We start from the raw sequence: 48,188 nt of genomic DNA, 5'->3' as shown, positions 1-48,188 counted from the left end.
CCGGGGGGGGGGCCCGGGCTCCGCGGGGGGCCCGCCGCGCGCACGGGCGGAATCCGCCGCCGTCAGCCCAGTGCCGTCTTGACCGCGTCGGCCAGCCGCTCGGCCACCGCCCGCGCCTGCTCGATGTCGGCCGCCTCGACCATCACCCGCACCAGCGGCTCGGTCCCGGACGGCCGCAGCAGCACCCGCCCGGTGGCGCCCAGCTCCCGCTCCGCCTCGCCGACCGCCGCGGCCAGCTCCGGGGAGGTGGCCACCCGCGACTTGTCCACGTCCGGCACGTTGATGAGGATCTGCGGCAGCCGCTCCATCACCCCGGCCAGCTCGGCCAGCGGCCGCCCGGTCGCGGCGACCCGGGCCGCCAGCATCAGCCCGGTCAGCGTCCCGTCACCGGTGGTGGCGTGGTCCAGCACGATCACGTGCCCGGACTGCTCACCGCCCAGCGCGAAGCCGTGCGCCTTCATCTCCTCCAGCACGTACCGGTCGCCGACCGCGGTCTGCACCAGCGCGATACCGGCCCGCTCCATGGCGAGCTTGAAGCCGAGGTTGGACATGACGGTGGCCACGACGGTGTTCTGCCGCAGCGTCCCGGCCTCCCGCATGCCCAGCGCCAGGACCGCGAGGATCTGGTCGCCGTCGACCTCGTTGCCCGCGTGGTCCACGGCCAGGCAGCGGTCGGCGTCCCCGTCGTGGGCGACACCGAGGTCGGCGCCGTGCTCGACCACCGCGGCCCGGAGCTTGTCCAGGTGGGTGGAGCCGCAGGCGTCGTTGATGTTCAGCCCGTCCGGCTCGGTGCCGATCGTGACGACCTCGGCCCCGGCCCGCGCGAACGCCTCCGGCGACACCCGGGCCGCCGCGCCGTGCGCCCCGTCGATGACGATCTTCAGCCCGTCCAGGCGGTTGGGCAGCACCCCGACCAGGTGCGCGACGTACTTGTCGAAGCCCTCGTCGTAGTCGGTGACCCGGCCCACCCCGGCGCCGGTCGGCCGGTCCCACGGCTCACCGGAGCTGTGCGCCCGGTAGGTCCGCTCGATCCGGTCCTCCAGCTCGTCGGCGAGCTTGTGCCCGCCGCGCGCGAAGAACTTGATCCCGTTGTCGGGCATCGGGTTGTGGCTGGCCGAGAGCATCACGCCCAGGTCCGCGCCGAGCGCGCCGGTCAGGTACGCGACCGCCGGGGTCGGCAGCACGCCCACCCGCAGCACGTCCACCCCGGCGCTGGCCAGGCCGGCCACCACCGCGGCCTCCAGGAACTCCCCCGACGCCCGCGGATCACGTCCGACCACGGCCACCGGCCGGTGCCCCTCGAACGTGCCTGCCTCGGCCAGCACGTGCGCCGCCGCGACCGAGAGGCCGAGCGCCAGCTCCGCCGTCAGATCCGCGTTGGCGACACCGCGCACACCGTCCGTGCCGAAGAGTCGTCCCACTGCTGTCCTCCATTGCGATCCACCAGGCGCCGCCCCGGGCGCCCGCCACCGGGGTGCCTACGAGAACGCCCCGGCAGCACACAGCGGTGCCGCCGGGGCGAACGTGACGTACAAGCAGGCAGCGATTAGCGCTTGCTGTACTGCGGAGCCTTGCGGGCCTTCTTCAGACCGGCCTTCTTGCGCTCGACCGCACGGTCGTCGCGCTTGAGGAACCCGGCCTTCTTCAGGGCGGGGCGGTTGTTGTCCACGTCCGCCTCGTTCAGCGCACGGGCCACGCCCAGGCGCAGCGCGCCGGCCTGGCCGGAGATGCCGCCGCCGGCGATGCGGGCGATGACGTCGTAGCGGTTCTCCAGCTCGAGCACCTTGAAGGGCTCGTTGACTTCCTGCTGGTGCACCTTGTTCGGGAAGTAGCCCTCAAGGGTGCGGCCGTTGATCTTCCACTGGCCGGTGCCCGGGACGATCCGGACGCGCGCGATGGCGTTCTTGCGGCGGCCCAGGCCGGCGGCCGGCTGCGGCTCGCCGAAGCGGGAGGCGAGGGACTCGGAGGTGTACTCCGTCTCCACGGTCTCCGACTCGGTGGTGTACTGCTCGACCTCGTCCAGCGGGATCTCGGGGGTGGTCTCAGCCACGATGCTTCCTCAGATTCTCTGTCGTCTTGGGGTGGCCGGACTTACTGCGCGACCTGGGTGATCTCGAACGGGACCGGCTGCTGAGCAGCGTGCGGGTGCTCGGCGCCCGCGTAGACCTTCAGCTTCGAGAGCATCTGACGGCCGAGGGTGTTCTTGGGAAGCATGCCCTTGACGGCCTTCTCGACGGCCTTCTCGGGGTTCTTCTCCAGCAGCTCGTCGTAACGGACCGAGCGCAGACCGCCCGGGTAGCCGGAGTGGCGGTACGCCATCTTCTGGGTGCGCTTGTTGCCGGAGAGGTGCACCTTGTCGGCGTTGATGATGATGACGAAGTCACCGGTGTCAACGTGAGGGGCGTAAACCGGCTTGTGCTTACCCCGCAGGAGGGACGCGGCCTGGCTGGCCAGACGGCCCAGAACCACGTCCTGCGCGTCAATGATGTGCCACTGGCGCTGAACATCGCCGGGCTTGGGGCTGTACGTACGCACGTCTTAGCCTTCGCTTCGTGAGTTGGGGTATCCCCGGATCCGTGCGGACCGCGGGGAAGGGTCCTGTACTGGCACCGGGGCTGCTCACACAGTGAGACGGCACCACGGGTGACGCAACCCGTTCGTCCGCCACTGGTCAGCTGCCCGGAAGCCGGCGTAAGGCCCCTCACGTGAGATAGAGCAAGCCCATACGCATAACGAACTCGCAGGATACTGACCCGACCCCGTACGGGTCAAAACGCGACCCGGACACGCGTGCGGCCCGCCCCCTTCGCCGGCGCCCGGAACGGCCCGGAACGGGACCCGCTCCGCCCGCCACAGCGGCGGATCGGCACATTAGGATGCCCGGCATGAGCTTTGGGCAAGGGGGGCCGTTCGAGGGCCCCGGGGGATCCACTCCGGACTGGGAGGCGCTCGCCGACGAGAGCGAGGCGCGCGCCCGCCGCAAGCGCTGGCTGATGATCGGCGGCGGCGCGGTCGCCGCCCTCGCGGTCGCCGGCATCGTCGCCGCCGCGGTGATCAGCAGCGGCTCACCCGGCGGCAACCCCACCGCCCGGCCCTCCGCCTCCGGCTCCACCGCCGTACCGGACGACAAGCCGTCCTTCCCCGACGTCTCGGTCCCGCCGCCGCCCAACCCGCAGGACTACATCTCCGACCCCAAGAAGGACACCGCGCCGCTCACCCCGGCCACCCTCTTCCCGCAGCCGACCATGGTCGTCGGCGAGCACAGCTACCCGCGGACCGCCACCGACGCCAGCGCCGACTGCACCGCCGCCGCCCAGGGCCCCCTGGTCTCCTCGCTCACCCACAACGGCTGCCGGAAGCTGCTGCGCGCCACCTACGCCAAGGACGGGGTCGCGGTCACCATCGGCGTCGCCGTCTTCGACTCCCCCGCCCAGGCCGCCGCGGTGATGAACGAGGGCAAGCCCAACCTCAAGCCGCTGGCCGGCGGCGGCGTCCCCGCGGACTTCTGCCAGGGCAGCAAGTGCCTGATGACCACGAACGCCACCGGCCGCTACGCGTACTTCACCATCGCCGGCTTCACCAGCGGCAAGGACGTCACCGCGACCGCGACCGCGGCCCAGCAGATCGGCCGGGACGGCGGCGGCTACGCCTTCAGCCAGATCAGCCAGCGCGGCAAGGACCAGGCCGCCGCGGCCGCCGCCCAGCAGCTCCGGGAAGCCCGGCGCAAGGCCGGCCTGACCTCCTGACCCGCCCCGGCGCCGCCCGCCCGCGGCGCCGGGCCCGCCCGGTCAGCAGCAGCCGCCGCCGGCCGGCAGCGTCCGCCTGTTGCGCGCCTCGCGGTTCCGCGCCATCAGCAGCTCGTCGGCCGGGTAGCCGACCTCCTCCAGCGTCAGCCCGTGCGGCCGCACCACGTGCACCGCGGAGTCCCGCACCCCGGCGGCCAGCACCTTCCCCGGCCAGTCCACCGGCCGGTGCCCGTCGCCCACGAACAGCAGCGCGCCGACCAGCGACCGCACCATGTTGTGGCAGAACGCGTCCGCCCGGACCGTCGCCGTGACGATCCCGTCCGCGCCGCGCTCCCAGCTCAGCTCCTGGAGCGTGCGGATGGTCGTCGCCCCGTCCCGCCGCTTGCAGTACGCCGCGAAGTCGTGCTCGCCCAGCAGCGGCCGCGACGCCGCGTTCATCGCCGCCACGTCCAGGTCCCAGTCGTGCCACAGCACGTGTCCGCGCAGCAGCGGATCGACACCGCCGCGCCGGTCGGTCACCCGGTACGCGTACCGCCGCCAGATCGCCGAGAACCGCGCGTTGAAGCCGTACGGCGCCTCGCCGACCCGCCACACCCGCACGTCCTTGGGCAGCCGCCCGGCCAGCCGCCGCAGCAGCTTGTCGCCGTGCTCGGCCCACAACCCCGCCGGCAGGTCCACGTGCGCCACCTGGCCGCGCGCGTGCACCCCGGCGTCGGTGCGCCCGGCGACGGTGAGCTCCCAGGTCTCGCCGGACCGCGTCACGGTCCGGATGGCGTCCTCCAACTCCCCCTGGACCGTGCGCCGTTCGCGCTGCCTGGCCCACCCGGAGAACTCCGTGCCGTCGTACGACAGGTCCAGCCGCACCCGGACGAACCCGGGCTCCACTTCGTCACTCACACCAGCAATCCTCTCAGGCCCGCCGCACACGAAAGCGGGCCCGCCCCCCGCAGGGGACGGGCCCGCTCACGCGGAAACCGGGACTCAGGCGTCCTCGCCCTTGGCCTCGGTGGTCTCCTCGGCCTTGGCGGCCTCGTCGGCCTCCTTCACCGCGCGCTTGGTCGCGGCCTCGGCCTCGGCGACGGTCGCCTTCTTGGCGATCTCGCCCTCGACCAGCTCGATGACGGCCATGGGGGCGTTGTCACCGCGGCGGTTGCCGATCTTGGTGATACGGGTGTAGCCACCCGGACGCTCCGCGAACCGCGGCGCGATCTCGGTGAAGAGCGTGTGCACGACGCTCTTGTTCGTGATCAGCTCCATGACCTGGCGGCGGTTGTGAAGGTCGCCCTTCTTCGCCTTGGTCACCAGGCGCTCCGCGAACGGACGCAGACGACGGGCCTTGGCCTCGGTCGTCGTGATGCGGCCGTGCTCGAAGAGGTTGGTCGCCAGGTTGCGCAGGAGCGCCTTCTCGTGCGCCGCGCTGCCGCCCAGACGGGCGCCCTTGGTGGGCTTCGGCATGGTGTATCTCCTTCATCGCTGCACCGGCCGTATCAGGTACCGGTGTCAGTTCCCGCGAGGCGGCCGCCCCGCGGAAGTCCCACTGCGCCCGCACGGCGGGGCGGCCGGAAGAACCCGGCCGCCCCGCCGTGCCGGACGGCTCAGTACTGCTCGGTCTCCACGAAGCCCTGGTCGGCGTCGTCGTCCGCGCCGAAGGCGTCCGCGGCAGCGGTCGGGTCGAACCCGGGGGGCGAGTCCTTCAGCGCCAGGCCCATACCGGCCAGCTTCGCCTTGACCTCGTCGATCGACTTCGCACCGAAGTTGCGGATGTCGAGCAGGTCCGCCTCGGAGCGCGCCACGAGCTCACCCACGGAGTGGATGCCCTCGCGCTTGAGGCAGTTGTAGGAGCGGACGGTGAGCTCCAGCTCCTCGATCGGCAGCGCCAGGTCGGCGGCGAGGGCGGCGTCCGTCGGGGACGGGCCCATGTCGATGCCCTCGGCGTCGATGTTCAGCTCGCGGGCCAGACCGAACAGCTCGACCAGGGTCTTGCCGGCCGACGCCATGGCGTCGCGCGGGCGCATGGCCTGCTTGGTCTCGACGTCGACGATCAGCTTGTCGAAGTCGGTGCGCTGCTCGACACGGGTCGCCTCGACCTTGTAGGTGACCTTGAGCACCGGCGAGTAGATCGAGTCGACCGGGATCCGGCCGATCTCCTGGCCGACCTGCTTGTTCTGCACCGCGGAGACGTAGCCGCGACCGCGCTCGACGGTCAGCTCCATCTCCAGCTTGCCCTTGCCGTTCAGCGTGGCCAGGACCAGGTCGGGGTTGTGCACCTCGACACCGGCCGGCGGGGCGATGTCGGCGGCGGTGACCAGACCCGGGCCCTGCTTGCGCAGGTACATCACGACCGGCTCGTCGTGCTCCGAGGAGACGACCAGCTGCTTGATGTTGAGGATCAGGTCGGTGACGTCCTCCTTGACGCCGGGCACGGTGGTGAACTCGTGCAGCACGCCGTCGATGCGGATGGACGTGACCGCCGCACCCGGGATCGAGGAGAGCAGGGTCCGGCGGAGGGAGTTGCCGAGGGTGTAGCCGAAGCCCGGCTCCAGCGGCTCGATCACGAACCGCGAGCGGTACTCGTCGACGACCTCTTCGGTCAGGGAGGGGCGCTGAGCGATCAGCATGGTGTTCGTTCCTTCAGTCGTGGACGCCCGCTATTTGACGTCCGCTGTACTGACAAGGGTACGGGCGGTACGGCGCCATCGGCTCCGTACCGCCCCTACCGGTCAGCTCTTACTTCGAGTAGAGCTCGACGATCAGCTGCTCCTGCACCTGGGTGTCGATCACCTGGCGCTCGGGCAGGCTGTGCACGAGGATCCGCAGCTGCGAGGGCATCGCCTCCAGCCAGGCCGGAACGGTCTTCTCGCCGGCCTCCGCCTGCGCCACCTGGAAGGGGGTCAGGTTCTTGGAGCCCGAGCGGACCTCGATGATGTCGTTCACGGCCACCCGCGCCGACGGGATGTCGGTCTTGCGGCCGTTGACCTGGATGTGTCCGTGACGCACCAGCTGACGGGCGTGGTCGCGGGACTTGGCGAAGCCGGCCCGGTAGACCACGTTGTCGAGGCGGGTCTCAAGGATGCGCAGAAGGTTCTCACCGGTCTTGCCGGTCTTCTGGTTCGCTTCCTTGTAGTAGTTCACGAACTGCTTCTCAAGGACACCGTAGATGCGGCTGCACTTCTGCTTCTCACGAAGCTGGAGCAGGTACTCGCTGTCCTTGGTGCGCCCGCGACCGTGCTCACCCGGGGGGTAAGGACGGATCTCGATCGGGCACTTCGCGCTCTCGCACTTGCTCCCCTTGAGGAAGAGCTTCTGCTTCTCCCGACGGCAACGCTTGCAGTCGGCCCCGGTGTAACGCGCCATTGTCTAGTTGTCTCCTACTTCAGTGGGTCAGACGCGGCGACGCTTGGGCGGGCGGCATCCGTTGTGCGGGGTGGGGGTGACGTCCTGGATCGAGCCGACCTCGAGACCGGTCGCCTGGAGCGAACGGATGGCCGTCTCGCGGCCCGAGCCCGGGCCCTTCACGAAGACGTCGACCTTGCGCATGCCGTGCTCCTGCGCGCGGCGGGCGGCCGACTCGGCGGCCATCTGCGCGGCGAAGGGGGTGGACTTGCGCGAGCCCTTGAAGCCGACGTGGCCGGCGGAGGCCCAGGAGATCACGTTCCCGGTCGGGTCGGTGATCGAGACGATCGTGTTGTTGAACGTGCTCTTGATGTGAGCGTGCCCGTGGGCGACGTTCTTCTTCTCCTTGCGGCGCACCTTCTTGGCGCCGGCCGTACGGCCCTTCGGAGGCATTCAATTCTCCCGTGGAGGTGGTCGGTCCTACAGCGAAGACCGCTTGCGTGGTCCTGCTGAGGACTACTTCTTGCCCGGCTTCTTCTTGCCGGCGATCGCGCGACGCGGACCCTTGCGGGTACGGGCGTTCGTGCTGGTGCGCTGGCCGTGCACCGGCAGACCGCGGCGGTGACGCAGACCCTGGTAGCAGCCGATCTCGACCTTGCGGCGGATGTCGGCCTGGATCTCGCGACGGAGGTCACCCTCGGTCTTGAGGTTGTTGTCCACGTACTCGCGGATCTTGACCAGGTCTTCCTCGGTCAGGTCGCGGACCCGGGTGTCCGGGTTCACGCCGGTGGCCGCGAGGGTCTGCTCCGAGAGCGTCCGCCCGATACCGAAGACGTAGGTGAGGCCGACCACCACGCGCTTGTCGCGCGGGAGGTCAACGCCTGCGAGGCGTGCCATTGATGTGGCTCCTGATGGCTATTCGGAGGTCTTCCGCAGCACCGTTCCCGTAAGACTCTGCAGCGTGTGCAGCGTTACGAGCCGGGTCCCCGGCCTCCGAGCCGGGGGTGTCGTCCCTCGCGCGCGGCGCGGGGGTCGGGTGACTGCGTATGTACGTGTTGTGCTTGCGTCGCGCGATCTGCGGGAGTGCAGGAGGTCGGCGTGCGTCAGCCCTGGCGCTGCTTGTGGCGCAGGTTGTCGCAGATGACCATGACCCGGCCGTGGCGGCGGATCACCTTGCACTTGTCGCAGATCTTCTTGACGCTCGGCTTGACCTTCATGGGATGTGAGGTTCTCCGGGTCAGTGCCGCTGCCCCACGGGAGCGGGGCGCCGGCAAGATCTACTTGTAGCGGTAGACGATACGGCCACGCGTCAGGTCGTAGGGAGAGAGCTCCACGACGACCCGGTCATCCGGGAGGATACGGATGTAGTGCATCCGCATCTTGCCGCTGATGTGCGCGAGGACCTTGTGACCGTTCTGGAGCTCCACCTTGAACATCGCGTTCGGCAGAGACTCGATCACGGTGCCCTCGATCTCGATGGCACCTTGCTTCTTGGCCACGCTTCGCCTTTCGGATCGGCTACCTTGATCGACTCATGTGCACGGCCGGCACCCGATGTGCGGGCACACGGATGCACGAGAGCCGACGCGTCAGTCTACGTCAGTGCCTGAGAAAAGACGAATCCAGGGTTATTGCCCACCCGCGGAGATCGTTACGCCGCGGGCCGGACATCAGGCCAGGGGATCCGGCGCGGCGGTGATCCCGAGGCTCGCCAGCTTGGCCTTGCCGCCGTCCGGCGCGGTGAGCACCAGCGGACCGTCCTCGGTCAGCGCGACCGAGTGCTCCCAGTGCGAGGACCAGCTGCCGTCGTTGGTCTTGACCGTCCAGTCGTCGTCGAGCACGTGGGTCTTGGCGGTGCCGAGGTTGACCATCGGCTCGATCGCGATGCAGAAGCCGGGGACCAGCTTCGGGCCGCGGCCCCGCTTGCGGTCGACGTAGTTCAGCAGGTGCGGGTCCATGTGCATCTGCGAGCCGATGCCGTGGCCGCCGTAGTCCTCGACGATGCCGTACTTGCCGCTGGACGGCCGCGGCTGGCGGCGGATGTAGCCCTCGATGGCCTTGGAGATGTCCACCAGCCGGTTGCCCTTGGCCACCGCGGCGATGCCGGCCCACATCGACTCCTCGGTGACCCGGCTCAGCTCCACCAGCTCCGGCGCGTGACCGGAGCCGACGAAGGCGGTGTACGCGGCGTCCCCGTGCCAGCCGTCGATGATCGCGCCGCAGTCGATGGAGATGATGTCGCCGTCCTGGAGCACCGTGTCGGCGGACGGGATGCCGTGCACGACCACGTCGTTCACCGAGGTGCAGATGGTGGCGGGGAAGCCGCCGTAACCGAGGAAGTTCGACTTGGCGCCGTGCTCGGCGAGGACCTTGCGCGCGACCTCGTCCAGGTCCTGGGTGGTGGCGCCGGGCACCGCGGCCTCCCGGGTGGCCGCGTGGATGGCGGCGACCACCAGCCCCGCCTCGCGCATCTTCGCGATCTGCGCGGGGTTCTTGATCTCCAGCATGCCGGTGCCTTCCGCCTTCACTCTCGTCCCGGGTATTTCCCGCTGGACCAACACTACGGCCGCGGCGCCCCTCGGGGACACCGCGGCCGTACCGTGCTGCTGCTTACTCGCCGCGACCCAGGGCGTGCATCGCCCGCTGGGTGACCTCCGCGACCTTGCCGAGGGCCGGGATCGTCACGACCAGGTCCTGGGCCTTGTAGTAGTCGATGATCGGCTCGGTCTCCGAGTGGTAGACCTCCAGCCGCTTGCGGACGGTCTCCTCGCGGTCGTCCTCCCGCTGGTACAGCTCGCCGCCGCAGGCGTCGCAGACACCCTCGGCCGCCGGCTTGTTGTACTCGACGTGGAAGACGTGGCTGGAGTCCTTCCGGCAGATCCGCCGGCCGGCGATCCGCTTGACGACCTCGTCCTCCGGGACCTCCAGGTCCAGGACGGCGTCCAGCGTCAGCCCCTTGCGCTCCAGGTAGGCGTCGAGCGCCTCGGCCTGGCCGAGGTTGCGCGGGAAGCCGTCCAGCAGGAAGCCGTCCGCCGCGTCGGCCTGCTCCATGCGGTCCTCGGCCATCCCGATGGTGACCGAGTCGGGCACGAGGTTGCCGGCGTCCATGTAGGACTTGGCCTCGACACCCAGGGGCGTGCCCTGGGAGATGTTGGCCCGGAACAGGTCCCCCGTGGAGATGTGCGGGATCGCGAGGTTCTTGGCGAGGTACGCGGCCTGCGTACCCTTACCGGCCCCCGGGGGTCCGACGAGGACGATTCGCATCAGCGGAGGAACCCTTCGTAGTTGCGCTGCTGAAGCTGGCTCTCGATCTGCTTCACGGTCTCCAGACCCACACCCACGATGATCAGGATGCTCGTCCCGCCGAACGGGAAGTTCTGGTTCGCGTTGAACAGCACCAACGCCACTGTTGGTACGAGCGCGATCAGCCCCAGGTACAGCGAGCCCGGCCACGTGATCCGGTTGAGCACGTAGCTGAGGTACTCGGCCGTCGGGCGACCAGCCCGGATGCCCGGGATGAAGCCACCATACTTCTTCATGTTGTCGGCAACTTCTTCGGGGTTGAAGCTGATGGCCACGTAGAAGAAGGCGAAGAAAACGATCAGCAAGAAGTACGTAACGATGTAAACGGGGTGATTTCCCTTGGTGAAGTTGGTGGCGATCCAGGTCGCCCAGGCCGCCTTCGACCCGCTGAACTGAGCGATCAGCGCGGGAATGTAGAGCAGCGACGACGCGAAGATGACAGGAATCACACCTGCCTGGTTCACCTTGAGCGGGATGTAGGTGGACGTACCGCCGTAGGACCGGCGCCCGATCATCCGCTTCGCGTACTGCACCGGGATGCGCCGCTGCGCCTGCTCGACGAAGACCACCAGCGCGACCATCGCCAGGCCCACCGCGATCACCGAGAAGAACTCGATCCAGCCGTCGGCGAGCTTGCCGGTCAGCTTGATCTGCCACAGCGCGCCCGGGAAGCCGGCGGCGATCGAGATGAACATCAGGATCGACATGCCGTTGCCGATACCGCGGTCGGTGACCAGCTCACCGAGCCACATGATCAGGCAGGTGCCCGCGGTCATCGTGATCACCATCGTGATGGTGGTGAAGATCGAGTCGCTGGGAACGATCTGGCTGGCGACCGGGCAGCTCTGGAAGAGGGCGCCGCTGCGGGCGGTGGCCACCAGGCCGGTGCCCTGGAGGACGGCGAGCGCCACGGTCAGGTAGCGGGTGTACTGGGTGATCTTCGCCTGGCCGGTCTGGCCCTCCTTCTTGAGGGCCTCCAGCCGGGGGATCACCACGGTCAGCAGCTGGAGGATGATGCTCGCCGTGATGTACGGCATGATCCCCAGCGCGAAGATCGTGATCTGCAGCAGCGCTCCACCGCTGAACATGTTCACCAGGGCGAACAACCCGCTGTTGCCGCCAGCCTGCTTCATGCAGGTCTCGACGTTCGCGTAGTTCACCCCTGGGACCGGGACGTGCGCTCCGATCCGGTAGAGCACGATGATGCCCAACGTGAACAGCAGCTTCTTGCGCAGGTCGGGCGTCTTGAACGCTCGGGCGAACGCGGTGAGCACGGTGCCTCCTGCGCCTCCCGCCTCATAAGGCCAGGAGGTGACGGTCTTGAGGATCGACGAATACGTAGCGGCTGTACCGCGCGGGGTTCGCCCGCACGGCGGGTGCCGGGGCGGACCCCGGACAAATCAAACAGTGCAGGCCACCTTACCGGCGACCGTACCCCCGTGGAACGACCAACCGGGGATGCCCCAAACAGTGGGCATCCCCGGTCAGTTGAACCAACGAACTCAGAGGAGTTCGGTGACGCTGCCGCCGGCAGCGGCAATCTTCTCCTTGGCGGAGCCGGAGACGGAGTCCACCGTCACCTGGAGCGCCACGGAGATCTCGCCCTGGCCCAGGACCTTGACGAGCTCGTTCTTGCGCACCGCACCCTTGGCGACCAGGTCGGCCACCGTGACCTCGCCACCCTGCGGGTAGAGCGCGGCCAGCCGGTCCAGGTTCACGACCTGGAACTGCTTGTGGGCGGGGTTCTTGAAGCCCTTCAGCTTCGGGAGGCGCATGTGGAGGGGCATCTGCCCACCCTCGAAGCGCTCCGGAACCTGGTAACGGGCCTTGGTGCCCTTGGTACCACGACCAGCGGTCTTACCCTTGGACGCCTCACCACGACCGACACGGGTCTTGGCGGTCTTGGCGCCAGGGGCGGGCCGGAGGTTGTGGACCTTCAGCGGGTTGCTCTCCGCCATGTCAGTCGACCTCCTTGACCGACACGAGGTGGCGGACGGTGTGCACCATGCCGCGGTACTCGGGACGGTCCTCCTTGACAACCACGTCGTTGATCTTCTTCAGACCGAGCGAACGCAGGGTGTCGCGGTGGTTCTGCTTGCTGCCGATCAGGGACTTGACCTGCGTGATCTCGAGACGGGCCATTACGCACCCACCCCGGCACGCGCCCGCAGCAGAGCGGCGGGAGCCACGTCCTCCAGCGGCAGGCCGCGGCGGGCGGCGATCTCCTCGGGCCGCTGCAGGCCCTTGAGCGCCTCCACCGTGGCGTGCACGATGTTGATCGGGTTCGACGAGCCGAGCGACTTGCTCAGCACGTCGTGGATACCGGCGCACTCCAGGACGGCACGCACCGGGCCACCGGCGATCACACCGGTACCGGGGGAAGCCGGCTTGAGCAGGACGACGCCCGCAGCCTTCTCGCCCTGGATCGGGTGCGGAACGGTACCGGCGATACGGGGGACCTTGAAGAAGTTCTTCTTGGCCTCTTCCACGCCCTTGGCGATGGCAGCCGGAACTTCCTTGGCCTTGCCGTAACCGACACCTACGGTGCCGTCACCGTCGCCCACCACGACCAGCGCGGTGAAGCTGAAACGACGACCACCCTTGACAACCTTGGCGACGCGGTTGATCGCGACAACGCGCTCAACGTACGCGGTCTTCTCGGCGGCAGCGCCACCGTCGCGACCCTTCCGGTCCCGCCGCTCGCCGCCACCGGCACCGCTCCCGCGGCGCTGGGGTCCAGCCATTGGATTTACCTCTCTCGTTTGCGTCCGCTAGCTCCGGAACCGGGGCTTTAGAACTTCAGCCCGGCTTCGCGGGCGGCGTCGGCCAGAGCGGCAATCCGCCCGGCGTACTGCTTGCCACCGCGGTCGAACACGACGGCCTCGACGCCGGCGGCCTTGGCGCGCTCCGCCACCAGGGCGCCGACCTTCTTGGCCTGAGCGCTCTTGTCGCCCTCGCCGCCGCGGATCGACGCGTCCAGGGTCGACGCCGACGCCAGGGTGTGACCCTGGATGTCGTCGATGACCTGGGCGAAGATGCCGCGGTTGGAGCGCGTCACGACCAGACGAGGACGCTCGGGCGTACCCGAAATCCGCTTGCGGATCCGGATGTGGCGACGCTTGGCGGCAGCGCGCTTGTAGGCGTTGCCCTTAGCGATCTTCACACCGTATGCCATGGCTTACTTACCAGCCTTTCCGACCTTGCGGCGGATGACTTCGCCCTCGTACTTGACGCCCTTGGCCTTGTACGGGTCGGGCTTCCGCAGCTTGCGGATGTTCGCGGCGACCTCGCCGACCTTCTGCTTGTCGATGCCCTCGACGCTGAACTTCGTCGGCGACTCGACCTTGAACGAGATGCCCTCGGGGGCCTCGATCAGGATCGGGTGGCTGTAGCCCAGGGAGAACTCCAGGTTGGAGCCCTTGGCCTGGACGCGGTAACCAACACCGCTGATCTCGAGCTTCTTCACGTAGCCCTGGGTCACGCCGGTGATCATGTTCGCCACCAGCGTGCGGGACAGGCCGTGCAGGGCCTTGTTCTGCCGCTCGTCGTTCGGGCGGGAGACGGCGATGGCGCCGTCCTCACCCTTGGCGACCTCGATGGGCGCCGCGACGGTGTGCGAAAGGGAACCCTTGGGGCCCTTCACGTTGACCGTGCGGCCCTCGATGGTGACGTCCACACCAGCGGGAACCTGGATGGGCAGCTTGCCAATACGCGACATTAGCTTTTCCTCCGTTCCCTGTTACCAGACGTAGGCGAGGACTTCCCCACCCACGCCCTTCTTCTGCGCCTGCTGGCCGGTCAGGAGACCGTGGGACGTGGAGATGATGGCCACGCCCAGGCCACCGAGGACCTTCGGCAGGTTGGTGGACTTGGCGTAGACCCGCAGACCCGGCTTCGAGATCCGCTTGATGCCGGCGATCGAGCGCTCGCGGTTCGGGCCGAACTTGAGGTCGAGGACGAGGTTCTTGCCCACCTCGGCGTCCTCGACGCGCCAGCCCGTGATGTAACCCTCCTGCTGGAGGATTTCCGCGATGTGCGACTTGATCTTGCTGTGCGGCATCGTCACGGTGTCGTGGTACGCCGAGTTCGCGTTCCGCAGACGGGTCAGCATGTCTGCGATGGGATCAGTCATGGTCATGAATTGGCCTTCGGCCTCTCTCGCCGGGGTTTCCTATCTGCGCCATCCCTCTCCCCGAGCTCGGTCGGGACGGGTGCGGCGCGGGGACCTACGGCGTAGTAAGCGACGTTATGCGGGCTGGGCCCGCGGTCGGTCTGGGGCGGCGGGGCGCCCAAACCCTTCCAGCGTACGGGAAGGGGGCCTGGGCGCCCGCCGACCGGTTGCTTACCGAGAGCCTCCGGTGAAACCCAACTAGGGGTTTACCAGGAGCTCTTGGTCACGCCCGGCAGCTCGCCACGGTGAGCCATCTCACGAAGGCACACGCGGCACAGGCCGAACTTGCGGTACACGGAGTGCGGACGGCCGCAGCGCTGGCAGCGGGTGTACGCGCGCACACCGAACTTCGGCTTGCGAGCAGCCTTGGCAATCAGAGCCTTCTTCGCCATCTCGCTCACGCCTCCTTGAACGGGAAGCCGAGGTGACGAAGCAGGGCGCGGCCCTCGTCGTCGTTGGTCGCCGTGGTGACCACGGTGATGTCCATACCCCGGGTGCGGTCGATCTTGTCCTGGTCGATCTCGTGGAACATGACCTGCTCGGTGAGACCGAAGGTGTAGTTGCCCCGACCGTCGAACTGCTTGGGGGACAGACCACGGAAGTCGCGGATGCGCGGCAGCGCCAGCGACAGCAGGCGGTCCAGGAACTCCCACATGCGGTCACCGCGGAGGGTGACGTGGGCGCCGATCGGCTGACCCTCACGCAGCTTGAACTGCGCGATGGACTTCCGGGCCTTGGTGACGGCCGGCTTCTGGCCGGTGATCGTGGCCAGGTCGCGCACGGCGCCCTCGATCAGCTTGGAGTCGCGGGCGGCGTCGCCCACACCCATGTTGACCACGATCTTGGTCAGACCGGGGATCTGCATGACGTTCTCGTAGGAGAACTCGTCCTTCAGCTTCCCGGCGATCTCTTCGCGGTAGCGCGTCTTGAGGCGCGGCGCGTTGGTGGTGGCAGTCATCAGATGTCCTCACCGGTCCGCTTGGCAACGCGGATCTTGTTGCCCTCGTCGTCAAAGCGGTACCCGACGCGGGTGACGACCTTCTTGCCGTCCTTCTCCACGACCAGCTGAACGTTGCTGACGTGGATGGGGGCCTCGGTCGTCACAATGCCGCCGGTCTGCGCACCGCGAGCGGTCTGTCCGGCCTTGGTGTGCTTCTTGACCCGGTTGACACCCTCGACCAGGACGCGGTCCTCGCGGGGGTAGGCCGCGATGACCTTGCCCTGCTTGCCCTTGTCCTTGCCGGTGATGACCTGGACCAGGTCGCCCTTCTTGATCTTCATCGGTTACAGCACCTCCGGCGCGAGCGAGATGATCTTCATGAACTTCTTCTCGCGCAGCTCCCGGCCCACGGGGCCGAAGATGCGGGTGCCGCGGGGGTCGCCATCGTTCTTGAGGATGACGGCCGCGTTCTCGTCGAAGCGGATGTACGAGCCGTCCGGACGGCGGCGCTCCTTGACGGTGCGAACGATGACGGCCTTGACGACGTCACCCTTCTTCACGTTGCCACCGGGGATCGCGTCCTTGACGGTGGCGACGATGACGTCACCGATGCCCGCGTAGCGGCGACCGGAACCACCGAGAACACGGATGCAAAGGATCTCCTTCGCACCAGTGTTGTCGGCGACGCGCAGTCGCGACTCCTGCTGGATCACGTCTATCTCCTGAATGTCTGCCGGTTCCCGGCAGGTGTTTCACGTGAAACACCTGCCGAGCCTGGCGGAACTGTTCCTAGGGGGTCCCCCTAGGAGGGATTACTTGGCCTTCTCGAGGATCTCGACGACGCGCCAGTGCTTGGTCGCGGACAGCGGCCGGGTCTCCATGAGGAGGACGCGGTCGCCGACGCCCGCAGCGTTCTGCTCGTCGTGCGCCTTGAGCTTGTTGGTACGGCGGATGACCTTGCCGTACAGCGCGTGCTTGACGCGGTCCTCGACGGCGACGACGACGGTCTTGTCCATCTTGTCGCTGACGACCAGACCCTCACGGGTCTTGCGGAAACCGCGCTCGTTCGTCTCAGTCACATTCTTCTCGCTCATCAGGCGCTCTCCACCGTCTCGATGCCGAGCTCGCGCTCCCGCATCAGGGTGTAGATCCGGGCGATGTCCTTGCGGACGGCCTTCAGCCGGCCGTGGTTCTCGAGCTGTCCGGTCGCCGCCTGGAAGCGGAGGTTGAACAGCTCCTCCTTGGCCTCACGCAGCTTGCCAACGAGGTCCTCGTTGTTCAGCTCGCGCAGCTCGGTCGCCTTGGTACCGGCCGCCATCACGACTCACCTGCCTCGCGCCGCACGATGCGGCACTTCATCGGAAGCTTGTGGGCGGCGCGGGTCAGCGCCTCCTTGGCAACCTTTTCGTTCGGGAAAGACAGCTCGAACATCACCCGACCGGGCTTGACGTTCGCGATCCACCACTCCGGCGAACCCTTACCGGAACCCATGCGGGTCTCGGCCGGCTTCTTCGTCAGCGGACGGTCCGGGTAGATGTTGATCCACACCTTGCCGCCACGCTTGATGTGACGGGTCATGGCGATACGAGCGGACTCGATCTGCCGGTTCGTCACGTAGGCCGCGGTCACGGCCTGAATGCCGTACTCACCGAAGGCCAGCTCGGTACCGCCCTTGGCCATACCGTTCCGCTTGGGGTGGTGCTGCTTGCGGTGCTTGACCCTGCGAGGGATCAGCATGTCGGTCAGCCCTCCGTTCCAGGGTTCTCTGCCGGTGCAGAGGCAGCAGCCGCCGACGACTCCGTCTTGGGGGCCTCGGCAGCGGGAGCCTGCTGCTGCGGCTTGCGGCCGCGACCGCCACGCTCGCCACCGCGGCGCGGGCGCTCGTTGCCACCGCGGGCCGGGCGGTTGCCCGCACGGGCGGCGGCGTTCTCGGCACGCACCTCGGCGATGTTCTTGACGTCGCCCTTGTAGATCCAGACCTTCACGCCGATGCGGCCGAAGGTGGTCTTGGCCTCGAAGAAGCCGTAGTCGACGTTCGCGCGGAGCGTGTGCAGGGGCACACGGCCCTCGCGGTAGAACTCCGAGCGGGACATCTCGGCGCCGCCGAGACGGCCACCGCACTGGATCTTGATGCCCTTGGCGCCGGCCTTCATCGTCGACTGCATGCTCTTGCGCATGGCGCGACGGAAGGAGACGCGGGAGGACAGCTGCTCGGCGACGGCCTGGGCGACGAGCTGCGCATCGGTCTCGGGGTTCTTGACCTCGAGGATGTTCAGCTGGACCTGCTTGCCGGTCAGCTTCTCCAGCTCACCGCGGATGCGGTCGGCCTCGGCGCCGCGGCGGCCGATGACGATGCCCGGGCGAGCGGTGTGGATGTCAACGCGGACGCGCTCACGGGTGCGCTCGATCTCCACCTTGGAGATACCGGCGCGCTCCATGCCCTTCGTCATCATGCGACGAATGGCGACGTCTTCCTTGACGTAGTCCTTGTACAGCTTGTCGGCGTACCAGCGGGACTTGAAGTCCGTCGTGACGCCGAGCCGGAACCCGTGCGGGTTTACCTTCTGGCCCATTACCGGGTTCCTTCCTTGCTGCTGACGACCACGGTGATGTGGCTGGTCCGCTTGCGGATCCGGTAGGCACGGCCCTGGGCACGCGGACGGAACCGCTTCAGGGTCGGGCCCTCGTCCACGTACGCCTCGCTGACGTACAGCGTGGAGGCGTCCGGGTGGTCGTAGTTGTGCGCGGCATTGGCAATGGCGCTGTCCAGCACCTTGCCCACGGGCACGCTCGCGGCCTGCGGGGCGAAACGCAGGACCGCCTGAGCCTCCGTGGCATCCATGCCACGGATAAGGTCCACCACGCGGCGGGCCTTCATGGGCGTGACGCGGATGTACCGCGCCTGGGCCCTGGCTTCCATGGTTGTCCCTTCGGTGTCAGTCATAGTCTTCGCACTCCGGTCGATCAGCGACGACGCGACTTGCGGTCGTCCTTCTCGTGGCCGCGGAAGGTGCGGGTCGGCGCAAACTCGCCGAGCTTGTGGCCGACCATCGACTCGGTGACGAACACCGGGACGTGCTTGCGGCCGTCGTGCACCGCGATCGTGTGGCCGAGCATGGCCGGGACGATCATCGAGCGGCGGGACCAGGTCTTGATGACGTTCTTGGTGCCGGCTTCGTTCTGCGTGTCCACCTTCTTGGCGAGGTGGTCGTCGACGAAGGGCCCCTTCTTGAGACTGCGCGGCATCTAAACCCGCTCCTAGCGCTTCTTGTTCGTCTTGCGGCGGCGGACGATGTACTTGTTGCTGGCCTTCTTCGGCGAGCGAGTACGACCCTCCTTCTTGCCCCAGGGCGAGACCGGGTGGCGACCACCGGAGGTCTTGCCCTCACCACCACCGTGCGGGTGGTCAACCGGGTTCATCACGACACCACGCACGGTCGGGCGGACGCCCTTCCAGCGCATACGGCCGGCCTTGCCCCAGTTGATGTTCGACTGCTCGGCGTTGCCGACCTCGCCGACGGTGGCGCGGCAGCGGACGTCGACCAGGCGGATCTCACCGGACGGCATACGCAGGTGGGCCATGGAGCCCTCCCGCGCCAGCAGCTGCACGGAGGCACCCGCGGAACGGGCGAACTTCGCGCCGCCGCCGGGCCGCAGCTCGATGGCGTGGATGGTCGTACCGACCGGGATGTTGCGCAGCGGCAGGTTGTTGCCCGGCTTGATGTCGGCGCCAGCGCCGTTCTCGATCCGGTCACCCTGCTGGAGGCCGCGCGGGGCGATGATGTAGCGCTTCTCGCCGTCTGCGTAGTGCAGCAGCGCGATGCGCGCGGTGCGGTTCGGGTCGTACTCGATGTGCGCGACCTTGGCCGGCACGCCGTCCTTGTCGTGACGACGGAAGTCGATCACGCGGTAGGCGCGCTTGTGGCCACCGCCCTGGTGGCGAACGGTCACACGACCGGCGTTGTTACGGCCGCCCTTGCTGTGCAGCGGGCGGACCAGCGACTTCTCCGGCGTGGACCGCGTGATCTCGACAAAGTCGGCGACGCTGGAGCCACGACGGCCCGGGGTCGTCGGCTTGTACTTGCGGATACCCATTTCTCAGTCCTCGTCCGATTTCGGACGATCCAGACCGCCGTCAGGCGGTCGGACCGCCGAAGATGTCGATACGGTCGCCCTCGGCGAGGGTCACGATGGCGCGCTTGGTGTTGGCGCGCTTACCGAAACCGGTGCGGGTGCGCTTGCGCTTGCCCTGCCGGTTGATCGTGTTGACCCCGGTGACCTTGACCGAGAAGACCGCCTCGACGGCCTGCTTGATCTGGGTCTTGTTGGCACGCGGGTCGACGATGAACGTGTACTTGTTCTCGTCCAGCAGCGCGTAGCTCTTCTCCGAGACCACCGGCTTGACGAGGACGTCGCGGGGGTCCGTGAAGGTCTTGCTGGTGACGACGGCCTCAGTCATCAGGCGTCGCTCCCTTCGGTCTCAACGGTGGCCTTGGGGCCAGACACGAAGGACTCGAAGGCGGCCTTGGTGAAGACCACGTCGTCGGAGACGAGCACGTCGTACGTGTTCAGCTGGCCCGGCTCCAGGATGTGAACCTGGGGCAGGTTGCGGGCGGAGAGCCACGCGGCCTCGTCGGAGCGCTCGGCGACCAGGAGCACGTTCTTGCGCTCCGAGATCTTGCCGAACAGACCCTTGGCGGCCTTCGTGGACACCGCGCCGTCGACCACGTCGGTGACGACGTGGATGCGGCTGTGGCGGGCCCGGTCGGTCAGCGCACCGCGCAGCGCGGCGGCCTTCATCTTCTTCGGGGTCCGCTGGCTGTAGTCACGCGGCACGGGGCCGTGGACGACGCCACCGCCGGCGAACTGCGGCGCACGGGTCGAACCCTGGCGCGCGCGGCCGGTGCCCTTCTGGCGGTACGGCTTCTTGCCACCGCCGCGGACCTCGCCGCGGGTCTTGGTCTTGTGCGTGCCCTGACGGGCAGCGGCCAGCTGCGCGACGACGACCTGGTGGATCAGCGGAACGCTGACCTTCGCGTCGAAGATCTCCTCGGGGAGCTCGACGGTCCCGGCCTTGTCGCCTGCCGGCGAAAGGATGTCAATGGTGCTCATCGGTTACCTCAGGCCCCCTTGGCCGCGGTACGGACCAGGACGAGGCCGCCGTTCGGACCAGGAACTGCGCCCTTGATGAGCAGCAGACCCTTCTCCGCGTCAACGGCGTGGACGGTCAGGTTCTGGGTGGTGACCCGCTCATTGCCCATACGGCCGGCCATCCGCATGCCCTTGAACACGCGGCCCGGGGTGGCGCAGCCACCGATGGAGCCCGGCTTGCGGTGCACGCGGTGGGCACCGTGCGAAGCCTTGCCACCGCCGAAGCCGTGACGCTTCATGACACCGGCGAAGCCCTTGCCCTTGCTCTTGCCGGTCACGTCCACCTTCACGCCCGCCTCGAAGACGTCGGCGCTGAGCTCCTGGCCGAGGGTGTACTCGCTCGCGTCGGCGGTACGGACCTCGACGAGGTGGCGGCGGGGGGTGACGTCGGCCTTCGCGAAGTGGCCCTTGAGGGGCTTGTTCACCTTGCGCGGGTCGATCTCGCCGAAGGCGATCTGGACGGAGTCGTAGCCGTCCTGGTCATTGGTGCGCACCTGGGTAACGACGCAGGGACCGGCCTTCACCACGGTGACCGGGACGACACGGTTGTTCTCGTCCCAGACCTGGGTCATGCCGAGCTTCTCGCCCAGGAGCCCCTTGATCTGCTTAGCCATCTCTTCCGCGCCTCTCAGAGCTTGATCTCGATGTCGACGCCGGCCGGAAGGTCCAGGCGCATCAGCGAGTCAACGGTCTTGGGCGTCGGGTCGAGGATGTCGATCAGGCGCTTGTGCGTGCGCATCTCGAAGTGCTCGCGCGAGTCCTTGTACTTGTGCGGCGACTTGATGACGCAGTACACGTTCTTCTCAGTGGGCAGCGGCACCGGGCCCGCGACCGACGCGCCAGTACGGGTCACCGTCTCGACGATCTTCTTCGCCGAGGAGTCGATGACCTCGTGGTCGTAGGCCTTGAGCCGGATGCGGATCTTCTGTCCCGCCATGGCTACTTCGTAGTCCTGTCTCTCGTAACGCTCTGGGACCCGGTGAGGTCACTGCATCTTCTCCGACCCACGCGGTCGGGCGTGTCGCGCTCCTTCTCGTAAATCTCCGCAGAGAAGATCCCTCGAGGAGGAGAGCGTGGGGGAAGACCACCCACCGGGCGCCTGGCCGAGGCACCCCGCTGACGCTTCCCGGAAGATTCCCGTACTTCCGCCCCTGAGAAGAGGCGACGAATACCTGGGACTCGCTTCCGGTCCTCCCGGCGGGAGGCGCGCAGCATCGGCACTCAACCGAGCAACCTGGACAGTGTGCCATACCCGGGATGCCCAAGGCCAATCGAGCCCCAACTGTCAAGAAGCCCCGCCCACCTGACGGTGAGCGGGGCCTCCTGGATGCTCCGGGGAGCTACCGGGTCAACCGGATCAACTTACTTGTTGATCTTGGTGACCTGGCCGGCGCCGACGGTCCGGCCACCCTCACGGATGGCGAACTTCAGGCCCTCCTCCATGGCGACCGGCTGGATCAGCTGGACCGACATCTCGGTGTTGTCGCCCGGCATGACCATCTCGGTGCCCTCGGGGAGGGTCACAACGCCCGTCACGTCCGTGGTACGGAAGTAGAACTGCGGACGGTAGTTGTTGAAGAACGGCGTGTGGCGGCCACCCTCGTCCTTGGACAGGATGTAGGCCTGCGCCTCGAACTCGGTGTGCGGGGTGACCGAGCCCGGCTTGATGATGACCTGGCCGCGCTCGACGTCCTCGCGCTTGATGCCGCGGAGCAGCAGACCGACGTTCTCACCGGCCTGGCCCTCGTCGAGCAGCTTGCGGAACATCTCGATGCCGGTGACCGTGGTGGAGGTCTTCTCGGTCTTGATGCCGATGATGTCGACCTGCTCGTTGACCTTGAGGACACCGCGCTCGATACGACCGGTGACGACGGTGCCACGACCGGTGATCGTGAAGACGTCCTCGATCGGCATCAGGAACGGCTTGTCGACGTCGCGCTCCGGCTGCGGGATGTTCTCGTCGACGGCCTTCATCAGGTCGAGGACGGTCTGGCCCCACTCCTTGTCGCCCTCCAGGGCCTTCAGAGCGGAGACCTTGACGACCGGAACGTCGTCGCCCGGGAACTCGTACTCGGAGAGGAGCTCACGGACCTCGAGCTCGACGAGCTCCAGGATCTCCTCGTCGTCCACCATGTCGGCCTTGTTCAGGGCGACGACGATGTAGGGAACGCCGACCTGGCGGGCCAGGAGCACGTGCTCCTTGGTCTGCGGCATCGGGCCGTCGGTGGCGGCGACCACCAGGATCGCGCCGTCCATCTGGGCGGCACCGGTGATCATGTTCTTGATGTAGTCCGCGTGACCGGGGCAGTCGACGTGGGCGTAGTGACGCGACTCGGTCTGGTACTCGACGTGCGCGATGGAGATGGTGATACCGCGCTGGCGCTCCTCAGGAGCCTTGTCGATCTGGTCGAAGGCCGAGGCCTCGTTCAGGTCCGGGTACGCGTCGTGCAGCACCTTGGTAATGGCGGCCGTGAGGGTCGTCTTACCGTGGTCGATGTGACCGATGGTGCCGATGTTGACGTGCGGCTTAGTCCGCTCGAACTTCGCCTTCGCCACTGGGGTCCTCCTGTGGAGTGGTTCTGTACGCCTTACTCATCGGCGCCAGGTGATCTTTGCTGGATAGCCCGGGCCCGGGGGCATTCCGCCACTGTTGCGGTGGAATGCCCCGACAGGCTCCGGAGTCAAGCCTAGAGCGTGAACTCGCGGCGTGAGTTACTCGCCCTTGGCCTTGGCGATGATCTCCTCGGCGACGTTCTTCGGAACCTCGGCGTAGGAGTCGAACTGCATCGAGTAGCTCGCGCGACCCGACGTCTTGCTGCGGAGGTCTCCGACGTAGCCGAACATCTCCGAGAGCGGAACCAGGCCCGTGACGAGCTTGGCGCCGGCGCGGTCCTCCATGGACTGGATCTGCCCACGGCGGGAGTTGATGTCGCCGATCACGTCGCCCATGTAGTCCTCGGGCGTGGTGACCTCGACCTTCATCATCGGCTCGAGCAGGGCCGGGCTGGCCTTGCGGGCGGCCTCCTTGAAGGCCATCGAACCGGCGATCTTGAAGGCCATTTCCGACGAGTCGACCTCGTGGAAGGCACCGTCGAGAAGCGTGACCTTGACACCGGTCAGCGGGTAGCCGGCGAGCACGCCGAACTCCATCGCCTCCTGGCAGCCGGCGTCCACGGACGGGATGTACTCCCGCGGGATGCGGCCACCGGTGACCTTGTTCTCGAACTCGTACCCGTCGCCCTCGAGCGGCTCCAGGGCGATCTGCACCTTCGCGAACTGGCCGGAACCACCAGTCTGCTTCTTGTGCGTGTAGTCCAGGCGCTCGACCGGCTTGCGCAGGGTCTCGCGGTAGGCGACCTGCGGCTTGCCGACGTTGGCCTCGACCCGGAACTCGCGCTTCATACGGTCGACCAGCACGTCGAGGTGCAGCTCGCCCATACCCGCGATGATGGTCTGGCCGGTCTCCTCGTCGGTGTGCACCTGGAACGAGGGGTCCTCTTCGGCGAGGCGCTGGATGGCGACACCCAGCTTCTCCTGGTCGCCCTTGGACTTGGGCTCGATGGCGACCTGGATGACCGGGGCCGGGAACTCCATCGACTCCAGGATCACCGGGGAGCCCGCGTCGCAGAGGGTCTCGCCGGTGGTGGTCTGCTTCAGACCCATGACGGCGACGATGTCGCCGGCACCCACCGAGTCGATCTCCTCACGCTTGTTCGCGTGCATCCGGTAGATCTTGCCGATGCGCTCCTTCTTGCCCTTCACCGAGTTCTGCACCTGCGTGCCGGCCTCGAGGCGGCCCGAGTACACCCGGATGAAGGTGAGCTTGCCCAGGTGGGGGTCGCTCGCGATCTTGAACGCCAGGGCGGCCAGCGGCTCGTCCTCGGACGGCTTGCGCTTGACGACCTCCTCCGGGTTGCCGACCGCGTGGCCCTCGATGGCCTCGACGTCCAGCGGGGAGGGGAGGTAGCGCACGACCGCGTCGAGCAGGGGCTGCACGCCCTTGTTCTTGAACGCGGTGCCGCAGAACACCGGGGTGACGGTGGTCACGTCGGCCTTGCCGGAGGCGATGGTGATCCGGCGGATCGCCGCGTAGAGCTGCTCCTCGGTGGGCTCCTGGCCCTCCAGGTAGAGCTCCATGATCTCTTCGTCGTTCTCGGCCACGGCCTCGAGGAGCTTGCCGCGCCATTCGTCGGCGGCCTCGATGTGCGTGTCCGGGATGTCGACGGTGTCGTACATCTCGCCCTTGGCGGCCTCGGCCGACCAGACCAGCGCCTTCATCTTGACGAGGTCGACGACACCCTTGAAGTCGGCCTCGGTGCCGATCGGCAGCTGCATCACGATCGGGGTCGCGCCCAGGCGGTCCGTGATCATGTCGACGCAGCGGTGGAACTCGGCACCGGTGCGGTCCAGCTTGTTGACGAAGCAGATCCGCGGGACGCCGTAGCGGTCCGCCTGGCGCCAGACGGTCTCCGACTGGGGCTCGACACCGGCGACGCCGTCGAACACCGTCACCGCACCGTCGAGCACGCGCAGCGAGCGCTCCACCTCGACGGTGAAGTCGACGTGGCCCGGGGTGTCGATGATGTTGATGGTGTTGTCGACGTTGTCCAGCGGCCAGTGGCAGGTCGTCGCGGCAGACGTGATCGTGATGCCGCGCTCCTGCTCCTGCTCCATCCAGTCCATCGTGGCAGCGCCGTCGTGGACTTCACCGATCTTGTACGAAACACCGGTGTAGAACAGGATCCGCTCGGTGGTGGTCGTCTTGCCCGCGTCGATGTGGGCCATGATCCCGATGTTGCGGACCCTGGCCAGGTCAAGCGAAGTGGTAGCCATAGTGGCTCAGTCTTCTCTCGGTCTCGATGTGGGTTGCGACTACCAGCGGTAGTGCGCGAAGGCCTTGTTGGACTCGGCCATCTTGTGCGTGTCCTCACGCTTCTTGACCGAAGCGCCGAGGCCGTTGGAGGCGTCGAGCAGTTCGTTCATGAGGCGCTCGGTCATGGTCTTCTCGCGGCGGGCGCGGGAGTAGCCCACGAGCCAGCGGAGCGAGAGGGTGGCGGCGCGGCCGGGCTTGACCTCGACCGGGACCTGGTAGGTCGCACCACCGACGCGGCGGGACTTGACCTCGAGGGTCGGCTTGATGTTCTCCAGCGCGCGCTTCAGCGTGATGACCGGGTCGGTGCCGGTCTTCTCACGCAGACCCTCCATGGCGCCGTAGACGATGCGCTCGGCGGTGGAGCGCTTGCCGTTCAGCAGCACCTTGTTGATGAGGGAGGTCACCAGAGGAGAGCCGTACACCGGGTCGACGTGGACCGGGCGCTTCGGGGCGGGGCCCTTACGAGGCATTCTTACTTCTCCTTCTTGGCGCCGTAGCGGCTGCGAGCCTGCTTGCGGTTCTTGACGCCCTGCGTGTCGAGGGAGCCGCGGATGATCTTGTACCGAACACCCGGCAGGTCCTTCACACGGCCACCGCGCACGAGCACGATGGAGTGCTCCTGCAGGTTGTGGCCCTCACCCGGAATGTAAGCGGTGACCTCGATCCCACTGGTCAGACGCACACGCGCGACCTTACGCAGGGCCGAGTTCGGCTTCTTCGGGGTGGTCGTGAACACACGCGTGCAGACGCCGCGGCGCTGGGGCGAACCCTCGAGTGCGGGCGTCTTGTTCTTCTCGACCTTGTCCTGCCGGCCCTTACGGACCAGCTGCTGGATCGTAGGCACTACTTCTCCGGTTTCTGTGTGCCAGTCTCGGTAAAGCTAACCTGGAACATTCCCCGACCCACGCGGTCGGGTGTGTCGAATACTGCAGACCGGCCTCGCTGGAACGAGGGGCGGCAGATTGCGGTGTCAAAACCCGGCTTCCGCGCTGCCGGGACTTCCCGGCCGGGATCCGGTGGGAGAAGGCGCGCACGGCAGCCCAGGGACACCCCAGGCACAAGGTCAGAGCGTACCTAGCGCATTGGCTGCGGTCAAAACAAATGCACACGCGAAGGACACGCCGGACTCCCCTGGCGCTGCGGCCACGCTAGTGGGTCCCCGGTCGCTTCGGAAGACGGCACCCCGCCGTCAGACGCGGGCCACCGCGACCAGCACCATCACCAGGAAGAACAGCGCCCAGGCCCCGAGGCCGAGCCAGCCCAGCACCAGCCCGGCCAGCGCCTGGCCGTCCCCCCGCTCCCCCGTCCGCCGGATCTCGGCCCGCGCCTTGTGCCCCAGGATCACCGCGGGGATCGACGTCAGCCCCCAGGTGAACGGCCCGATCAGACCGCACACCAGCGCGCCGGTGGCGGAGCCGTTGGTGGTCGGCGGCGGCGGCAGCTGCACCGGCAGGAAGGTGGCCGGCACCGCCGGGCGCGGCGCGAACTGCGCCTGCGGCACGGGGCCTTGCGGCAGATCGGCGACCAGCGCCTGGAGCTCGGTGTGGGTCTGCGCCTGGTACGCCCGGGCGATCCGCTGCTCGTACTCCGCCTGGCCGAGCCGGCCCTCGGCGAAGCCGGCCTTCAGCACGTCCACCGCCCGCTCGCGATCGGCGTGCGAGGCACGCATGGCCGGCAGCTGATACGGGTTCTGAGCAGGCTGCCCACCCTGCCACGGCTGGAATGCCATGTCGCGAACCTCCCCCCGCTCTACAGTTCTCCCCATCCTCTCATCACAGACGCCGCAATGGGAGGACAAGTTCCCCCACCGGCCACCTCGCCCCGAACGCCGCAGGGCGGCCACCCCGGTGGGGTGACCGCCCTGCGGACGGAACGGCTCGCTTACTGGTTGTACGGACCGTAGTCGTAGTCCTCCAGCGGGACCGCCTGGCCGGAGCCGGTGCCGAACGGCGAGTAGTCGATGTCGTCGTAACCGACGGCCGAGTACATCGCGGCCTTGGCCTCCTCGGTCGGCTCGACCCGGATGTTGCGGTAGCGGGACAGGCCCGTACCGGCCGGGATGAGCTTACCGATGATGACGTTCTCCTTGAGGCCGATGAGGCTGTCGGACTTGGCGTTGATCGCCGCGTCCGTCAGGACTCGGGTCGTCTCCTGGAAGGAGGCGGCCGACAGCCAGGATTCCGTCGCCAGCGAAGCCTTGGTGATACCCATCAGCTGCGGACGGCCGGAGGCCGGGTGGCCGCCTTCCGCCACCACGCGACGGTTCTCGCTCTCGAACTTCGAGCGCTCCACCAGCTCGCCCGGCAGCAGCTCCGCGTCGCCGGACTCGATGATCGTCACGCGGCGCAGCATCTGCCGGATGATGATCTCGATGTGCTTGTCGTGGATCGCCACGCCCTGGCTGTTGTAGACCTTCTGGACCTCACCGACCAGGTGGACCTGGACGGCACGCTGGCCCAGGATCCGCAGCACGTCGTGCGGGTTGATCGCACCGACGGTCAGCGGCTGGCCGACCTGGACGTGGTCACCCTCGGACACCAGCATGCGGGCGCGCTTGGAGACGCCGTAGGCCGTCTCGTCGCTGCCGTCGTCCGGCGTGACGATGACCTTCTTGGTCTTCTCGGTCTCCTCGATCCGGACGCGGCCGGCCGCCTCCGAGATCGGGGCGACACCCTTGGGGGTCCGGGCCTCGAAGAGCTCGACGACACGCGGCAGACCCAGGGTGATGTCGTCACCGGCCACACCACCGGTGTGGAAGGTACGCATCGTCAGCTGGGTACCGGGCTCACCGATGGACTGGGCGGCGATGATGCCGACCGCCTCACCGATGTCGACCAGCTTGCCGGTGGCCAGCGAACGGCCGTAGCAGAACGCACACGTACCGACCGCGGACTCACAGGTCAGGACCGAGCGGGTCTTGACCTCCTCCACGCCGTGCGCGATCAGCTGGTCGATGAGCACGTCACCGAGGTCGACGTTGGCCGGGGCGACGACCTTGCCGTCCACCACGACGTCCTCGGCGAGCATCCGCGCGTACACGGAGGACTCGACGTCGTCGGCCTTGCGCAGCACGCCGTCCGCGCCCTTCGACGCGATCCGCAGCTTGAGGCCGCGCTCGGTGCCGCAGTCCTCCTCGCGGATGATGACGTCCTGGGAGACGTCGACCAGACGACGGGTGAGGTAGCCGGAGTCGGCGGTACGCAGAGCGGTGTCCGCCAGACCCTTACGGGCACCGTGGGTGGAGATGAAGTACTCCAGCACGGACAGGCCCTCGCGGAAGGACGCCTTGATCGGACGCGGGATGGTCTCGTTCTTGGCGTTCGACACCAGACCACGCATACCGGCGATCTGACGCATCTGCATCATGTTTCCGCGCGCACCCGAGTCCACCATCATGAAGATGGGGTTGGTCTTCGGGAAGTTCTCATTCATCGCCTCGGCGACCTCGTTGGTCGCCTTGGTCCAGATGTTGATGAGTTCCTGCGTGCGCTCGTCCTTGGTGATCAGACCGCGCTCGTACTGCTTCTGGACCTTCTCGTCCTGCGCCTCGTAACCGGAGACGATCGCCTTCTTGGCCTCCGGCACGACGATGTCGGAGACGGCGACGGTCACACCGGAACGGGTGGCCCAGTAGAAGCCGGACGCCTTGAGGTTGTCGAGCGTCGCCGCCACGATGACCTTCGGGTAGCGCTCGGCCAGGTCGTTGACGATCGCGGAGAGCTGCTTCTTGCCCACCGAGTAGTCGACGAACGGGTAGTCCTCGGGCAGCAGCTCGTTGAAGAGCGCGCGGCCCAGGGTCGTCCGCAGCCGGAAGCTGTCGCCCTGCTGCCACTCCGGCTCGCCCTCGGCCGGGGCCGGCGGGGTCCAGCCGCGCGGCGGCACGGTACCGATCGGGAAGCGGATGTCGACCTTCGCCTGGAGCGAGAGCTCGCGGGCGTCGAAGGCCATGATCGCCTCGGAGACCGAGGAGAACGAGCGGCCCTCACCCTTGACCTCGCGCTCCTCCTCGTCCGTGGTGAGGAAGAAGAGGCCCAGCACCATGTCCTGGGTCGGCATGGTGACCGGACGGCCGTCGGCCGGCTTGAGGATGTTGTTCGAGGACAGCATCAGGATGCGGGCCTCGGCCTGCGCCTCCGCGGACAGCGGCAGGTGCACGGCCATCTGGTCACCGTCGAAGTCCGCGTTGAACGCGGTGCACACGAGCGGGTGGATCTGGATGGCCTTGCCCTCGACCAGCTGCGGCTCGAAGGCCTGGATGCCGAGGCGGTGCAGGGTGGGCGCACGGTTCAGCAGCACCGGGTGCTCGGCGATGACCTCTTCGAGGACGTCGTACACCACGGTGCGGCCGCGCTCGACCATGCGCTTGGCCGACTTGATGTTCTGCGCGTGGTTGAGGTCCACCAGGCGCTTCATCACGAACGGCTTGAAGAGCTCCAGCGCCATGGCCTTGGGCAGACCGCACTGGTGCAGCTTCAGCTGCGGGCCGACGACGATGACCGAACGGGCCGAGTAGTCGACGCGCTTGCCGAGCAGGTTCTGACGGAAGCGGCCCTGCTTGCCCTTGAGCATGTCGGACAGCGACTTCAGCGGACGGTTGCCGGGGCCCGTGACCGGGCGGCCGCGGCGGCCGTTGTCGAAGAGCGCGTCGACGGCCTCCTGGAGCATGCGCTTCTCGTTGTTCACGATGATCTCGGGCGCGCCGAGGTCGAGAAGCCGCTTCAGGCGGTTGTTGCGGTTGATGACACGGCGGTACAGGTCGTTCAGGTCGGAGGTCGCGAAGCGGCCACCGTCCAGCTGCACCATCGGACGCAGGTCCGGCGGGATCACCGGGATGCAGTCCAGCACCATGCCCTTGGGGCTGTTGCGGGTCTGGAGGAAGGCGGAGACGACCTTCAGGCGCTTGAGCGCACGGGTCTTCTTCTGGCCCTTGCCGGTCCGGATGATCTCGCGGAGGCGCTCGGCCTCCTCCTCCAGGTCGAAGGTCTCCAGGCGCTTCTGCAGCGCGGCGGCACCCATGGAGCCGTCGAAGTACGTGCCGAAGCGGTCCCGCAGCTCGCGGTAGAGCAGCTCGTCGCCCTCCAGGTCCTGGACCTTGAGGTTCTTGAAGCGGTTCCAGACCTCGTCGAGGCGGTCGATCTCGCGCTGCGCACGGTCGCGCAGCTGCTTCATCTCCCGCTCGGCGCCCTCGCGCACCTTGCGGCGGGCGTCCGCCTTGGCGCCCTCGGCCTCCAGCTCGGCCAGGTCGGACTCGAGCTTCTTGGCGCGGGCCTCCAGGTCGGCGTCGCGGCGCTGCTCGATCTGCTGGCGCTCGACGGAGACGTGGGCCTCCAGCGACGGCAGGTCGCGGGTGCGGCGCTCCTCGTCCACCCACGTGATCATGTAGGCGGCGAAGTAGATGACCTTCTCGAGGTCCTTGGGCGCGAGGTCCAGCAGGTAGCCCAGCCGGCTCGGGACGCCCTTGAAGTACCAGATGTGCGTGACCGGCGCGGCCAGCTCGATGTGGCCCATCCGCTCGCGGCGCACCTTGGCGCGAGTGACCTCGACGCCGCAGCGCTCGCAGATGATGCCCTTGAAGCGGACGCGCTTGTACTTACCGCAGTAGCACTCCCAGTCCCGGGTAGGACCGAAGATCTTCTCGCAGAAGAGGCCGTCCTTCTCGGGCTTGAGGGTGCGGTAGTTGATGGTCTCCGGCTTCTTGACCTCACCGTGGGACCACTGACGGATGTCGTCAGCGGTGGCGAGGCCGATCCGCAGCTCGTCGAAGAAGTTGACGTCGAGCACTATGCGTCAATCCCTCTCAGGGTCGTATCTAGATGGTCTGTACGGGGTCCGGGGAGCGGCCGGGAGCTCCTTGGGGGGGTGAAGCTCCCGGCCAGACCCGTCAGACCTCTTCGACGCTGCTCGGCTCGCGCCGGGACAGGTCGATGCCGAGCTCCTCCGCAGCGCGGAAGACGTCCTCGTCGGTGTCGCGCATCTCGATGGACATGCCGTCCGAGGACAGCACCTCCACGTTGAGGCACAGGGACTGCATCTCCTTGATGAGCACCTTGAAGGACTCGGGGATGCCGGGCTCGGGGATGTTCTCGCCCTTGACGATGGCCTCGTAGACCTTCACGCGGCCGGTGACATCGTCGGACTTGATCGTCAGCAGCTCCTGGAGGGCGTACGCGGCGCCGTAAGCCTCCAGCGCCCACACCTCCATCTCACCGAAGCGCTGGCCACCGAACTGAGCCTTACCGCCCAGCGGCTGCTGGGTGATCATCGAGTACGGACCGGTCGAGCGGGCGTGCAGCTTGTCGTCGACCAGGTGGTGGAGCTTGAGGATGTACATGTACCCGACCGAGATCGGGTCCGGGAACGGCTCACCGGAGCGGCCGTCGAACAGCCGGGCCTTGCCGGACGGGAGGACCATGCGGTCGCCGTCGCGGTTCGGGCGGGTGTTCTCCAGCAGACCGGCCAGCTCGTCCTCGCGGGCACCGTCGAAGACCGGGGTCGCGACGTTGGTCCGCGGCTCGACCTGGTCGGCGCCGATGGCCTGAAGACGCTGGGCCCACTCGTCGCCGAGGCTGGAGACGTCCCAGCCCTGGCTGGCGAGCCAGCCGAGGTGGATCTCCAGGACCTGGCCCGGGTTCATACGGGACGGGACACCCAGCGGGTTGAGGATGATGTCGACCGGGGTGCCGTCCTCCATGAACGGCATGTCCTCGACCGGCAGGATCTTCGAGATGACGCCCTTGTTGCCGTGGCGGCCGGCGAGCTTGTCACCGTCGGTGATCTTGCGCTTCTGCGCGACGTAGACGCGGACCAGCTGGTTCACGCCCGGGGGCAGCTCGTCGCCCTCCTCGCGGTCGAAGACGCGGACGCCGATGACCTTGCCGATCTCACCGTGCGGCACCTTCAGCGAGGTGTCGCGGACCTCGCGCGCCTTCTCACCGAAGATCGCGCGGAGCAGGCGCTCCTCGGGGGTCAGCTCGGTCTCACCCTTGGGCGTGACCTTGCCGACGAGGATGTCGCCGGCGACGACCTCGGCACCGATCCGGATGATGCCGCGCTCGTCGAGGTCGGAGAGGACCTCCTCGGAGACGTTCGGGATGTCCCGGGTGATCTCCTCGGGGCCGAGCTTGGTGTCCCGGGCGTCGACCTCGTGCTCCTCGATGTGGATCGAGGAGAGGACGTCGTCCTGCACGAGGCGCTGCGACAGGATGATCGCGTCCTCGTAGTTGTGGCCCTCCCACGGCATGAACGCGACGAGCAGGTTCTTGCCGAGCGCCATCTCGCCCTCGTCCGTGGACGGACCGTCGGCGAGGACCTGGCCCTCGACCACCCGCGCGCCCTCGTCCACGACGACCTTCTGGTTGAAGGAGGTGCCCTGGTTGGAGCGGGTGAACTTGGCGACGCGGTACGTGGTGTACGTGCCGTCGTCGTTGGCGACGGTGATGTAGTCCGCGGAGACCTCCTGGACCACACCGTTCTTCTCGGCCTTGATGACGTCGCCGGCGTCGACCGCGCAGCGGTACTCCATGCCGGTGCCGACCAGCGGCGACTCCGCCTTGATCAGCGGCACGGCCTGGCGCATCATGTTCGATCCCATGAGCGCGCGGTTGGCGTCGTCGTGCTCGAGGAACGGAATCATGGCGGTCGCGGCCGACACCATCTGGCGCGGCGAGACGTCCATGTAGTGCACCTCGTCCGCCGGGACCAGGTCGACCTCGCCGCCGCGGCGGCGGACCAGCACACGGTTCTCGGCGAACCGCAGGTCGTCGGTGAGCTTGGCGTTCGCCTGGGCGATCAGGTAGCGGTCTTCCTCATCGGCGGTGAGGTAGTCGACCTCCTCCGTGACCTGGCCGTCGACGACCTTGCGGTACGGGGTCTCGATGAAGCCGAAGACGTTGACCCGGCCGTAGGACGCGAGCGAGCCGATCAGACCGATGTTCGGGCCTTCGGGGGTCTCGATCGGGCACATGCGGCCGTAGTGCGAGGGGTGCACGTCACGGACGTCCAGACCGGCCCGCTCACGGGACAGACCGCCCGGGCCCAGCGCCGACAGGCGGCGCTTGTGGGTCAGACCCGACAGCGGGTTGGTCTGGTCCATGAACTGGGACAGCTGGCTGGTGCCGAAGAACTCCTTGATGGAGGCGACGACCGGCCGGATGTTGATCAGCGTCTGCGGCGTGATCGCCTCGACGTCCTGGGTGGTCATGCGCTCGCGCACGACGCGCTCCATACGGGCGAGACCCGTACGGACCTGGTTCTGGATCAGCTCGCCGACGTTGCGCAGGCGGCGGTTGCCGAAGTGGTCGATGTCGTCGGTCTCGACAACGATGTTGTTGCCGTTCTCGCCGACCGTCTCGGTCTCACCGGCGTGCAGCTTCACCAGGTACTTGATCGTGGCGATGATGTCGTCCACGGTCAGCACGCCGGCGTCCAGCGGCTCGTCGCCGCCCAGCTTCTTGTTGACCTTGTAGCGGCCGACCTTGGCGAGGTCGTAGCGCTTGGGGTTGAAGTAGAGGTTCTCCAGCAGCGTCTGCGCGGCCTCGCGCGTGGGGGGCTCGCCCGGACGCAGCTTGCGGTAGATGTCGAGCAGCGCGTCGTCCTGGCCCTGGGTGTGGTCCTTCTCCAGGGTGGCGCGCATCGACTCGTAGTCGCCGAACTCCTCGAGGATCTGGTCGGTGGTCCAACCGAGCGCCTTGAGCAGGACGGTCACGGACTGCTTGCGCTTGCGGTCGATGCGGACACCGACCATGTCGCGCTTGTCGATCTCCATCTCCAGCCAGGCACCCCGGGACGGGATGATCTTGGCGGAGAAGATGTCCTTGTCGGACGTCTTGTCGATCGAGCTGTCGAAGTACACACCCGGCGAGCGGACGAGCTGCGACACCACGACACGCTCGGTGCCGTTGATGACAAAGGTGCCCTTGTTGGTCATGAGCGGGAAGTCGCCCATGAAGACCGTCTGGGACTTGATCTCGCCGGTCTCGTTGTTGGTGAACTCCGCGGTGACGAACAGCGGAGCCGCGTAGGTGAAGTCCCGCTCCTTGCACTCGTCGATGGAGTTCTTCGGAGGCTCGAAGCGGTGGTCGCGGAACGTCAGCGACATCGACCCGGAGAAGTCCTCGATCGGGGAGATCTCTTCGAAGATCTCTTCCAGACCGGACTTGGTGGGGACTTCCTGCCCACTCTCCAGCGCAGCCTCGACGCGACCCTTCCATGCGGCGTTGCCGAGCAGCCAGTCGAAGCTTTCGGTCTGCAGCGCAAGGAGGTTCGGAACCCCGAGGGGCTCCTTGATCTTCGCAAAGGAGATGCGCAGCGGGGCGGTGCTGTCGCCGTTGTTCGTATTGGCAGTCGAGGCGTTGCGCGAGGCGGCCAAGAGGGGGTCCTTCCGAGGGCTCGGACTCACTACGCGCGTACCGGTCCCGAATCCCGCAGACCGAGAGAAAAGCCCAGGTCAGGGCGGTTCATTCAGCTTTGCACGGGCTCGGGTATGCCCCTGGTGACGGGCAGGGAGCAGCTAACAGGCAGCGCAAAGGGTCAGTGTAGCCACATGGCCCACTGATGTCCAGAGCGAGTTTCCGGAGACCGGTACAGCACCGTGATACCGATCTTCTCCCTCCGGGAGGTCCTGCCCTCCGTGCCGGAGGAGCCCCTCGTTGTTCTTCTCTACGCCCAAAGCCCTGCGCCTGCCGAAAGCCCTGCGCCAGTGGCGCACACCGATGCTTCCCTCTTCGTCGGCGATCCATGCCTCGAACCCTGGACCGCTTCCGCGTCGCGTCCAGAGAATTGCGCGCCGCGTCCGGTTCGTCAAGGCCCCCCACCTCAGGGAGATCGTCACATGGAGGTGCGCCCGGACAACGAAGATCACCATACTCGCACTCCGGCGCGAGGCAACGCAGCCGGGGCTGGTACGCCGAAGGGCGACCACCCGTATGGGTGATCGCCCTTGGCGGTGTCCGCGTTACGCCCTCAGGCGCCCCGGACGGAGTCCACGGGACTCAGTGGGGTCACTTGACCTCGACGGAGGCGCCGGCGCCCTCGAGGGCCTCCTTGGCCTTGTCCGCGGCGTCCTTGGCGACCTTCTCCAGGACCGGCTTCGGGGTGCCGTCGACCAGGTCCTTGGCCTCCTTCAGGCCGAGGGAGGTCAGCTCGCGCACGACCTTGATGACCTGGATCTTCTTGTCGCCGGCGCCGGTGAGGATGACGTCGAACTCGTCCTTCTCCTCCTCGGCAGCGGCACCCTCGCCACCGGCGGCACCGCCGGCGACGACGACCGGCGCGGCAGCGGCGGCGGTGACGTCGAACTTCTCCTCGAAGGCCTTCACGAACTCGGAGAGCTGGATGAGGGTCATCGACTCGAACTCGGCGAGCAGTTCTTCCTGGGTGAGAGCCATGATGGCTTTCCTTCCACTAATTCGGCTGGTGCCGGATGTACATTTCGGCGGGCGTGCGGCCCGCTGTAACCCGCGCCCGGAGGGCGCAGGTCATGACGCGAGCCGAATTACTCGGCACCGCCCTGCTCGGCCTGCTTGGCGCGAAGCGCTTCCGCGGTGCGGACGAACTTCGACGGCAGCGCCTGGAAGACAGAGGCAGCCTGGGACTGCTTGCCCTTCATGGCACCGGCCAGCTTGCTGAGCAGAACCTCGCGGGACTCGAGGTCCGCAAGCTTCTTGATCTCGTCGGCGGAGAGCGCCTTGCCCTCAAGGACACCGCCCTTGATGACGAGGTTCTGGTTCTCCTTGGCGAAGTCACGAAGACCCTTCGCCGCCTCGACCGGGTCACCGGTCACGAAGGCGACGGCCGTCGAGCCACTGAGGTGCTCGTCCAGCTCGGAGATCCCGGCCTCCTTGGCCGCGATCTTGGTCAGCGTGTTCTTCACCACACGGTACTGAGCGTTGTCACCGAGCGAACGGCGCAGATTCTTGATCTGCGCAACGGTAAGACCGGTGTACGCGGTCACAACAGCGGCGTTCGAGCTGCGGAACTTCTCCGCGATCTCGTCGACGGCTGCGACCTTGTCGGGCCTCGCCATGAGCCTCGGCCTCCTTCCGGGTGATGAGGACCGCGCAGAAGGGGCTGGGCAACACAAACGCCCCGGCGCAGGCGCACGGGGCGTGACTCGACCGGACACGGAAGATGTCCGGGAGTTTCTTCCTCACACAACCTGCGCAGGCCGTCCGCAGCTAGCGGATCCTTCGGCCACCACGCATCCGGAACTGGACACGCAGAGACAACCAGCGGTCTTTGGCTTCCGGGACACCGTACGGGAACGGACGGCGCGCAGGCAAATCGGCTGAGCGGGGGCATCGGGGACCCGCCCCGGGCCCCCGCTCACCGGGGACCTACTTGTATTCCGTGGTGTCGGCGGCCGGCGGCGGGGTCACCGAGACCTGGGTGCCGTAGTCCGAGTAGTAGACCGTCGAGTCGTACGGCGACTTGGCGCTGTTCATCTGCTCGCGCTTCTTCACCAGGAGGTTGTCCGCGCTCACCCAGACGTCGATGGTCTCGGTCGTGGCGCCGATCGTCTTGAGCTGCTGCTCCAGGGCCTTGAGGTCCGCCTCGCTGACGTCCTTGGCCTGCATGCGGGTCAGCTCGCTGACCGCGAGGGTGCCGGTGTAGTGGGTCGCCTGGACGCCGCGGACGTCCTCCTTGCCGGCTTCCTTGACCTTGCCCGAGGCGATCAGCAGGTCCACCGACCGGCCCGGGTTGTTGTTGTTCATCATGTCCTTCATCAGGGCGCCGGCCGCGCCCAGCTTCTTGGCCATGACGTCGTAGTCGTACTTGATCCAGTTCTTGCCGCCCACCGGCATGCCCATGTTCATGTACATGGCATCGGGCGTGTAGAGCGCCTTGCTGGGCTTGCCGGAGCCGCCCATCGGGCCGCCGCTCTGGGTGATGTCGACGGACATGTGCATCCCGTCGGCCCAGTCCATCGCACCCTTCATGGTCTGGGTGACCTGACCGTTCTTGGTCGTGCCGTCGACCTTGGCGGAGTGCTTGCCGTTCGTCTGCTGCGAGGCCGTCTTCAGCGAGGCCAGGGCGGCCTCCAGCGGGGACTTCGCCCCCGCCGCGTCGCTGCTGCCGCCACTGGCGCTGCCGCCACCGGTCCCGCTGCTCTTGTCGCCGCCGCCGTTGCAGGCGGTCAGACCGGCCATCATGACAACTCCCGCCGCGACGGTGGCGGCTATACGCGTGCTGCGCACTGAGGCTCCCCCTTGATCTCCTCGATGGACCTCGCAGGGGACTGTAGTCCAGGCCACTGACAGCGCCCCCGTCGACCCTGTTGTGAACGCGTCACGCGCTACGGGGCAGCGACCGGGAAGGTCAGACCGCCTCGTCCTCGACGAGGAGGTTGCGGGTGCGGTTGGGGTCCACCGGGACGCCGGGGCCCATGGTGGTGGTGATCGTCGTCTTCTTGATGTAGCGGCCCTTGGCGGCGGACGGCTTCAGACGGGTGATCTCCTCCAGCGCCGCGGCGTAGTTCTCCACCAGCTTGGCGTCGTCGAAGGACACCTTGCCGATGATGAAGTGGAGGTTGGAGTGCTTGTCGACACGGAACTCGATCTTGCCGCCCTTGATGTCCGTGACGGCCTTGGCCACGTCCGGGGTGACGGTGCCGGTCTTCGGGTTCGGCATCAGGCCACGGGGACCGAGCACGCGGCCGAGGCGGCCGACCTTGCCCATGAGGTCCGGGGTGGCGACGACGGCGTCGAAGTCCAGCCGGCCCTTGGCGACCTCGTCGATCAGTTCGTCCGAGCCGACGATGTCGGCGCCGGCGGCTTCCGCGGCCGCAGCACGGTCACCGGTCGCGAAGACCAGGACCCGGGCGGTCTTACCGGTGCCGTGCGGGAGGTTCACGGTGCCACGGACCATCTGGTCGGCCTTGCGCGGGTCGACACCCAGACGCATGGCGACCTCGACGGTCGCGTCGAACTTGACGGACGTGGTGTCCTTGGCGAGACGGACGGCCTCGAGCGGGGCGTACAGCCGCTCCCGGTCGATCTTCGCGTCCGCGGTGCGAAGAGTCTTGCTGCGCTTCACTTCTGCTCCTGATGCAGTGGGGTGGAGTCGTGGTCCGGACCAGCGCCTGGTCCTGCCACGGGGGTGCCAGTGCGCGACGGCGTCGCGCGGCCTGGTGCCGTACGGCCGGGAATCAGCCCTCGACGGTGATGCCCATGGAACGGGCGGTACCGGCGATGATCTTCTCGGCGGCGTCCAGGTCGTTGGCGTTCAGGTCGGGCATCTTGGTGGTGGCGATGTCACGGACCTGGTCGCGGGTGATCTTGGCGACCTTGGTCTTGTGCGGCTCGCCGGAGCCCTTCTCCACGCCCGCGGCCTTCAGGATGAGCTTCGCGGCCGGCGGGGTCTTGGTGACGAAGGTGAAGGAGCGGTCCTCGTAGACCGTGATCTCCACCGGCACGACCATGCCACGCTGCGACTCGGTCGCGGCGTTGTAGGCCTTGCAGAACTCCATGATGTTGACGCCGTGCTGACCCAGCGCGGGGCCGACCGGCGGGGCCGGGTTGGCGGCACCGGCCTGGATCTGGAGCTTGATCAGCCCCGTGACCTTCTTCTTCTTGGGAGGCATGCTCTCTCCGGGTCCTAGTGAGAGGTGATTCGCCGCCGATCCGGTCATCCGGATGGAGGCATACCGCACAACGATAACGGGTACCCTTACGCGGCCAAAAACCGAGCAGGTCAGACCGGCTGTGCGCCGGTCTGACCTGGTCGGTGGCAGAGGGTCCGGAAGAAGCTAGTTCTTCTGGATCTGGTCGAAGCTCAGCTCGACCGGGGTCTCGCGGCCGAAGATCTCGACCAGGCCCTTGACCTTCTTCGAGTCGGCGTTGATCTCGTTGATCGTCGCCTGGAGCGTCGCGAACGGACCGTCGGTGACGGTGACCGAGTCGCCCACCTCGAAGTCCAGGACCTGGACCTCGACCTTGCGGGACGGCGCCGGCTTGCCCTCGGCCGCGGCGGCCTCCTTGGCGGCCTTCTCCTCGGCCTCCGGGGCGAGCATCTTGACGATCTCGTCCAGGGTCAGCGGGTAGGGGTCGTAGGCGTTGCCGACGAAGCCGGTGACACCGGGGGTGTTGCGCACCACGCCCCAGGACTCGTTCGTCAGGTCCATGCGCACCAGGACGTAGCCCGGGAGCTTGTTCTGGCGGACGGTGCGGCGGTCGCCGTTCTTGATCTGCACGACCTCTTCCTGCGGCACCTCGGCCTGGAAGATGTAGTCCTCGACGTTCAGCGAGACGGCGCGCTGTTCGAGGTTGGTCTTCACGCGGTTCTCGTAGCCCGCGTAGGTGTGGATGACGTACCACTCACCGGGGAGCCCGCGCAGCTCGTCGCGGAGGGCGGCGACCGGGTCGACCGGCTCCTGCTCCTCGGCGTCCGCAGCATCCTCGGAGACCTCGGCGGCCTCCTCGTCCTCGACGTGCACGGCGGCGGACTCGGCGGGCTCGCCGGCGGCGGCGTCCTCGGCGTCCAGCTCGTCGGTGCCGTCGGCGTCCGCGACGATCTCCGCGGCGCCCTCGGCGTCAGCGATGGCCGCAGCGTCCCCCTCGACCTCGGCCGGGACGGCCTCGTCAACCTCGGCCTCTGCAGCCGCGACCGGCTCGGTGGCGTCGTTCAGGTTCGGGTCAGACACGTGGCTGCTTCTTCCTTGCTTCAAGGGGTTGAACGTGCGAGGGCCACCCGCAGAGGCACCCCTCCGCGGGATCAGCCGAAGACGTACCCGACGACTCGGTTGATTCCCAAGTCAATCACGGTTACGAGACCAATGATGATGGCTACGAAGACGATCACCACGGTGGTGTACGACGACAGCTGGCCGCGCGTGGGCCAGACGACCTTGCGGAGCTCCGCGATGATCTGGCGGTAGAAGAGCGCGAGACGCGCGAAAGGCCCCTTCTTGCCGCGCTTGCCACCGCGGCGGGGCTTCTTCTGGGATTCCGGGGTGCTGTCCTCGGAACGACCGCGCTCAGGCATGTCGATGGAGCCCAGGGCGTCCGTCACTCGTCCTCACCTGAATCCGGGTCGTGGCCGTGCCGCGCCCGGCCCGGCCGCACGGCGGTGCATTTCGTACGTACGCGTGCACGCACTCGGTGAACGAAGTGCGTGTAGCAGGGCCGGAGGGACTTGAACCCCCAACCGCTGGTTTTGGAGACCAGTGCTCTACCAATTGAGCTACGACCCTTTGTGGTTCTCCCAACCTACCGCATGCGGGCGACTGCACTACGTCGTGTGCCGCGGCGACCCGGTGGGAGCCAACGGTCAGCGAGTGTACGTGGTTCGGGGCCGGGCGTCGAACAGGAACCTCCCGTACCGCCGCGTACCACCCCTCGAAACCCGTGTACCGGGCCCGGTGCCGGTCTGCGACGATGCCTGTATGAGCGCTGCAACTCCCTCCGCATCGTCCCCCGCCGACCGCCGGGTCTCCGTCCGGGTCGGTTCGATCTCCGAGTCCGCCACCCTCGCCGTCGACGCCAAGGCCAAGGCCCTCAAGGCCGCCGGGCGCCCGGTGATCGGCTTCGGCGCCGGCGAGCCCGACTTCCCCACGCCCGGCTACATCGTCGAGGCGGCGGTCGAGGCGTGCCGCAACCCGAAGTTCCACCGCTACACCCCGGCCGGCGGGCTCCCGGAGCTGAAGAACGCGATCGTCGAGAAGACGCGGCGCGACTCCGGCTTCGAGATCGAGGCCGCGAACGTCCTGGTCACCAATGGCGGCAAGCAGGCCATCTACGAGGCGTTCGCCGCGATCCTGGACCCGGGTGACGAGGTCATCGTCCCGGCGCCGTACTGGACCACGTACCCGGAGTCGATCCGGCTGGCCGGCGGCGAGCCGGTCGAGGTGGTCGCCGACGAGACCACCGGCTACCGCGTGTCCGTCGAGCAGCTGGAGGCGGCCCGCACCGAGCGCACCAAGGTGCTGCTCTTCGTCTCGCCGTCCAACCCGACCGGCGCGGTCTACCCCCGCGAGCAGGTCGAGGCGATCGGCCGCTGGGCCGCCGAGCACGGTCTGTGGGTGCTGACCGACGAGATCTACGAGCACCTGGTCTACGGCGACGCCGCGTTCTCCTCGCTGCCGGTGGTGGTGCCCGAGCTGCGCGACAAGTGCATCGTCGTCAACGGCGTGGCCAAGACGTACGCGATGACCGGCTGGCGGGTGGGCTGGGCGATCGGCCCCAAGGACGTCATCAAGGCGGCCACCAACCTCCAGTCGCACGCCACCTCCAACGTCTCCAACGTGGCGCAGGCCGCGGCGATCGCGGCGGTCAGCGGCGACCTGGCGGCCGTCGAGGAGATGAAGACCGCCTTCGACCGGCGCCGCCGGACGATCGTGCGGATGCTCAACGAGATCGACGGCGTGCTGTGCCCGGAGCCGGAGGGCGCGTTCTACGCCTACCCGTCGGTCAAGGGGCTGCTCGGCAAGGAGATCCGCGGCAAGCGCCCGCAGTCCAGCGTGGAGCTGGCGGAGCTGATCCTGGAGGAGGCGGAGGTCGCCGTCGTCCCGGGTGAGGCGTTCGGCACCCCCGGCTACCTGCGGCTGTCCTACGCGCTGGGCGACGAGGACCTGGCCGAGGGCGTCTCCCGGATCCAGAAGCTGCTGGCCGAGGCCAAGTAGCCGACCCGTCGCAGGGGGACGCGGGGCCGGCGCCGTCCGGCCCCGCACGCCTTTGCGGCGGTCCCTTCGTTCGGGGCGGGGGGTGTCCCGGTGGCGGCCGGGTGCGGCAATATCTGCGGATGGAGCGTGCTCGTGATCTGCGTCAACTGCCGAAGGCCCATCTGCACCTGCACTTCACCGGCTCGATGCGGCCGGCGACGCTGCTGGACCTCGCCGACAAGTACGGCGTCCACCTGCCGGACGCGCTCAGGAGCGGGGAGCCGCCCCGGCTGAGCGCCACCGACGAGCGCGGCTGGTTCCGCTTCCAGCGGCTCTACGACATCGCCCGGTCCTGCCTGCGCTCCCCCGAGGACATCCAGCGGCTGGTCCGGGAGGCCGCCGAGGAGGACGTCCGGGACGGCTCCCGCTGGCTGGAGATCCAGGTCGACCCGACCTCGTACGCGCCGCGGCTGGGCGGGCTGATCCCGGCGCTGGAGATCATCCTGGACGCGGTGGACCGGGCCGCCCGCCACACCGGGCTGGGCATCCGCGTCCTGGTGGCCGCCAACCGCATGAAGCACCCGCTGGACGCCCGCACCCTGGCCCGGCTGGCGGTCCGGCACGCCGACCGCGGGGTGGTGGGCTTCGGGCTCTCCAACGACGAACGGCGGGGCCTGGCCCGGGACTTCGACCGGGCCTTCGCCATCGCCCGGGAGGGCGGGCTGCTGTCGGCGCCGCACGGTGGGGAGCTGTCCGGCCCGGCGAGCGTCCGGGACTGCCTGGACGACCTGCACGCCGCCCGGATCGGACACGGGGTGCGGGCCGCGGAGGACCCGGCGCTGCTGCGCCGGCTGGCCGCCCGCGGGGTGACCTGCGAGGTGTGCCCGGCGTCCAACGTGGCCCTGGGGGTCTACGGGAAGCCGGAGGACGTGCCGCTGCGGACGTTCTACGAGGCGGGCGTCCCGATGGCGCTGGGCGCCGACGACCCGCTGCTGTTCGGCTCCCGGCTGGCCGCCCAGTACGAGCTGGCCCGCACCGCGCACGGCTTCACCGACACCGAACTGGCCGAGCTGGCCCGGCAGTCCGTACGGGCCTCCAGGGCGCCCGAGGAGGACCGCCGGGCGATCCTCGCGGACATCGACGCCTGGCTGGCCGCCCCGGCGCCGTAGCAGGCCGCTGGGGGCCCGCTGGGGCCCGCTGCCGGCCGGGGCTCGGCCCCGGCCGCTACAGGCTGACGCCGACCGTGACCGGCTCGTTGACGAGCGTGACGCCGAAGGCGTCCCGGACGCCGTCGCGCACCTCGCGGGCCAGCGCGAGCAGGTCCTCGGTGGTGGCCTCGCCCCGGTTGGTCAGCGCCAGGGTGTGCTTGGTGGAGATCCGGGCCGGGCCGCTGCCGTAGCCCTTCCCGAAGCCGGCCCGGTCGATGAGCCAGGCCGCCGAGGTCTTCACCCGGCCGTCGCCGTCGGGGAAGGCCGGCGGCGCGGCGTCCGGGCCCAGCCGCTCCCGGACGCGCCGGACCAGCTCGGCGTGCTCGGCCTCGGTGAGGACCGGGTTGGTGAAGAACGAGCCGGCCGACCAGGTGTCGTGGTCGTCGGGGTCCAGCACCATGCCCTTGCCGGCCCGCAGCGCAAGGACGGTCTCCCGGGCCGTGGCGAGCGGCACCCGCTCCCCCGTGGCCACGCCCAGCGCGCGGGCCGTCTGCTCGTAGCGCACGGGCGCGGAGAGCCCGCCGGCGTCCTCCAGGGCGAACCGCACCCGCAGCACCACGAAGCGGTCCGGGTGCTGCTTGAAGCGGCTGTGGCGGTAGGAGAAGCCGCACTCGGCGGCGGAGAGGGTGACCGTCTCGCCGGCGCGCCGGTCGTAGGCGACGACCTCGGTGAGGGTCTCGGAGACGTCCTGGCCGTAGGCGCCGACGTTCTGGATCGGGGTGGCGCCGGCCGAGCCGGGGATGCCGGCCAGGCACTCGACGCCGGCCAGCCCGGCCCCGACGGTGCGGGCGACGGCGTCGGACCAGTTCTCGCCGGCGGCGAGCTCCAGCGCGGTGCCGTCGAGGGCGAAGCCGCGGGTGGCCAGGCGCAGGGCCGTGCCGTCGAAGCCCTTGTCGCCGATGACGAGGTTGCTGCCGCCGCCGATGATCAGCAGCGGGGTGCCGGTGTCGTCGGCCTCGCGGACGGCCGCGATCACCTCGTCGTCGGTGGTGGCCGTGACGAGCCGGTTCGCGGGGCCGCCCAGGCGGAAGGTGGTCAGCGGGGCGAGCGGGGCGTTCTCTGCTACGTGGCGTTCCTGCACCCGCCCAAGGGTACGGGGGCGGTCCGGCGGTACCGGGCCGGCCGCCCCCCGCGCCCGTCTCAGGCGAGCTTGACCACCGCGCGGGACATGCCCAGCACCTTCTGGCCCGCGCTCTTGGCCGTGAGGTCGACCCGGACGGTCCGCTCGGCGTCGTCGAGCTTGGCCGCGACGGTGGCGCTGACCTCGATCAGCGCGCCGGTGCCGTCATCGGGGACGACGACGGGCTTGGTGAAGCGGACGCCGTACTCGGCGACCGCGCCCGGGTCGCCCACCCAGTCGGTGACCACCCGGATCGCCGAGGCCATGGTGAACATGCCGTGCGCGATGACGTCCGGCAGCCCGACCTCCTTGGCGAACTTCTCGTTCCAGTGGATCGGGTTGAAGTCCCCGGAGGCGCCGGCGTACTGGACGAGCGTGGCGCGGGTCACGGGGAAGGACTGCGCCGGGAGTTCGGTGCCGACCTCGACGTCGTCGTAGGAGATCTGCGCGGTCATCTCAGGCTTCCTCCTCAGCGCGCCGGGCGACGAGTTTGATGAAGGTGGTCACCACGTGCTCGCCGGCCTCGTCGTGCACCTCGCCGCGGATGTCGACGATCTCGTTGCCGGCCATCGTCTTGACGGACTCGATGGTGGAGGTCACGGTCAGCCGGTCCCCGGCGCGCACCGGCCGCCGGTAGACGAACTTCTGGTCGCCGTGGACCACCCGGCTGTAGTCGAGCCCCAGTTGCGGGTCGGCGACGACCACACCGGCGGCCTTGAACGTGATGGCGAACACAAAGGTCGGCGGCGCGATCACATCCGGGTACCCGAGCGCCTTGGCGGCTTCGGTGTCGGTGTGAGCGGGGTTGGTGTCACCGATCGCCTCGGCGAATTCGCGGATCTTTTCCCGGCCGACCTCGTACGGGTCGGTGGGCGGGTACGTGCGTCCGACGAATGACTGGTCGAGCGCCATGGGGCTCGCAACCTCCCTGTACTGGTGTGCCAAAGCCGCGAGGCCGCCCCCAGGAAATGGGGACGGCCTCACGGACGAGCCTGAGTTATCGCGTCTCGCGGTGCGCGGTGTGCGAGTTGCAGCGAGGGCAGTGCTTCTTCATCTCCAGGCGATCCGGGTCGTTGCGCCGGTTCTTCTTGGTGATGTAGTTCCGCTCCTTGCACTCCACGCAGGCCAGCGTGATCTTCGGGCGGACGTCGGTGGCAGCCACGTGAGTGCTCCTTGACGAACAGGTAGGCGATACTAACGCATAGAAGAGTAGCCGACCGGAGGACCGACCCCACAATCGGCTACTGTCAGTAGCGGTGACCGGACTTGAACCGGTGACACAGCGATTATGAGCCGCTTGCTCTACCGACTGAGCTACACCGCTGTGATGTGAGAGTTCCTCGTCCGAGGACGAGGTCCCCCACACATCAGAGCCCCAATACGGAATCGAACCGTAGACCTTCTCCTTACCATGGAGACGCTCTGCCGACTGAGCTATTGGGGCGAGCGAGGAAGACATTACACGGCCCGCCGCCAAACGTGAAATCCGAATCCGCGTCGCGCCCCGCCGGCCCCCCGCACCACACCGGTACGACTATTCCGCGCCTGCGCGGCGCTCTCCCGGCCGCGCCCTAGGCTCGGACCCACGCTGCGTGATCTTGCACGCCCGGGGCTTCGAGGAGCGCGATGTCCGAGAGCAGTTCGCCGCAGCCGGGGAAGCCCGGGGGCGCCGGCCGGTACGCCCGGCCGGATTCCGGCGCGCTGGTCCTGTGCGGCGCCCGGCTCGCCGACGGCCGCACCGTGGACGTGCGGCTGGGCGGCGGGCGCATCGAGGCCGTCGGCACCGCCGGGAGCCTGGCGCCGCAGGGCGCGCGGGTGGACCTCGCCGGCTACCTGCTGCTCCCGGCGCCCGCCGAACCGCACGCGCACTGCGACACCGCGCTGACCGCCGACGAGGACGGGCCGGCCTCCGACTCCCCCGAGGACGTCCAGCGCCGGACCACCGAGGCGGCGCTGCTCCAGCTGGGGCACGGGGCCACCGCCTCCCGGAGCCATGTGCGGATCGGCGGCGTCCGGGGCCTGCGCGCGCTGGAGGCGGTCCTCCAGGCCCGCCGGGCGCTGCGCGGGCTGGCGGACCTGGCCGCGGTGGCGGTGCCCCGGGTGCTGACCGGGGCGGCCGGGGCCAACGGGGTGGCGCTGCTGCGGGACGCGGTGAAGATGGGCGCCACGGTCATCGGCGGCTGCCCGGACCTGGACCCCGATCCGGCCGGGTACGTGGAGACCGTCCTGGAGGTGGCCGGGGAGCACGGCTGCCCGGTGGACCTGCACACCGACGGGGACGATCCGGCGCGGCTGGCGCGGTTCGCGGCGATGTGCGGCGGGCTGCGGCCGGGCGTGGCGATCGGGCCGTGCGCCGGGATGGCCCGGATGCCGCGGAGCGTGGCGTCCCGGGTGGCGGAGCAGCTGGCGGCGGCCGACGTGGCCGTGGTGTGCCTGCCGCAGGGGGACTGCACGGGTCTGGAGCGGAACGGTTCGCGGGTGTCGCGGCCGGCGCCGGTGCGGCTGCTGCGGGCGGCCGGGGTGCGGGTGGCAGCGGGCAGCGGGGCGCTGCGGGACGCGGCCAACCCGGTGGGCCGCGGGGACCCCCTGGAGGCCGCGTACCTCCTGGCGTCCCTGGGCGAGGCCACTCCGGAGGCCGCGTACGAGGCGGTGAGCGCGGCGGCGCGGGCCACGCTGGGGCTGCCGGAGGTGCGGGTCGAGGCGGGCTTCCCGGCGGAGCTGCTGGCGGTGCGCGGGGAGCGGATCGCCGGGGTGCTGTCGCTGGCGTACAGCCGGATCGTGGTCCACCGGGGGCGGGTGGTGGCGCGGACCAGCGCGGTGCGCGAGTACTGCGACTCGGCGGTGGACGTGGCGCTGGAGCTGCCCCGGCAGTCGCAGCGCTGACCGGCGCACCGGCCGGTCCCCGGGTGCGCCGGGGCGGTTCGGCGTACGGTCGGCAGCATGCGCATTGTCATCGCAGGTGGACATGGTCAGATCGCGCGGCGGCTGGAGCGGCTGCTGCACGCACGCGGGGACGAGGTGGCGGGCATCGTCCGCCGTCCGGAACAGGCCGGCGACCTGCTGGCCTCGGGGGCGGAACCGGTGGTCTGCGACCTGGAGTCGGCGACGGTGAGCGATGTCGCCCGGCACCTGGAGGCCGCGGACGCGGCGGTCTTCGCGGCGGGCGCCGGGCCGGGCAGCGGGGCCGCGCGCAAGGACACGGTGGACCGGGGCGCGGCGACGCTGTTCGCGGACGCGGCCGAGGCGGCGGGCGTCCGGCGGTTCGTGGTGGTCTCGTCGATGGGCGCGGACCGGGAGCCGCCGGAGGGCACCGATCCGGTCTTCGCCGCCTATCTGCGGGCCAAGGGCGCCGCGGACGCCGACGTACGGGCCCGGGCCGGGCTGGACTGGACGATCCTGCGGCCCGGCCGGCTCACCGACGACCCCGGTACCGGCCAGGTGACGCTGGCCGACGCCACCGGGCGCGGGGCGGTGCCGCGGGACGACGTGGCGGCCGTCCTCCTGGCGCTGCTGGACGAGCCCGGCACGATCGGCCGGACCCTGGAGCTGATCGGCGGGGACGTCCCGGTGGCCGACGCGGTGCGGAACGTCGCCGCGCACTGAGCCGCGGACGGCGGACGCCCCCGGAAGGCCCTGAGAGCGCGCCTGCGGCGCCCGGACGGCCGCTGGGCGGCCTGCCCGGTACCCGGCCGCCGACAGGCCGTCAGGCGGGCTGCTGTGGCCGGCGGGAGCCCGCCGGCCTCGCGGGC

The 48,188-nt window shown here is 68.6% G+C and carries 58 protein-coding genes and 3 tRNA genes; 5 read left to right on the top strand and 56 right to left on the bottom strand.

The window, feature by feature from the left end; all coding sequences use genetic code 11:
- Positions 1-62: 62 nt before the first annotated feature.
- The 3 genes from glmM to rplM all read right to left on the bottom strand — a co-directional run bounded on the left by glmM (position 63) and on the right by rplM (position 2,535).
- Positions 63-1,421 carry a phosphoglucosamine mutase gene (gene glmM / locus MUU72_RS11635; RefSeq protein WP_248013096.1) on the bottom strand — a complete coding sequence of 453 codons (1,359 nt, stop codon included), beginning with the start codon at positions 1,419-1,421 and terminating at the stop codon, positions 63-65.
- A 125-nt stretch (positions 1,422-1,546) separates the two neighbouring features.
- Positions 1,547-2,050: a 30S ribosomal protein S9 gene (gene rpsI / locus MUU72_RS11630; protein WP_248013095.1), complete on the bottom strand. Its 504-nt coding sequence runs from the start codon at positions 2,048-2,050 to the stop codon at positions 1,547-1,549.
- A 41-nt stretch (positions 2,051-2,091) separates the two neighbouring features.
- Positions 2,092-2,535: a 50S ribosomal protein L13 gene (rplM, locus tag MUU72_RS11625; RefSeq protein WP_248013094.1), complete on the bottom strand. Its 444-nt coding sequence runs from the start codon at positions 2,533-2,535 to the stop codon at positions 2,092-2,094.
- Positions 2,536-2,885: 350 nt separating this feature from the next.
- Between rplM and MUU72_RS11620 the strand changes: the two genes are divergently transcribed.
- A complete protein-coding gene (locus tag MUU72_RS11620; RefSeq protein WP_248013093.1) occupies positions 2,886-3,746 on the top strand; it encodes a hypothetical protein in 861 nt (286 codons plus the stop codon).
- 42 nt (positions 3,747-3,788) lie between these two features.
- Here the strand turns inward: MUU72_RS11620 and truA are convergent, their stop codons facing one another.
- The 47 genes from truA to MUU72_RS11385 form a co-directional block, all read right to left on the bottom strand.
- Positions 3,789-4,643, bottom strand: a complete 855-nt coding sequence (gene truA / locus MUU72_RS11615) for a tRNA pseudouridine(38-40) synthase TruA (protein WP_248013092.1) — start codon at positions 4,641-4,643, stop codon at positions 3,789-3,791.
- A gap of 84 nt (positions 4,644-4,727) precedes the next feature.
- Positions 4,728-5,201, bottom strand: coding sequence for a 50S ribosomal protein L17 (rplQ, locus tag MUU72_RS11610; RefSeq protein WP_248013091.1), 474 nt, complete (start codon positions 5,199-5,201; stop codon positions 4,728-4,730).
- Between the two features lie 140 nt (positions 5,202-5,341).
- Complete coding sequence (locus tag MUU72_RS11605) at positions 5,342-6,364, bottom strand: DNA-directed RNA polymerase subunit alpha (protein ID WP_066980894.1); 1,023 nt, start codon at positions 6,362-6,364, stop codon at positions 5,342-5,344.
- Between the two features lie 109 nt (positions 6,365-6,473).
- Positions 6,474-7,100 carry a 30S ribosomal protein S4 gene (rpsD, locus tag MUU72_RS11600; protein WP_248013090.1) on the bottom strand — a complete coding sequence of 209 codons (627 nt, stop codon included), beginning with the start codon at positions 7,098-7,100 and terminating at the stop codon, positions 6,474-6,476.
- Positions 7,101-7,127: 27 nt separating this feature from the next.
- Positions 7,128-7,532: a 30S ribosomal protein S11 gene (gene rpsK, locus MUU72_RS11595; protein WP_004571845.1), complete on the bottom strand. Its 405-nt coding sequence runs from the start codon at positions 7,530-7,532 to the stop codon at positions 7,128-7,130.
- Positions 7,533-7,595: 63 nt separating this feature from the next.
- Complete coding sequence (gene rpsM / locus MUU72_RS11590; RefSeq protein ID WP_018538741.1) at positions 7,596-7,976, bottom strand: 30S ribosomal protein S13; 381 nt, start codon at positions 7,974-7,976, stop codon at positions 7,596-7,598.
- Positions 7,977-8,182: 206 nt separating this feature from the next.
- Positions 8,183-8,296 carry a 50S ribosomal protein L36 gene (rpmJ, locus tag MUU72_RS11585; protein ID WP_003956441.1) on the bottom strand — a complete coding sequence of 38 codons (114 nt, stop codon included), beginning with the start codon at positions 8,294-8,296 and terminating at the stop codon, positions 8,183-8,185.
- A 60-nt stretch (positions 8,297-8,356) separates the two neighbouring features.
- Positions 8,357-8,578 (bottom strand): translation initiation factor IF-1, encoded by a 222-nt coding sequence (infA, locus tag MUU72_RS11580; RefSeq protein ID WP_003956442.1) that lies wholly within the window; start codon positions 8,576-8,578, stop codon positions 8,357-8,359.
- Positions 8,579-8,749: 171 nt separating this feature from the next.
- Entirely contained in the window at positions 8,750-9,586 is an 837-nt protein-coding gene (gene map / locus MUU72_RS11575; protein ID WP_248013089.1) for a type I methionyl aminopeptidase, read from the bottom strand.
- A gap of 103 nt (positions 9,587-9,689) precedes the next feature.
- Entirely contained in the window at positions 9,690-10,343 is a 654-nt protein-coding gene (locus MUU72_RS11570) for an adenylate kinase (RefSeq protein ID WP_248013088.1), read from the bottom strand.
- The gene (secY, locus tag MUU72_RS11565; protein ID WP_248013087.1) at positions 10,343-11,656 is read right to left on the bottom strand and encodes a preprotein translocase subunit SecY; all 1,314 of its coding nucleotides are present in this window, start codon (positions 11,654-11,656) and stop codon (positions 10,343-10,345) included. Before secY ends, MUU72_RS11570 begins: the two co-directional genes overlap by 1 nt.
- 228 nt (positions 11,657-11,884) lie before the next feature.
- The gene (gene rplO, locus MUU72_RS11560) at positions 11,885-12,340 is read right to left on the bottom strand and encodes a 50S ribosomal protein L15 (protein ID WP_066980882.1); all 456 of its coding nucleotides are present in this window, start codon (positions 12,338-12,340) and stop codon (positions 11,885-11,887) included.
- A gap of 1 nt (position 12,341) precedes the next feature.
- Positions 12,342-12,524 (bottom strand): 50S ribosomal protein L30, encoded by a 183-nt coding sequence (rpmD, locus tag MUU72_RS11555; RefSeq protein WP_066980880.1) that lies wholly within the window; start codon positions 12,522-12,524, stop codon positions 12,342-12,344.
- Entirely contained in the window at positions 12,524-13,126 is a 603-nt protein-coding gene (rpsE, locus tag MUU72_RS11550; RefSeq protein WP_248013086.1) for a 30S ribosomal protein S5, read from the bottom strand. Before rpsE ends, rpmD begins: the two co-directional genes overlap by 1 nt.
- 47 nt (positions 13,127-13,173) lie before the next feature.
- Positions 13,174-13,557: a 50S ribosomal protein L18 gene (rplR, locus tag MUU72_RS11545; RefSeq protein ID WP_066980877.1), complete on the bottom strand. Its 384-nt coding sequence runs from the start codon at positions 13,555-13,557 to the stop codon at positions 13,174-13,176.
- A gap of 3 nt (positions 13,558-13,560) precedes the next feature.
- Positions 13,561-14,100, bottom strand: a complete 540-nt coding sequence (gene rplF / locus MUU72_RS11540) for a 50S ribosomal protein L6 (protein WP_248013085.1) — start codon at positions 14,098-14,100, stop codon at positions 13,561-13,563.
- A 21-nt stretch (positions 14,101-14,121) separates the two neighbouring features.
- Entirely contained in the window at positions 14,122-14,520 is a 399-nt protein-coding gene (gene rpsH / locus MUU72_RS11535) for a 30S ribosomal protein S8 (RefSeq protein WP_248013084.1), read from the bottom strand.
- A gap of 239 nt (positions 14,521-14,759) precedes the next feature.
- Complete coding sequence (locus tag MUU72_RS11530; protein ID WP_003956452.1) at positions 14,760-14,945, bottom strand: type Z 30S ribosomal protein S14; 186 nt, start codon at positions 14,943-14,945, stop codon at positions 14,760-14,762.
- Between the two features lie 5 nt (positions 14,946-14,950).
- Positions 14,951-15,511 (bottom strand): 50S ribosomal protein L5, encoded by a 561-nt coding sequence (gene rplE / locus MUU72_RS11525; RefSeq protein ID WP_066980871.1) that lies wholly within the window; start codon positions 15,509-15,511, stop codon positions 14,951-14,953.
- Positions 15,511-15,834, bottom strand: coding sequence for a 50S ribosomal protein L24 (gene rplX / locus MUU72_RS11520; protein WP_018538752.1), 324 nt, complete (start codon positions 15,832-15,834; stop codon positions 15,511-15,513). Before rplX ends, rplE begins: the two co-directional genes overlap by 1 nt.
- A 3-nt stretch (positions 15,835-15,837) precedes the next feature.
- The gene (gene rplN, locus MUU72_RS11515; RefSeq protein WP_003998823.1) at positions 15,838-16,206 is read right to left on the bottom strand and encodes a 50S ribosomal protein L14; all 369 of its coding nucleotides are present in this window, start codon (positions 16,204-16,206) and stop codon (positions 15,838-15,840) included.
- Between the two features lie 99 nt (positions 16,207-16,305).
- On the bottom strand, positions 16,306-16,587 hold the full coding sequence (gene rpsQ, locus MUU72_RS11510) for a 30S ribosomal protein S17 (protein ID WP_248013083.1): 282 nt from the start codon (positions 16,585-16,587) through the stop codon (positions 16,306-16,308).
- Positions 16,587-16,811: a 50S ribosomal protein L29 gene (rpmC, locus tag MUU72_RS11505; RefSeq protein ID WP_004571830.1), complete on the bottom strand. Its 225-nt coding sequence runs from the start codon at positions 16,809-16,811 to the stop codon at positions 16,587-16,589. The genes rpsQ and rpmC overlap by 1 nt, the downstream gene beginning before the upstream one ends.
- Positions 16,811-17,230, bottom strand: coding sequence for a 50S ribosomal protein L16 (gene rplP / locus MUU72_RS11500; protein ID WP_016571059.1), 420 nt, complete (start codon positions 17,228-17,230; stop codon positions 16,811-16,813). The genes rpmC and rplP overlap by 1 nt, the downstream gene beginning before the upstream one ends.
- Positions 17,231-17,235: 5 nt before the next feature.
- Positions 17,236-18,066: a 30S ribosomal protein S3 gene (rpsC, locus tag MUU72_RS11495; protein WP_248013082.1), complete on the bottom strand. Its 831-nt coding sequence runs from the start codon at positions 18,064-18,066 to the stop codon at positions 17,236-17,238.
- Positions 18,066-18,413, bottom strand: a complete 348-nt coding sequence (gene rplV, locus MUU72_RS11490; protein WP_248013107.1) for a 50S ribosomal protein L22 — start codon at positions 18,411-18,413, stop codon at positions 18,066-18,068. The genes rpsC and rplV overlap by 1 nt, the downstream gene beginning before the upstream one ends.
- Positions 18,414-18,457: 44 nt before the next feature.
- On the bottom strand, positions 18,458-18,739 hold the full coding sequence (gene rpsS, locus MUU72_RS11485; protein WP_043264896.1) for a 30S ribosomal protein S19: 282 nt from the start codon (positions 18,737-18,739) through the stop codon (positions 18,458-18,460).
- Between the two features lie 12 nt (positions 18,740-18,751).
- A complete protein-coding gene (rplB, locus tag MUU72_RS11480) occupies positions 18,752-19,588 on the bottom strand; it encodes a 50S ribosomal protein L2 (RefSeq protein WP_016571056.1) in 837 nt (278 codons plus the stop codon).
- A gap of 40 nt (positions 19,589-19,628) precedes the next feature.
- On the bottom strand, positions 19,629-19,952 hold the full coding sequence (rplW, locus tag MUU72_RS11475; RefSeq protein ID WP_248013081.1) for a 50S ribosomal protein L23: 324 nt from the start codon (positions 19,950-19,952) through the stop codon (positions 19,629-19,631).
- Positions 19,952-20,605: a 50S ribosomal protein L4 gene (gene rplD, locus MUU72_RS11470; RefSeq protein WP_248013080.1), complete on the bottom strand. Its 654-nt coding sequence runs from the start codon at positions 20,603-20,605 to the stop codon at positions 19,952-19,954. Before rplD ends, rplW begins: the two co-directional genes overlap by 1 nt.
- Before the next feature lie 8 nt (positions 20,606-20,613).
- Positions 20,614-21,258 carry a 50S ribosomal protein L3 gene (rplC, locus tag MUU72_RS11465; RefSeq protein WP_018538758.1) on the bottom strand — a complete coding sequence of 215 codons (645 nt, stop codon included), beginning with the start codon at positions 21,256-21,258 and terminating at the stop codon, positions 20,614-20,616.
- A gap of 14 nt (positions 21,259-21,272) precedes the next feature.
- Positions 21,273-21,581: a 30S ribosomal protein S10 gene (rpsJ, locus tag MUU72_RS11460; protein ID WP_003948644.1), complete on the bottom strand. Its 309-nt coding sequence runs from the start codon at positions 21,579-21,581 to the stop codon at positions 21,273-21,275.
- A gap of 425 nt (positions 21,582-22,006) precedes the next feature.
- Entirely contained in the window at positions 22,007-23,200 is a 1,194-nt protein-coding gene (tuf, locus tag MUU72_RS11455; protein WP_248013079.1) for an elongation factor Tu, read from the bottom strand.
- A 156-nt stretch (positions 23,201-23,356) separates the two neighbouring features.
- Complete coding sequence (fusA, locus tag MUU72_RS11450; RefSeq protein ID WP_248013078.1) at positions 23,357-25,477, bottom strand: elongation factor G; 2,121 nt, start codon at positions 25,475-25,477, stop codon at positions 23,357-23,359.
- A 39-nt stretch (positions 25,478-25,516) separates the two neighbouring features.
- The gene (gene rpsG, locus MUU72_RS11445) at positions 25,517-25,987 is read right to left on the bottom strand and encodes a 30S ribosomal protein S7 (protein ID WP_066980846.1); all 471 of its coding nucleotides are present in this window, start codon (positions 25,985-25,987) and stop codon (positions 25,517-25,519) included.
- A 2-nt stretch (positions 25,988-25,989) separates the two neighbouring features.
- The gene (gene rpsL / locus MUU72_RS11440; protein WP_003948652.1) at positions 25,990-26,361 is read right to left on the bottom strand and encodes a 30S ribosomal protein S12; all 372 of its coding nucleotides are present in this window, start codon (positions 26,359-26,361) and stop codon (positions 25,990-25,992) included.
- Positions 26,362-26,706: 345 nt separating this feature from the next.
- Positions 26,707-27,186: a DUF1707 and DUF4190 domain-containing protein gene (locus tag MUU72_RS11435; RefSeq protein ID WP_248013106.1), complete on the bottom strand. Its 480-nt coding sequence runs from the start codon at positions 27,184-27,186 to the stop codon at positions 26,707-26,709.
- Positions 27,187-27,398: 212 nt separating this feature from the next.
- Complete coding sequence (locus MUU72_RS11430; RefSeq protein WP_248013077.1) at positions 27,399-31,298, bottom strand: DNA-directed RNA polymerase subunit beta'; 3,900 nt, start codon at positions 31,296-31,298, stop codon at positions 27,399-27,401.
- Between the two features lie 100 nt (positions 31,299-31,398).
- Entirely contained in the window at positions 31,399-34,884 is a 3,486-nt protein-coding gene (gene rpoB, locus MUU72_RS11425; protein ID WP_248013076.1) for a DNA-directed RNA polymerase subunit beta, read from the bottom strand.
- Between the two features lie 631 nt (positions 34,885-35,515).
- Positions 35,516-35,905, bottom strand: coding sequence for a 50S ribosomal protein L7/L12 (rplL, locus tag MUU72_RS11420; protein WP_248013105.1), 390 nt, complete (start codon positions 35,903-35,905; stop codon positions 35,516-35,518).
- 104 nt (positions 35,906-36,009) lie between these two features.
- On the bottom strand, positions 36,010-36,540 hold the full coding sequence (rplJ, locus tag MUU72_RS11415; RefSeq protein WP_248013075.1) for a 50S ribosomal protein L10: 531 nt from the start codon (positions 36,538-36,540) through the stop codon (positions 36,010-36,012).
- 310 nt (positions 36,541-36,850) lie between these two features.
- The gene (locus MUU72_RS11410) at positions 36,851-37,711 is read right to left on the bottom strand and encodes an SCO4651 family lipoprotein (RefSeq protein WP_505016665.1); all 861 of its coding nucleotides are present in this window, start codon (positions 37,709-37,711) and stop codon (positions 36,851-36,853) included.
- A 121-nt stretch (positions 37,712-37,832) separates the two neighbouring features.
- Positions 37,833-38,549 (bottom strand): 50S ribosomal protein L1, encoded by a 717-nt coding sequence (rplA, locus tag MUU72_RS11405; protein WP_248013074.1) that lies wholly within the window; start codon positions 38,547-38,549, stop codon positions 37,833-37,835.
- Positions 38,550-38,661: 112 nt separating this feature from the next.
- A complete protein-coding gene (rplK, locus tag MUU72_RS11400; protein ID WP_030412999.1) occupies positions 38,662-39,096 on the bottom strand; it encodes a 50S ribosomal protein L11 in 435 nt (144 codons plus the stop codon).
- Between the two features lie 165 nt (positions 39,097-39,261).
- A complete protein-coding gene (nusG, locus tag MUU72_RS11395) occupies positions 39,262-40,155 on the bottom strand; it encodes a transcription termination/antitermination protein NusG (protein WP_248013073.1) in 894 nt (297 codons plus the stop codon).
- A 71-nt stretch (positions 40,156-40,226) separates the two neighbouring features.
- Entirely contained in the window at positions 40,227-40,523 is a 297-nt protein-coding gene (secE, locus tag MUU72_RS11390; RefSeq protein WP_248013072.1) for a preprotein translocase subunit SecE, read from the bottom strand.
- Positions 40,524-40,631: 108 nt separating this feature from the next.
- Positions 40,632-40,704: transfer RNA gene (locus MUU72_RS11385), tRNA-Trp, on the bottom strand.
- Between the two features lie 192 nt (positions 40,705-40,896).
- Here MUU72_RS11385 and MUU72_RS11380 point away from each other — a divergent pair.
- Together MUU72_RS11380 and MUU72_RS11375 are read left to right on the top strand one after the other, a co-directional pair.
- A complete protein-coding gene (locus MUU72_RS11380; RefSeq protein WP_248013071.1) occupies positions 40,897-42,132 on the top strand; it encodes a pyridoxal phosphate-dependent aminotransferase in 1,236 nt (411 codons plus the stop codon).
- 119 nt (positions 42,133-42,251) lie between these two features.
- Positions 42,252-43,280: an adenosine deaminase gene (locus MUU72_RS11375; protein WP_248013070.1), complete on the top strand. Its 1,029-nt coding sequence runs from the start codon at positions 42,252-42,254 to the stop codon at positions 43,278-43,280.
- A gap of 55 nt (positions 43,281-43,335) precedes the next feature.
- Here the strand turns inward: MUU72_RS11375 and MUU72_RS11370 are convergent, their stop codons facing one another.
- The 6 genes from MUU72_RS11370 to MUU72_RS11345 all read right to left on the bottom strand — a co-directional run bounded on the left by MUU72_RS11370 (position 43,336) and on the right by MUU72_RS11345 (position 45,883).
- Entirely contained in the window at positions 43,336-44,400 is a 1,065-nt protein-coding gene (locus MUU72_RS11370) for a UDP-N-acetylmuramate dehydrogenase (protein WP_248013069.1), read from the bottom strand.
- 59 nt (positions 44,401-44,459) lie between these two features.
- On the bottom strand, positions 44,460-44,894 hold the full coding sequence (locus MUU72_RS11365) for a MaoC family dehydratase (protein WP_248013068.1): 435 nt from the start codon (positions 44,892-44,894) through the stop codon (positions 44,460-44,462).
- Position 44,895: 1 nt separating this feature from the next.
- The gene (locus tag MUU72_RS11360) at positions 44,896-45,351 is read right to left on the bottom strand and encodes a MaoC family dehydratase N-terminal domain-containing protein (protein ID WP_248013067.1); all 456 of its coding nucleotides are present in this window, start codon (positions 45,349-45,351) and stop codon (positions 44,896-44,898) included.
- Positions 45,352-45,436: 85 nt separating this feature from the next.
- A complete protein-coding gene (rpmG, locus tag MUU72_RS11355) occupies positions 45,437-45,601 on the bottom strand; it encodes a 50S ribosomal protein L33 (RefSeq protein ID WP_006604855.1) in 165 nt (54 codons plus the stop codon).
- An 89-nt stretch (positions 45,602-45,690) separates the two neighbouring features.
- Positions 45,691-45,763, bottom strand: a tRNA-Met gene (locus tag MUU72_RS11350).
- Between the two features lie 47 nt (positions 45,764-45,810).
- Positions 45,811-45,883, bottom strand: a tRNA-Thr gene (locus MUU72_RS11345).
- 182 nt (positions 45,884-46,065) lie between these two features.
- Between MUU72_RS11345 and MUU72_RS11340 the strand changes: the two genes are divergently transcribed.
- Together MUU72_RS11340 and MUU72_RS11335 are read left to right on the top strand one after the other, a co-directional pair.
- A complete protein-coding gene (locus tag MUU72_RS11340; RefSeq protein WP_248013066.1) occupies positions 46,066-47,322 on the top strand; it encodes an amidohydrolase family protein in 1,257 nt (418 codons plus the stop codon).
- A gap of 57 nt (positions 47,323-47,379) precedes the next feature.
- Positions 47,380-48,042: an SDR family oxidoreductase gene (locus tag MUU72_RS11335; RefSeq protein WP_248013065.1), complete on the top strand. Its 663-nt coding sequence runs from the start codon at positions 47,380-47,382 to the stop codon at positions 48,040-48,042.
- The last annotated feature ends 146 nt before the right edge of the window (positions 48,043-48,188 follow it).

Origin of the sequence: Streptomyces rhizoryzae (assembly GCF_023155275.1) — a bacterium.
GTDB classification, from domain to species: domain Bacteria; phylum Actinomycetota; class Actinomycetes; order Streptomycetales; family Streptomycetaceae; genus Streptomyces; species Streptomyces rhizoryzae.
Note: the sequence above shows the minus strand (reverse complement) of the source record. Positions and strands in the feature narration are given on the sequence as shown.

Coding starts and splice junctions, on each gene's coding strand:
- MUU72_RS11620 (WP_248013093.1), top strand. CDS start 2,886: ATGAGCTTTGGGCAAGGGGGGCCGTTCGAGGGCCCCGGGGGATCCACT.
- rplQ (WP_248013091.1), bottom strand. CDS start 5,201: ATGCCGAAGCCCACCAAGGGCGCCCGTCTGGGCGGCAGCGCGGCGCAC.
- MUU72_RS11605 (WP_066980894.1), bottom strand. CDS start 6,364: ATGCTGATCGCTCAGCGCCCCTCCCTGACCGAAGAGGTCGTCGACGAG.
- rpsD (WP_248013090.1), bottom strand. CDS start 7,100: ATGGCGCGTTACACCGGGGCCGACTGCAAGCGTTGCCGTCGGGAGAAG.
- rpsK (WP_004571845.1), bottom strand. CDS start 7,532: ATGCCTCCGAAGGGCCGTACGGCCGGCGCCAAGAAGGTGCGCCGCAAG.
- rpsM (WP_018538741.1), bottom strand. CDS start 7,976: ATGGCACGCCTCGCAGGCGTTGACCTCCCGCGCGACAAGCGCGTGGTG.
- rpmJ (WP_003956441.1), bottom strand. CDS start 8,296: ATGAAGGTCAAGCCGAGCGTCAAGAAGATCTGCGACAAGTGCAAGGTG.
- map (WP_248013089.1), bottom strand. CDS start 9,586: ATGCTGGAGATCAAGAACCCCGCGCAGATCGCGAAGATGCGCGAGGCG.
- MUU72_RS11570 (WP_248013088.1), bottom strand. CDS start 10,343: ATGCGAATCGTCCTCGTCGGACCCCCGGGGGCCGGTAAGGGTACGCAG.
- rplO (WP_066980882.1), bottom strand. CDS start 12,340: ATGGCGGAGAGCAACCCGCTGAAGGTCCACAACCTCCGGCCCGCCCCT.
- rpmD (WP_066980880.1), bottom strand. CDS start 12,524: ATGGCCCGTCTCGAGATCACGCAGGTCAAGTCCCTGATCGGCAGCAAG.
- rpsE (WP_248013086.1), bottom strand. CDS start 13,126: ATGGCTGGACCCCAGCGCCGCGGGAGCGGTGCCGGTGGCGGCGAGCGG.
- rplR (WP_066980877.1), bottom strand. CDS start 13,557: ATGGCATACGGTGTGAAGATCGCTAAGGGCAACGCCTACAAGCGCGCT.
- rplF (WP_248013085.1), bottom strand. CDS start 14,100: ATGTCGCGTATTGGCAAGCTGCCCATCCAGGTTCCCGCTGGTGTGGAC.
- rpsH (WP_248013084.1), bottom strand. CDS start 14,520: ATGACCATGACTGATCCCATCGCAGACATGCTGACCCGTCTGCGGAAC.
- MUU72_RS11530 (WP_003956452.1), bottom strand. CDS start 14,945: ATGGCGAAGAAGGCTCTGATTGCCAAGGCTGCTCGCAAGCCGAAGTTC.
- rplE (WP_066980871.1), bottom strand. CDS start 15,511: ATGACTGCCACCACCAACGCGCCGCGCCTCAAGACGCGCTACCGCGAA.
- rplX (WP_018538752.1), bottom strand. CDS start 15,834: ATGAAGATCAAGAAGGGCGACCTGGTCCAGGTCATCACCGGCAAGGAC.
- rpsQ (WP_248013083.1), bottom strand. CDS start 16,587: ATGAGCGAGAAGAATGTGACTGAGACGAACGAGCGCGGTTTCCGCAAG.
- rpmC (WP_004571830.1), bottom strand. CDS start 16,811: ATGGCGGCCGGTACCAAGGCGACCGAGCTGCGCGAGCTGAACAACGAG.
- rplP (WP_016571059.1), bottom strand. CDS start 17,230: ATGCTGATCCCTCGCAGGGTCAAGCACCGCAAGCAGCACCACCCCAAG.
- rpsC (WP_248013082.1), bottom strand. CDS start 18,066: ATGGGCCAGAAGGTAAACCCGCACGGGTTCCGGCTCGGCGTCACGACG.
- rplV (WP_248013107.1), bottom strand. CDS start 18,413: ATGGAAGCCAGGGCCCAGGCGCGGTACATCCGCGTCACGCCCATGAAG.
- rpsS (WP_043264896.1), bottom strand. CDS start 18,739: ATGCCGCGCAGTCTCAAGAAGGGGCCCTTCGTCGACGACCACCTCGCC.
- rplB (WP_016571056.1), bottom strand. CDS start 19,588: ATGGGTATCCGCAAGTACAAGCCGACGACCCCGGGCCGTCGTGGCTCC.
- rplW (WP_248013081.1), bottom strand. CDS start 19,952: ATGACTGAGGCCGTCGTCACCAGCAAGACCTTCACGGACCCCCGCGAC.
- rplD (WP_248013080.1), bottom strand. CDS start 20,605: ATGAGCACCATTGACATCCTTTCGCCGGCAGGCGACAAGGCCGGGACC.
- rplC (WP_018538758.1), bottom strand. CDS start 21,258: ATGGCTAAGCAGATCAAGGGGCTCCTGGGCGAGAAGCTCGGCATGACC.
- rpsJ (WP_003948644.1), bottom strand. CDS start 21,581: ATGGCGGGACAGAAGATCCGCATCCGGCTCAAGGCCTACGACCACGAG.
- fusA (WP_248013078.1), bottom strand. CDS start 25,477: ATGGCTACCACTTCGCTTGACCTGGCCAGGGTCCGCAACATCGGGATC.
- rpsG (WP_066980846.1), bottom strand. CDS start 25,987: ATGCCTCGTAAGGGCCCCGCCCCGAAGCGCCCGGTCCACGTCGACCCG.
- MUU72_RS11435 (WP_248013106.1), bottom strand. CDS start 27,186: ATGCGTGCCTCGCACGCCGATCGCGAGCGGGCGGTGGACGTGCTGAAG.
- rplJ (WP_248013075.1), bottom strand. CDS start 36,540: ATGGCGAGGCCCGACAAGGTCGCAGCCGTCGACGAGATCGCGGAGAAG.
- rplK (WP_030412999.1), bottom strand. CDS start 39,096: ATGCCTCCCAAGAAGAAGAAGGTCACGGGGCTGATCAAGCTCCAGATC.
- MUU72_RS11380 (WP_248013071.1), top strand. CDS start 40,897: ATGAGCGCTGCAACTCCCTCCGCATCGTCCCCCGCCGACCGCCGGGTC.
- MUU72_RS11375 (WP_248013070.1), top strand. CDS start 42,252: ATGGAGCGTGCTCGTGATCTGCGTCAACTGCCGAAGGCCCATCTGCAC.
- MUU72_RS11365 (WP_248013068.1), bottom strand. CDS start 44,894: ATGACCGCGCAGATCTCCTACGACGACGTCGAGGTCGGCACCGAACTC.
- MUU72_RS11360 (WP_248013067.1), bottom strand. CDS start 45,351: ATGGCGCTCGACCAGTCATTCGTCGGACGCACGTACCCGCCCACCGAC.
- MUU72_RS11340 (WP_248013066.1), top strand. CDS start 46,066: ATGTCCGAGAGCAGTTCGCCGCAGCCGGGGAAGCCCGGGGGCGCCGGC.
- MUU72_RS11335 (WP_248013065.1), top strand. CDS start 47,380: ATGCGCATTGTCATCGCAGGTGGACATGGTCAGATCGCGCGGCGGCTG.